Source organism: Hirschia maritima DSM 19733, assembly GCF_000378345.1.
GTDB lineage: Bacteria > Pseudomonadota > Alphaproteobacteria > Caulobacterales > Hyphomonadaceae > Hirschia > Hirschia maritima.
Genome location: NZ_KB899545.1, coordinates 115,344 through 173,014, shown reverse-complemented (window position 1 = coordinate 173,014; position 57,671 = coordinate 115,344). Strand labels below are relative to the sequence as shown.

General features: G+C 45.1%; 55 protein-coding genes and 1 tRNA gene (2 of these 56 cut by a window edge). 12 read left to right on the top strand and 44 right to left on the bottom strand.

Features of this window, described 5'->3' with window-relative positions; genetic code table 11:
• The 7 genes from F551_RS0106165 to F551_RS0106135 form a co-directional block, all read right to left on the bottom strand.
• Window positions 1-1,156: the 5' portion of a beta-ketoacyl-ACP synthase gene (locus F551_RS0106165; protein WP_018996621.1), read on the bottom strand. It extends 11 nt beyond the left edge of the window; only the first 1,156 of its 1,167 coding nucleotides appear in the window; its start codon is at window positions 1,154-1,156; its stop codon lies off the left edge, out of view.
• Window positions 1,153-1,764 carry a DUF3261 domain-containing protein gene (locus F551_RS0106160; RefSeq protein WP_018996620.1) on the bottom strand — a complete coding sequence of 204 codons (612 nt, stop codon included), beginning with the start codon at window positions 1,762-1,764 and terminating at the stop codon, window positions 1,153-1,155. Before F551_RS0106160 ends, F551_RS0106165 begins: the two co-directional genes overlap by 4 nt.
• Window positions 1,764-3,008 carry an NAD(P)/FAD-dependent oxidoreductase gene (locus tag F551_RS0106155; RefSeq protein WP_018996619.1) on the bottom strand — a complete coding sequence of 415 codons (1,245 nt, stop codon included), beginning with the start codon at window positions 3,006-3,008 and terminating at the stop codon, window positions 1,764-1,766. The genes F551_RS0106160 and F551_RS0106155 overlap by 1 nt, the downstream gene beginning before the upstream one ends.
• The gene (locus F551_RS0106150; protein ID WP_018996618.1) at window positions 2,998-5,211 is read right to left on the bottom strand and encodes an MMPL family transporter; all 2,214 of its coding nucleotides are present in this window, start codon (window positions 5,209-5,211) and stop codon (window positions 2,998-3,000) included. The genes F551_RS0106155 and F551_RS0106150 overlap by 11 nt, the downstream gene beginning before the upstream one ends.
• A 5-nt stretch (window positions 5,212-5,216) precedes the next feature.
• Complete coding sequence (locus tag F551_RS0106145) at window positions 5,217-5,768, bottom strand: LolA-like protein (protein ID WP_018996617.1); 552 nt, start codon at window positions 5,766-5,768, stop codon at window positions 5,217-5,219.
• Complete coding sequence (locus F551_RS0106140) at window positions 5,768-6,187, bottom strand: acyl-CoA thioesterase (RefSeq protein WP_018996616.1); 420 nt, start codon at window positions 6,185-6,187, stop codon at window positions 5,768-5,770. The genes F551_RS0106145 and F551_RS0106140 overlap by 1 nt, the downstream gene beginning before the upstream one ends.
• Window positions 6,188-6,265: 78 nt before the next feature.
• Window positions 6,266-7,234: an LpxL/LpxP family acyltransferase gene (locus tag F551_RS0106135; RefSeq protein WP_018996615.1), complete on the bottom strand. Its 969-nt coding sequence runs from the start codon at window positions 7,232-7,234 to the stop codon at window positions 6,266-6,268.
• Between the two features lie 303 nt (window positions 7,235-7,537).
• Between F551_RS0106135 and F551_RS0106130 the strand changes: the two genes are divergently transcribed.
• Window positions 7,538-8,038, top strand: coding sequence for a hypothetical protein (locus F551_RS0106130; RefSeq protein WP_018996614.1), 501 nt, complete (start codon window positions 7,538-7,540; stop codon window positions 8,036-8,038).
• Between the two features lie 59 nt (window positions 8,039-8,097).
• On the opposite strand, the gene F551_RS0106125 is transcribed toward F551_RS0106130, so the two are convergent.
• Window positions 8,098-8,174: transfer RNA gene (locus tag F551_RS0106125), tRNA-His, on the bottom strand.
• Window positions 8,175-8,485: 311 nt separating this feature from the next.
• Between F551_RS0106125 and F551_RS0106120 the strand changes: the two genes are divergently transcribed.
• The 5 genes from F551_RS0106120 (at window position 8,486) to F551_RS0106100 (ending at window position 16,257) form a co-directional block, all read left to right on the top strand.
• Window positions 8,486-9,052, top strand: a complete 567-nt coding sequence (locus tag F551_RS0106120; RefSeq protein WP_018996613.1) for a hypothetical protein — start codon at window positions 8,486-8,488, stop codon at window positions 9,050-9,052.
• Between the two features lie 272 nt (window positions 9,053-9,324).
• Window positions 9,325-11,961: an aminopeptidase N gene (gene pepN, locus F551_RS0106115; protein WP_018996612.1), complete on the top strand. Its 2,637-nt coding sequence runs from the start codon at window positions 9,325-9,327 to the stop codon at window positions 11,959-11,961.
• Window positions 11,962-12,219: 258 nt separating this feature from the next.
• Window positions 12,220-13,344, top strand: coding sequence for an EAL domain-containing protein (locus tag F551_RS0106110; protein WP_018996611.1), 1,125 nt, complete (start codon window positions 12,220-12,222; stop codon window positions 13,342-13,344).
• A gap of 16 nt (window positions 13,345-13,360) precedes the next feature.
• Window positions 13,361-13,882 carry a response regulator gene (locus F551_RS0106105; protein ID WP_018996610.1) on the top strand — a complete coding sequence of 174 codons (522 nt, stop codon included), beginning with the start codon at window positions 13,361-13,363 and terminating at the stop codon, window positions 13,880-13,882.
• 122 nt (window positions 13,883-14,004) lie between these two features.
• Window positions 14,005-16,257 (top strand): PAS domain-containing sensor histidine kinase, encoded by a 2,253-nt coding sequence (locus tag F551_RS0106100; RefSeq protein ID WP_233355218.1) that lies wholly within the window; start codon window positions 14,005-14,007, stop codon window positions 16,255-16,257.
• Window positions 16,258-16,261: 4 nt separating this feature from the next.
• Here F551_RS0106100 and F551_RS0106095 read toward each other — a convergent pair whose 3' ends face one another.
• From F551_RS0106095 to F551_RS0105985, 23 genes are all read right to left on the bottom strand, one after another.
• Window positions 16,262-16,867 (bottom strand): periplasmic heavy metal sensor, encoded by a 606-nt coding sequence (locus F551_RS0106095; protein ID WP_018996608.1) that lies wholly within the window; start codon window positions 16,865-16,867, stop codon window positions 16,262-16,264.
• Window positions 16,864-17,328, bottom strand: coding sequence for a hypothetical protein (locus F551_RS0106090; protein ID WP_018996607.1), 465 nt, complete (start codon window positions 17,326-17,328; stop codon window positions 16,864-16,866). The genes F551_RS0106095 and F551_RS0106090 overlap by 4 nt, the downstream gene beginning before the upstream one ends.
• A gap of 15 nt (window positions 17,329-17,343) precedes the next feature.
• Window positions 17,344-17,940, bottom strand: a complete 597-nt coding sequence (locus tag F551_RS0106085) for an RNA polymerase sigma factor (RefSeq protein WP_018996606.1) — start codon at window positions 17,938-17,940, stop codon at window positions 17,344-17,346.
• A gap of 54 nt (window positions 17,941-17,994) precedes the next feature.
• The gene (locus tag F551_RS0106080) at window positions 17,995-18,732 is read right to left on the bottom strand and encodes an EF-hand domain-containing protein (RefSeq protein WP_018996605.1); all 738 of its coding nucleotides are present in this window, start codon (window positions 18,730-18,732) and stop codon (window positions 17,995-17,997) included.
• A gap of 50 nt (window positions 18,733-18,782) precedes the next feature.
• The gene (locus tag F551_RS0106075; RefSeq protein WP_018996604.1) at window positions 18,783-21,617 is read right to left on the bottom strand and encodes a bifunctional [glutamine synthetase] adenylyltransferase/[glutamine synthetase]-adenylyl-L-tyrosine phosphorylase; all 2,835 of its coding nucleotides are present in this window, start codon (window positions 21,615-21,617) and stop codon (window positions 18,783-18,785) included.
• Between the two features lie 59 nt (window positions 21,618-21,676).
• A complete protein-coding gene (locus F551_RS0106070; RefSeq protein WP_018996603.1) occupies window positions 21,677-23,074 on the bottom strand; it encodes a sensor histidine kinase in 1,398 nt (465 codons plus the stop codon).
• A gap of 3 nt (window positions 23,075-23,077) precedes the next feature.
• Window positions 23,078-23,749, bottom strand: a complete 672-nt coding sequence (locus tag F551_RS0106065; protein ID WP_026296685.1) for a response regulator transcription factor — start codon at window positions 23,747-23,749, stop codon at window positions 23,078-23,080.
• 23 nt (window positions 23,750-23,772) lie between these two features.
• Window positions 23,773-25,332, bottom strand: a complete 1,560-nt coding sequence (locus F551_RS0106060; RefSeq protein ID WP_018996601.1) for a Do family serine endopeptidase — start codon at window positions 25,330-25,332, stop codon at window positions 23,773-23,775.
• An 81-nt stretch (window positions 25,333-25,413) separates the two neighbouring features.
• Window positions 25,414-26,625 (bottom strand): bifunctional alpha/beta hydrolase/OsmC family protein, encoded by a 1,212-nt coding sequence (locus F551_RS0106055; protein ID WP_018996600.1) that lies wholly within the window; start codon window positions 26,623-26,625, stop codon window positions 25,414-25,416.
• An 80-nt stretch (window positions 26,626-26,705) separates the two neighbouring features.
• The gene (locus tag F551_RS0106050) at window positions 26,706-27,119 is read right to left on the bottom strand and encodes a cytochrome c-type biogenesis protein (RefSeq protein WP_018996599.1); all 414 of its coding nucleotides are present in this window, start codon (window positions 27,117-27,119) and stop codon (window positions 26,706-26,708) included.
• Complete coding sequence (locus tag F551_RS0106045) at window positions 27,116-29,038, bottom strand: heme lyase CcmF/NrfE family subunit (RefSeq protein WP_018996598.1); 1,923 nt, start codon at window positions 29,036-29,038, stop codon at window positions 27,116-27,118. The genes F551_RS0106050 and F551_RS0106045 overlap by 4 nt, the downstream gene beginning before the upstream one ends.
• A gap of 2 nt (window positions 29,039-29,040) precedes the next feature.
• A complete protein-coding gene (locus tag F551_RS0106040; RefSeq protein WP_018996597.1) occupies window positions 29,041-29,505 on the bottom strand; it encodes a cytochrome c maturation protein CcmE in 465 nt (154 codons plus the stop codon).
• An 80-nt stretch (window positions 29,506-29,585) separates the two neighbouring features.
• Window positions 29,586-30,281, bottom strand: coding sequence for a tetratricopeptide repeat protein (locus F551_RS0106035; RefSeq protein WP_018996596.1), 696 nt, complete (start codon window positions 30,279-30,281; stop codon window positions 29,586-29,588).
• A 12-nt stretch (window positions 30,282-30,293) separates the two neighbouring features.
• Complete coding sequence (locus F551_RS0106030) at window positions 30,294-31,709, bottom strand: ATP-binding protein (protein WP_018996595.1); 1,416 nt, start codon at window positions 31,707-31,709, stop codon at window positions 30,294-30,296.
• A gap of 46 nt (window positions 31,710-31,755) precedes the next feature.
• On the bottom strand, window positions 31,756-32,427 hold the full coding sequence (locus tag F551_RS0106025) for a response regulator transcription factor (RefSeq protein WP_018996594.1): 672 nt from the start codon (window positions 32,425-32,427) through the stop codon (window positions 31,756-31,758).
• A gap of 3 nt (window positions 32,428-32,430) precedes the next feature.
• Window positions 32,431-32,751 carry a PepSY domain-containing protein gene (locus F551_RS0106020; RefSeq protein WP_018996593.1) on the bottom strand — a complete coding sequence of 107 codons (321 nt, stop codon included), beginning with the start codon at window positions 32,749-32,751 and terminating at the stop codon, window positions 32,431-32,433.
• Window positions 32,752-32,866: 115 nt separating this feature from the next.
• Window positions 32,867-33,826: a DnaJ C-terminal domain-containing protein gene (locus F551_RS0106015; protein WP_018996592.1), complete on the bottom strand. Its 960-nt coding sequence runs from the start codon at window positions 33,824-33,826 to the stop codon at window positions 32,867-32,869.
• 72 nt (window positions 33,827-33,898) lie between these two features.
• Window positions 33,899-37,663 (bottom strand): baseplate multidomain protein megatron, encoded by a 3,765-nt coding sequence (locus tag F551_RS0106010; protein WP_018996591.1) that lies wholly within the window; start codon window positions 37,661-37,663, stop codon window positions 33,899-33,901.
• Between the two features lie 21 nt (window positions 37,664-37,684).
• Complete coding sequence (locus F551_RS0106005) at window positions 37,685-38,131, bottom strand: NlpC/P60 family protein (RefSeq protein WP_026296683.1); 447 nt, start codon at window positions 38,129-38,131, stop codon at window positions 37,685-37,687.
• Window positions 38,131-38,985, bottom strand: a complete 855-nt coding sequence (locus F551_RS0106000) for a DUF2163 domain-containing protein (RefSeq protein WP_018996590.1) — start codon at window positions 38,983-38,985, stop codon at window positions 38,131-38,133. Before F551_RS0106000 ends, F551_RS0106005 begins: the two co-directional genes overlap by 1 nt.
• 11 nt (window positions 38,986-38,996) lie before the next feature.
• Entirely contained in the window at window positions 38,997-39,626 is a 630-nt protein-coding gene (locus F551_RS0105995) for a DUF2460 domain-containing protein (protein WP_018996589.1), read from the bottom strand.
• Window positions 39,623-39,901, bottom strand: coding sequence for a hypothetical protein (locus tag F551_RS0105990; RefSeq protein ID WP_018996588.1), 279 nt, complete (start codon window positions 39,899-39,901; stop codon window positions 39,623-39,625). Before F551_RS0105990 ends, F551_RS0105995 begins: the two co-directional genes overlap by 4 nt.
• 1 nt (window position 39,902) lies before the next feature.
• The gene (locus tag F551_RS0105985) at window positions 39,903-40,319 is read right to left on the bottom strand and encodes a phage major tail protein, TP901-1 family (RefSeq protein ID WP_018996587.1); all 417 of its coding nucleotides are present in this window, start codon (window positions 40,317-40,319) and stop codon (window positions 39,903-39,905) included.
• Window positions 40,320-40,435: 116 nt separating this feature from the next.
• On the opposite strand from F551_RS0105985, the gene F551_RS0105980 reads away from it, so the two are divergent.
• Window positions 40,436-40,924, top strand: a complete 489-nt coding sequence (locus F551_RS0105980) for an SRPBCC family protein (protein WP_018996586.1) — start codon at window positions 40,436-40,438, stop codon at window positions 40,922-40,924.
• Here the strand turns inward: F551_RS0105980 and F551_RS0105975 are convergent.
• The 3 genes from F551_RS0105975 to F551_RS0105960 all read right to left on the bottom strand — a co-directional run bounded on the left by F551_RS0105975 (window position 40,921) and on the right by F551_RS0105960 (window position 43,350).
• Window positions 40,921-41,343 carry a DUF3168 domain-containing protein gene (locus F551_RS0105975; protein WP_018996585.1) on the bottom strand — a complete coding sequence of 141 codons (423 nt, stop codon included), beginning with the start codon at window positions 41,341-41,343 and terminating at the stop codon, window positions 40,921-40,923. The genes F551_RS0105980 and F551_RS0105975 overlap by 4 nt on opposite strands.
• A complete protein-coding gene (locus F551_RS0105970; protein ID WP_018996584.1) occupies window positions 41,340-41,879 on the bottom strand; it encodes a head-tail connector protein in 540 nt (179 codons plus the stop codon). The genes F551_RS0105975 and F551_RS0105970 overlap by 4 nt, the downstream gene beginning before the upstream one ends.
• 232 nt (window positions 41,880-42,111) lie before the next feature.
• Window positions 42,112-43,350, bottom strand: coding sequence for a phage major capsid protein (locus tag F551_RS0105960; RefSeq protein WP_018996582.1), 1,239 nt, complete (start codon window positions 43,348-43,350; stop codon window positions 42,112-42,114).
• Between the two features lie 106 nt (window positions 43,351-43,456).
• On the opposite strand from F551_RS0105960, the gene F551_RS0105955 reads away from it, so the two are divergent.
• On the top strand, window positions 43,457-43,774 hold the full coding sequence (locus F551_RS0105955; protein WP_018996581.1) for a hypothetical protein: 318 nt from the start codon (window positions 43,457-43,459) through the stop codon (window positions 43,772-43,774).
• Window positions 43,775-43,788: 14 nt separating this feature from the next.
• On the opposite strand, the gene F551_RS0105950 is transcribed toward F551_RS0105955, so the two are convergent.
• Genes F551_RS0105950 through F551_RS0105920 form a run of 7 tightly spaced genes read right to left on the bottom strand, consistent with a single transcriptional unit; the run spans window position 43,789 to window position 48,670 of the window.
• Window positions 43,789-44,193, bottom strand: coding sequence for a hypothetical protein (locus tag F551_RS0105950; protein ID WP_018996580.1), 405 nt, complete (start codon window positions 44,191-44,193; stop codon window positions 43,789-43,791).
• 54 nt (window positions 44,194-44,247) lie between these two features.
• Entirely contained in the window at window positions 44,248-44,688 is a 441-nt protein-coding gene (locus tag F551_RS0105945; protein WP_018996579.1) for an HK97 family phage prohead protease, read from the bottom strand.
• A complete protein-coding gene (locus tag F551_RS0105940) occupies window positions 44,681-44,908 on the bottom strand; it encodes a hypothetical protein (protein ID WP_018996578.1) in 228 nt (75 codons plus the stop codon). Before F551_RS0105940 ends, F551_RS0105945 begins: the two co-directional genes overlap by 8 nt.
• Window positions 44,905-46,053, bottom strand: a complete 1,149-nt coding sequence (locus tag F551_RS0105935; protein WP_018996577.1) for a phage portal protein — start codon at window positions 46,051-46,053, stop codon at window positions 44,905-44,907. Before F551_RS0105935 ends, F551_RS0105940 begins: the two co-directional genes overlap by 4 nt.
• A gap of 33 nt (window positions 46,054-46,086) precedes the next feature.
• Window positions 46,087-46,962 carry a hypothetical protein gene (locus F551_RS0105930; protein ID WP_018996576.1) on the bottom strand — a complete coding sequence of 292 codons (876 nt, stop codon included), beginning with the start codon at window positions 46,960-46,962 and terminating at the stop codon, window positions 46,087-46,089.
• Between the two features lie 12 nt (window positions 46,963-46,974).
• Window positions 46,975-48,213 (bottom strand): DNA-packaging protein, encoded by a 1,239-nt coding sequence (locus F551_RS0105925; protein WP_199285683.1) that lies wholly within the window; start codon window positions 48,211-48,213, stop codon window positions 46,975-46,977.
• Complete coding sequence (locus F551_RS0105920; protein ID WP_018996574.1) at window positions 48,176-48,670, bottom strand: hypothetical protein; 495 nt, start codon at window positions 48,668-48,670, stop codon at window positions 48,176-48,178. The genes F551_RS0105925 and F551_RS0105920 overlap by 38 nt, the downstream gene beginning before the upstream one ends.
• A gap of 276 nt (window positions 48,671-48,946) precedes the next feature.
• Between F551_RS0105920 and F551_RS0105915 the strand changes: the two genes are divergently transcribed.
• From F551_RS0105915 to F551_RS0105900, 4 genes are all read left to right on the top strand, one after another.
• Complete coding sequence (locus F551_RS0105915; protein WP_018996573.1) at window positions 48,947-50,938, top strand: transglycosylase domain-containing protein; 1,992 nt, start codon at window positions 48,947-48,949, stop codon at window positions 50,936-50,938.
• 28 nt (window positions 50,939-50,966) lie between these two features.
• Window positions 50,967-51,428, top strand: coding sequence for a hypothetical protein (locus tag F551_RS0105910; protein WP_018996572.1), 462 nt, complete (start codon window positions 50,967-50,969; stop codon window positions 51,426-51,428).
• Between the two features lie 55 nt (window positions 51,429-51,483).
• On the top strand, window positions 51,484-53,316 hold the full coding sequence (locus F551_RS0105905; RefSeq protein ID WP_018996571.1) for an ABC-F family ATP-binding cassette domain-containing protein: 1,833 nt from the start codon (window positions 51,484-51,486) through the stop codon (window positions 53,314-53,316).
• Between the two features lie 136 nt (window positions 53,317-53,452).
• Window positions 53,453-54,550: a DUF2336 domain-containing protein gene (locus tag F551_RS0105900; RefSeq protein WP_018996570.1), complete on the top strand. Its 1,098-nt coding sequence runs from the start codon at window positions 53,453-53,455 to the stop codon at window positions 54,548-54,550.
• Between the two features lie 10 nt (window positions 54,551-54,560).
• Here F551_RS0105900 and F551_RS0105895 read toward each other — a convergent pair whose 3' ends face one another.
• The 3 genes from F551_RS0105895 to F551_RS0105885 all read right to left on the bottom strand — a co-directional run.
• The gene (locus F551_RS0105895; RefSeq protein ID WP_018996569.1) at window positions 54,561-55,205 is read right to left on the bottom strand and encodes a DUF1349 domain-containing protein; all 645 of its coding nucleotides are present in this window, start codon (window positions 55,203-55,205) and stop codon (window positions 54,561-54,563) included.
• 204 nt (window positions 55,206-55,409) lie between these two features.
• Entirely contained in the window at window positions 55,410-56,645 is a 1,236-nt protein-coding gene (locus F551_RS0105890; protein ID WP_018996568.1) for a mechanosensitive ion channel family protein, read from the bottom strand.
• Window positions 56,646-56,811: 166 nt separating this feature from the next.
• Window positions 56,812-57,671: the 3' portion of a peptide chain release factor 3 gene (locus tag F551_RS0105885; RefSeq protein ID WP_018996567.1), read on the bottom strand. It continues 748 nt past the right edge of the window; only the last 860 of its 1,608 coding nucleotides appear in the window; the start codon falls outside the window, past its right edge; the stop codon is at window positions 56,812-56,814.

Sequence of the window (57,671 nt, the reverse complement as noted above, 5' to 3'; positions counted from 1 at the left end):
CCTTTTCTATTATCAAGGCAATATTACTTCCACCAAATGCGTAACTGGAACTCAATATCGTTTTGATCTGTGTATTTGGTTTTTGTTGTGGTTTGGTCAGACTGATTTTTTCAAGCTCTTCATCCCATTCACCATCAAAAACGTGGGGTGGATAAAACTGCTCATCAAGCGCAAGTATATTGATCGCTGCTTGAATTGCTCCTGCTGCGCCCAATGTATGCCCTGTCATCCCTTTGGTCGACGCACATGGTTTATCGCTCCCAAAAATGCGATTTACCAATGTTGATTCCATTGCATCGTTTAAAGGTGTGGCGGTTCCATGCATATGGATGAAATCAACTTCTTCGACTTTGCAATCTGCGCGTTGCAATGCCTCTCTGACCGCAAGTTCAGCACCTGCACCAGAAGGTTCTGGAGAAGACATATGATAAGCGTCGGAGCTTTCCCCCCAACCTGTCAATTCCCATAGGCCTTCATCCTTTGTCAGAATAAATAACGCTCCACCTTCACCAATATTGATGCCGCAACGGTTTTTACTAAACGGTGTGCAGGCATCGGGAGAGACACTGTCTAGGGCGTCAAATCCATTCGTTGTCAAACGAGAAAGTGAATCGACACCCCCGCATATCACCGCATCGGCTATACCAGCATTCAAATACCTTGCAGCTGCCGCAAGCGCCTTAGATCCTGACGTACAAGCTGTTGAGACGGTGTGGCACGGTCCGTCAAACCCAATATGTGCTTGCAGGAATTCAGCGGTATCACCTAACTCTTGATCCGAAAATCTATAGGATTGATCCCAATCTCCATCCTCTATCCGTTTTTGGAGAGGATCAATCGCTTCTTCAACTCCGGTCGTACTGGTACCAATAATTCCTGCGACACGATTAGAGCCGTATTTTTGAAGAACCCCATCAATCTCGTTTTGCATTTGAGAAACAAGGTAAGCAGTCAGTTGGTTCGTTCTCGTCGTCACACCAGCAACTTCAGGAAGTTCTTTTGGTAAAACAGCGACTTTAGTCGTCGAACCACCTGCTAGCTCAACAGTTTCATCAGGCACAGGCGGAGCAACAGAACGCAGGCTCTCTAACGTTTCTTTTTTATTCATTCCAAGTCGGGAACAAACCGAATATGCGTTGATAAATATCTTACTCATTGGGCCGACATCTCATCACTGTATATTGTCAGAGAATAACCTAGATCATAATTGGTCAGCACGAAGTGATCACGTCCACGTTTGTCTTTAGTGTAATATCTAATATCAGCAATTTGCCGTTCATCATCATATATCAAGCGTAAACCGTTTTTTTGAATGACAAAAACGTTCTCTGGCAATGCTTTTTTCACCGCAGCTTCAGGCCAAAAAACAAGGAATATATCTGCCAGAATATTGAGGCCAGATAGTTTTTCAGGCGCAAAACTGGACCGCGTTTCAAGGATGTCTTCGGGTGTCCAGTCTACCTCCATAATGCGTGGACCATTTGCCAACATCATCACAACATTAACTTGATCTGATTTAGCTGAAAGGACTGCTTGTAACGCCTGTGTTCGTCCATCATGATCTGCAATCAAAGTTTGCATTGCCTGCAACTCATGCGGGTAGTCGGGAATTTTCGGCAAGGACAATTGCAAACCATTTCCTATGAATGCTTTGGCAGCTTCGTCCTCAATTCCTGTATCCTGCGCTATAGACTGTGTGGACTGACACCCCGTTGTCAGCACGGCCACACTCACCCCAATGGCAAGCAATATTCCTTTTTTCATTAAGCGTCTTCTTTAGTCAGCGCGTCCATCAACCGGAAAAATCTTTTAGGGTCTTTTACAATAGGATTACTTTCATCCCAAGCATATCCAGCGAGTATTGCCGTAAAATACCGGGTCATATCCTCTGATCTATTGTCCATAAAGATCAATCTCTGCAATAATCCGTCATACCAAGCATTCACACACGCACGAAAAGCTTCAACACCGCGTTTGAGTTCAACTGCAAAGTCATTCTCCCAATCGACGCTGTGCCCTTTCAACTGTTCATCTATTAGTTTGGCTGCAAGTGAGGCTGATTTTGTTGCTATGGTGACACCAGATGAAAATACAGGATCAAGAAATTCAGCTGCATTTCCAAGCAATACGTATTTATCACCATAAAGATTTTTCACATTCGCAGAAAAACCAACAATCTCGTTCGCTGGACGCGCTTCAACGGCATTCGCCATAACGTCCCCCATCAGTCCAGATGTTCGGACATAATGGTCCAATCGACTTTCGGGACATTCACCAGCTTGCTTGATAACTTCATCTTTTCCAACAACACCTATGGACGACAGGCCGTTTGAAAGAGGGATAAGCCACAACCAAACTTGTGGATCGTCAGGATGCACAGTGATAAGAATTTTGTTTCGATCAAAATCAGGATGATCAATATTATCTGTGACATGCTTAAAACAAGATCGACGCTTTGTCTGATCTGAAGGTGTTTCAAGATCTAGCAATCTTGGCAGAACGCGGCCAAACCCTGATCCATCAATTACAAAACGGGACCGAATGGCTCTTTCTTCTCCCGCTTCGTCTTTGACAATTAATTCTGCATGATCAGCTAATTCACTCTCGGAAGAAAATGAAACAACTGTCTCGCCAAATGAAACTTCAACACCTTTGGCAGCTGTTCCATCGATTAAAACCTTGTCAAACCGGTCACGTTGAACTTGAAATATTGTTCCCGGCCCTGGCGTTGATTTATCCGGAAAATAGATATCTTCATATTCTCCATCCATCGTGAAAGCAGCGCCATCTTTGTATTGAAATCCAGCTGCTTCAATCGCATCCATCAAGCCTGCTTCTGCAATGAATTCAGCACAGTGAGGAAGAAGACTTTCTCCAATGGAAAAACGAGGAAAGTGCTGACGTTCAAACACTTTCACATGCCATCCTTTATCCGCCAGAATAGATGCAGCAATTGCTCCCGAAGGACCAGCTCCAATTATTGCGACATCACATGTTTCAGTCTGCATTTAAGGCATCCTTCCTAGCCAGATAATAAGGAAACGTTGAAAAGATTAGTGCGCAAATAACCCCAACCGCAACAGTAATTCCGAAACTTCGTACAGGTAAAGTTTCACTCAACGCGAGCAACCCCATTGAAAGCATTGTCGTAACGGCTCCAACCAGAACAGATGCCTTGGTCCAAGCCTCCTGTTTACGTCCAGCTTCCCACATGAATGCAGAATAATCTACACTCACACCAAATAACACCATAGCTCCTGCCATAGAAAAGAACGTTATTTGTTGGCCCCAAATGGCGGGCAGGTAAATTCCACAAAGCATTGCCGCAGCTGGTGCCAATACTATGCTCAACGCGAAAGGCTTGCGATAGACTATGAACACAAATACCAGAGCAACACACACAGCAATGATGAGAGAACGACCAGACAGTGCTCTATATGAAGCAAAAGCTTGGGAATATTCACTCGCCGTATCAACGATCACGTTTTTTTCCGAATTGGATAGTCCCTCGGCAGAAGATAAACGCGCTATCAAATAATGCTTTCCTTCATCTTCAACATGAAGGTCTGAAAACCAACTGGGACGTTTTACAGATACATCCAATGCCTCATCCGGCTCCATGGCCCCAAGCTGAGCACGGTGCGCTGCCTCATAGGGTGAAAACAACTTCTCTTGCAAAATAGCGCTGTTTGCTAAGCGTAATTTTTGAGATGGATCAAACCGCGTCAAAGCAAATACGTTTTGATCAACAATTTCTTCCAGATAAACCTCTTCATTCTGTTTAGTTTCATCCAGAGTCTCCCCTTTCGAAACGAGAAACACCTGCGATGACGTCGATCCGATTATATTTGAAATACTTTTTTCTTGTTCTACCAATTCAGACTTTTGAGGTTGAAACCGACGCACATCATCGAGAGGTTGGGCTACCAGAAAACCAATGCCCCCAATGATAATAAAAACAGCAGCAGCAACCGCCGACTGCATCGATATTGGCAAAAAATTTGTGGCAAAAGATAAAGTACGCATCCAACGAATTCGCAATGCACCTTCATTGCTCGCGGGAGTTTTATCGAGTGGTAGGAATATAAACAGAACTAGCGCCCAGGCTGTAAAAACTCCAACGATCGCTAAAACTGCCAATTGTTGAAATAATGGAACGCCCAAAAAAAACAGACCAGCAAAGCCCGCCGCAGTAGTTAGCATGGATACACTCATTGGACGCAATAAGTGTCTTCTTCTATCCATTTCAGAGGGCCAATCATTGCCTACACCGGTTGCCATTGCATGTACTGCATAATCAGCGACAACTCCAACCAACATTGCTGCAAATACCAATACAAGCATGTGGATTTCAGCATAAAACATTAAAGTCGCTGCTAGCCCTGAGGTGCAGGATAATGCGATGAGACTAGCTACAGCTATAACATTTAAAACACGTCCAAAAACTGACCAAAACAGCATCGCCACTCCAATCAGCCCCATTCCTCCGATGAAGGTCATTTCCGTCTTAGCTGACTTTGCTCCATAAGCGGCATGAAAGACCGCACCAACTCTCGCCAATTCAATGCCTTGAGGTAGCCACTCTTCTTCCCATGCCGAAACTACTGCCTGAATTTTCGACTGAGTATCCATTGCATAAGCGGGCTCAAGCAATTTTCCGGTCAGCATGCTTTGATTTGCAGGCAGGCTTGCAACGCCATTAGAGAGGCAATTTGCTAACCTAATCGTCAGCAAAAACGGATCAGCCTTTAGCAAGTCACCCGTTACTGGACCTCCCACGCCATAAACGCTTGCAAGTGCTGTTTTGCGAATGAATTGAGCCGTTTCCGCCGTAAAGTTTTCCGTGGGTTCGCAGAGGAGTTCATTTCGATTAGCAAATATCCATCGACCCAATTCTTCATTGTCAGCTTGATCATTTTTAAAAAGGCCGGCCTCGATCAGTTTCTTGGAGAGAGCATTTGAAGCCTCAACATTCAATGTGTCTCCTTCCTTTGAGGATACAAGAAACACAACTCGGTTTGATGCCACCTCTCCCGATCGATCCATCGCTGCTTTTACTGCTGGAGAGAGTGTCTGATTGGGTAAAATAGATTGAATATTTGTATCTATTGGAACGCCATTTGAAAAACGACCAATTAAAAAGATCGCACAGACCACAAGCCAGATAACGCACAATAATGCGCCGCCTCTTCCTTTGGTCCGATTAAACAAATCGTCTATCCTTCAGAAAACGACACTTTAATCGTGTCGCCATTGGATTGATTCACTTTGATAGTATCGATTTTTGTACAGCCATACACTTCTATTCCCGAAACGTGTTGAGCCATTTCATTTGCTTTGGGAATTAAAGACACGCCCCAACCATCTTCATTTGCCAATTCATTGACCTCAAAGCTGGCTTCAACGTTTGTGAGGTCACCTTTCAACAGTTTTATCAATCCACTTTCAGACAATAGAGGATTGCTCGCTCCGGCGGCACCAATAGGTTGTGCAGGACCACCTTCAATCGATTGAGTCATTCCTCCTGAAGAAATGACAGTCGAAATTTCAATCGGGTCAGAAACTATCCATCGAATGACGTCTTCGGATACTTCGACTCTACCAGAAGAAACGAGAGACTGCTCTATGCCAACCAGACTTCTCTCCTGCGTAAAAGTGCGCGTGCCAGCTTCCTGAGCTACACTCAATGGTTCTGAACATGTGTCTATTGTTTCGGAAGCAGATTGCACTGCCATAAATACAATTGAACTCGCAATTAAACTAAACATCAAAGGTATGGCTCCAGTCTATCACGAAACACCTTCGGAGTTTCCCAAAGCATTGTGTTCGTTTTCAAATCAACAGCAACATGCGTCGTGTAAGCCTTACACAATCGCTTGTTGGTTTCCTTGTTGCGAATCTCAAAGTCAATTTTAAGGCGGTTTTCCCATTCGGTGATACCCGCGCTGATTTTCACCTTTTCACGTAGTGTCATCGGGTGCGCATATCGAATATTCATTTCAATAACCGGCCAAGCATATCCAGATGCTTTCATCTCATCATAACCATATCGGATTTTATCGAGAATTTCGACGCGAGCTAACTCAAAGAAACGCGGATAATTACCGTGCCAAACGATGTTCATGGGATCGATATCATGAAACTGCGCCTCACTGAAAATTTCCGATTTAACAATTGCGCGTCTCATAAACTTCAAAATGCCCTTTAAAATATACTTCTAGCTTTATTCTATGACTGACTTAGATTCGGCAATACTTAGTATGAGTTATCGCGCGTTTTCATTCTCTTCTGTGGAAAATTCATTCCAAAAATCGAAGAAGTTAAACCATTGAAGCGGAGCATCTTGCAAAACACTCTCCAGCAAATTGGCATAATCCTGCGCATAGGCTTGGATGGCTTGCATACGCCCTTTTCTTGGTAACACGACGGGATCAGCAAATTGATGAAAAGAAATCGCAAATGGTGGTTTGCTGTCTGTACGAATACACGATAAAAAATATGTGGGACACTTCAGTGCTGCAGCCAATATATATGGTCCAACTGGAAACTCAGCTTTTCCGCCGAGAAAATTTGCGGGTATTGTATTATTTTCTGATTTCGAATTAGGTGGTGGACGATCTGCAGCCATCACAACCCATTCACCCTCTTCTACCCTAGCTGAAAGCATCATAGCTACGGAAATATCGATGTCATCAACCTGCACTAATCGGACTGTTGAGTGATCTGAAAATTGATTCAGCACAGAATTAAACTGCTCAGCGTTTTTGGTGTGCATTAGTACAGTGACTGAGAAACGCTCATTAACTGTGGCCACAGCTCTAATTAGTTCTGGGTTTCCAAAATGCCCTGTTAGCACGACACCGCCACGACCAGACTTTTTTGCAGCGTCAAAGTCTCCACCATCAACACCAGACACGTGAGTATTGTCAATCTTACCAGTCCAACTCCCCAGTTTATCAAGCAAGGAACCTGTAAAAGCTAGAAAATGACGATATCCAGTCCAAAACCCCGGCTTGCTTTTTAACAAGCCTTTTTTATAGGCGCGGTTAAGGTAGGCACGCGATGCTTGCCTTTGCTCTTTTCCGGTCAAATAGAAAAAAACCACGACTGGCATTAAAAACAGCAGGGAAATACGTCGTCCAAACACTTTGAACAAACTAGCAGAGAACCAAATTCCGAATCTTGAGCCACGCTCTTCTTGTGAAGTCCAATTTTTAGAATCAGTTTTGCTCATAAAGGTATCTACTAATCAGTGATTCATGCTCAATGATCTGACATTTAGAACAAGCTGCCCCCAATGTCGAAGAAAAAGCTTCATGTTATGGTCATCAAAAGGTTACCTAAAAGGTGCGATACTTTAGCAATCAATAGACCGGCTTTTTAACGTTAATAGGCTATATTGATTTCAGAAGACCAGACCGACTACGTTTTTGCCCACACAATCAAAAGAGCCAATCAATGGCCAGATGTGTGGGCATAACGCAATCAAATCTTAAAATTTGACTGTCAAAATTTAACTGACAGAAGGAATTTAACCGTGCGATATTTTATTGATTGTGAATTCAACAGCTTTGGTGGCGACATTCTATCAATCGCCATTGTTCCTGAGAACGGCACACCATTATATCTAGCTCTACCTCAGGAAGACATCGACCTTCTTGTTGCAACAAAAAAAGTGCACCCTTGGGTCGCTGAATACGTACTCCCAGTTATGACAGCCAATGGCTTGTCCCCAGAACATATTGCTTACGCAAAATGGGGAGATAGACTACAGCAGCTTCTTTCGGGTGATGATGACATTACTTTTGTTGCCGACTGGCCTGAAGATATCGCCCATCTCATGAATGTAATGATGGTTTCTCCGGGCAAGATGATAAATCTTCCGTCATTCAAAACGGAAATGCACAGAGTGGACGCCCACTACATAAACTTGGCTGGCGCAGTGAGACATAATGCATTGTGGGATGCATTGAGTTTGAAGAATCTGTATTTGCAAGCAGCTGACAGCATCCACCAGCCTTTAGCGCTCTCTGCTTAGTTTTTCAAAACATGGAACAACAAAAAAGCCTCCCGATGGGAGGCTTTTGTATTTGAAGATGGTACCGCCTCCGGGTCTCGAACCTGGGACCTCCTGGTCCACAACCAGGCGCTCTAACCAACTGAGCTAAGACGGCACATTTTCTTCAACAGCGAATGCTGAGCAGCGGGTAATAAATCGAATGAACAAACTCTGCAAGCCCGAATTTGAGCAAATTTCAATTTACTTGACTACTTATCTCCAAAATCGAAAGAAATTGTCAAACCCACCAGCCATTAAAAATCTATAAAAACCGGAAGCATTCAAATAGGCGCACTCTCACTTCAATACGCGAGAAAAGCTCCTTCCAATTTCACAAAAATTCGCCAGAAATTTTCTCTATCGACTAAACGTCCCTCTAAATCATTTCTGGTAGGGTGTTGATAACTAAATGAGGAATGAGAAATTATGGCCAAAGCGTCGTTTCATAAAAATCAAAAAGTCTTTGTGAAGCCTGTTGGTACATGGGCGATCGTCGAAAAGGTGATTCCTCAATGGGTCAAAGGCTTAGATGAACCTCTGAAAATTCATTATGATGTTGGATTAGGACGCGAGTTTGCCGCTACTGAACTGGCAGCTGACAAAACAGATGCTCCAACAGATTCAATTGGTGATTTGGAAAGCTGGCGCGTAATCCGTGAAAAAAACCGTTGGAAAGAATCTGAACAAGCAACAGACCACCCTCACCCGGGTACATTTCCAAAAGTTGTTACGGATGAAAAAGATTGGGGTGGTTGGCGCGTACCAAGCGCAGAATATGATCGCGACCCTCTGAAAATTGAATTCCAAGCGAGAATAATCTCTGCATCCCCACAATTAATGAAGCTTGCAAAAGTTTTATCGAGATGTGTTGCTCAAGACCCTGATGATCTTCCCAATGATATCGTCCAACTTGCAAAGCAAGGAACGTCTTTATTACGCTCCATATACGATACCCCGAATTCGGGATCAGAATTGAATAAAGCGGCAGAATAACAACTAAAACAAGCACCTAATCTCCAGCATTCGAGAGAAACCTTTCGAATGCTGTCTTGTTGTTGGCTCGTAATTGGACCTGATTATTAGCAAAAATAGTTTTATCAGTGTTTATATGAGTAAAATTTGGTCGATTATTGAATTAGCTGATTTTTTACAACAGAATTCATCTGAATCGGGTTTAAATTCTTTAAAAAAACAGATAACTGCGTTACTTTGAATTCATTCTTTTTTGAACAACATCAAACAAGTGCATACGGAGTTTGCAAACCATGCGTACTGACACATCACCGCCGGTTCGTCTTTCAAACTACCGTCCCTACCCATTCGTCATTGAGCATGTACAGTTAGATTTCCTTCTCGAAGCTAATAAAACGCGCGTCATAAACAAAATGACCGGAAAGCGTTCGTATGGCGAACATGCTCTGATGAAGCTTGATGGCGAAGATCTCAAACTCGTTTCAATTGCAATTAATGGATTAGCGGTCCCAGAAGACCAATACGAAATCACTGAAGAAGGCATAAGTATCCAAATGCCTGTCGATGAATTCATTCTGGAAATTGAAACCGAGATTTCACCTGAAACGAATACCCAGCTCTCAGGCCTATATATGTCAGGTGGTCGCTTTTGCACTCAATGTGAAGCTGAGGGTTTCCGTAGAATTACATATTACCCTGACCGCCCTGATGTGCTGGCTCCGTTCGATGTCCGCATCGAAGCAAACAAAGCTGCGTATCCATTCCTTTTATCCAATGGGAACCCAGTTCGCCAAGGCAATATTGGCACTGAAAGACATTTTGCAGAATGGTCCGACCCTCACCCGAAACCTTCATACCTTTTTGCTTTGGTAGCGGGAGATTTTGATGTTTACAATGACAGTTTCACAACCATTTCTGGCAAAGAAACTCCACTTTCAATTTATGTAGATAAGGGCGATTCTCAGCGTGCTGCTTATGCTATGGACGCATTAAAACGTTCTATGTCGTGGGATGAAGACGTTTTTGGTCGCGAATATGATTTAGACGTATTCAATATTGTTGCGGTCCGCGATTTCAACTTCGGTGCGATGGAAAATAAAGGTCTAAACATATTCAACTCTGCATATGTCCTTGCAGATGGACAAACTGCAACTGATACAGATTTTGAAGCCATTGAAAGTATTGTAGCTCATGAATATTTCCACAATTGGACTGGAAATAGAATTACCTGTCGTGATTGGTTCCAACTGTGCTTGAAAGAAGGTCTAACAGTTTATCGTGACCAAGAGTTTTCTGCCGACATGCGATCTCGAGCAGTTACTCGCATCAAAGATGTTATCCGTCTTCGCGCCCGTCAGTTTGCCGAAGACGCAGGACCGTTGGCCCACTCCGTGCGACCTGATGAATATGCGCGTATAGATAATTTATATACGGCAACAGTATATGAAAAAGGCGCAGAGCTCATTCGTTTATTGCGAACTATCATTGGAGATACAGCATTCTTTGCCGGCCTTAATCGCTATTTTGATACTTATGACGGCCAAGCCGCTACCATTGAGGACTTCCTCAACTCCATGCAATTGTCCACATCTGAGGATCTACGCGAGTTTGCGAGATGGTATTCACAGTCTGGAACACCTGTTGTTTCCGCTACAGGCACACACGATACGATCGCAAGAACGTACACACTTTCTCTCAAGCAAAAAACAGAACCTACCCCAGGTCAAACGGACAAAAAACCTTTGCCCATTGCTTTAAGAACAGCTCTCTTTTCCAATAAAGGTAAACGATTAACAACCAAGTTGAACGGCAATTCTGATGATGAACATTTGATTATCCTCAGAGATACGCAGCAGGATTTCGTTTTTACAGATGTTAGCTCTGAGCCTATCCACTCTTTGAACAGAGGTTTTTCCTCTCCAATTAGACTGGAAGACGGTCTAAATGATGCCAACAGATCAGCACTTGCCGCTGCGGACAATGATCCATTTGCTCAATGGGAGGGGCTGCAAACACTAGCGCGTAACCTACTTCTCGATATGGTTGGTGAAGAAGATCAAACAGACCGTCTCAACGCATTCATTGACGCTATAGACGAAGCATTCACTGCAGCTATAGATGACCCAGCGTATGCGGCTTTGATATTGAGAATGCCAACTGTTGGCGAACTAATACTTGATCAAGCCGAAGCAAATCCATCAAGCCTTCACACTGCACGCCTGAAATTGAAGCGCGCAATAGCGCGTCACATGGAAAGCTCTCTTGTAGCTACTATTCAACATTCAGAAACTGGCGCATTCGACCCATCTGCGGAAGCTGCCGGTCGTCGCGCCTTGAAGGCAACAGCAATTGACCTTCTCTCTCGTCTTCATGACGAGCATTCCGATCGTATTTCTAGCAGCTTTCATTCAGCGACAACGATGACTGAAAAACTCGCTGCACTAAATGCACTCGCCAATATAGAGGGCGGCTCTCAATCAGGTGAATATTTTGATGCTGCACTGACTGAGTTTGAAGAAGAATGGGCTGAAGCGCCGCTCGTCATGGATAAATGGTATTCAGTTCAGGCAATGTCAGTTCGTCAGGACTTGAGAGCACGTCTTCAAAGACTTTGCGCACGCCCTGATTTTGATTTAAAAAACCCAAACCGTGTGCGCGCACTTGCTGGTGCTTTTGCTATGAATAACCCCGTCGCATTCCACGCTCCAGATGGTTGGGGTTATGAATTCCTGACTGATCTAATTCTAAAAGTTGATGACTTGAACCCTGCTCTTTCAGCAAGGCTTGTAACTTCATTTGAAAGCTGGAGACGTTTTTCAGCTGACAGACAGATCCACGCGGAAAAGCAACTTAGAAGACTTGATGACGCAAACCTGTCGAAGAATGCGCAAGACATTATTACACGAGCACTAGCTCTTAGTAGTAATTAAAGTATGGCGGCAGCCTTACTAAAGAACACACCCTTTACGACATGAACACCTGTTAATCATAGCCTCTATTAGCAAGTGTTCATTTTGGCTTTCCTGCCCCAATATGGCACATTAATACTCTGTTTTCTAATAAGTTAATGGGGAATACCTGAATAATCATACAAAAGACTGTTTAATCGAAAAATTTGATCCTTTAGCTTTAACCATCCTCAACATCGATCCTGTATAACACCCACAACAAAAAATGTGGGAAACACAATGCTATCGACCAAGAACACAACTTCCAAGAAATTGCTTATTGCTGAATCTGCATGCGATCTCTTTCTTGAGACTGATATAAATGGAACCATCCTTTTTGCAGAGGGTGACGCTAGATTACTCAATACAGTTGATGTTCGGATGCTTGTACTTTCCAATCTATTTCAACTTATCAATTTACCTGACCTATCAAAACTTCAGGAAAGCTTCATTTCGTTGGCCCCAGGTCAACGAGCCTCATTTGATGATATGAATTTTGCTTCTGATGGACGCCGAATTACTCTTCAAAGAAGCTCTACTGATATAACTGTATATCACCTATCATTTGCCGACCTTTCACAGCACACAATTTTAGAAAACACTCAAATCGATGAACACCTTGTTCGGGCGTTTAGAAGCTCAATTGCTTCGCCCGAATTAAAAGTTGCTCGTCAACCAATCGTTTGCACACAAACAGGTCAGATCCAGCATTATGAAGTTTTAGCGCGATTTCCTTTTGAAGGCTCGCCCTATCCAATGATAGTTGCTGCTGAAAAAAGAGGTATAATCTCTGAACTGGATTGCATTATGCTAGACGCGGTTTGCCAGCGACTAGCAGAATCATCTGCAACCCCACTGAAGTTGGCCGTCAATATTTCAGGTCAATCTATTCAAAGAGCCGATATAGCAGCTGAATTGATCAGAATTATACGCGCATATAAGTTTTCCAGAGATCAATTAATTCTTGAGATCACAGAATCTTCGCAAATGCACGACATTGAAACCGCTTCAAATGCTGTAGAACTCCTTAAAAAAACAGGTGTAAAAATAGTTTTGGATGACTTTGGCGCGGGAGCTGCCTCTTTTGGATATCTACGTTCACTCAATGTCGATGGAATAAAATTCGACGGTTGCTTTTTGGACGGGCAAAGAAACAACGAACGAAATACAGCTCTTATGAGAGCAATATCAAGTATGTGCCATGAATTAGGGATGTCGGTTGTAGGTGAAAGAGTTGAGAATGAAGATGATCAACAAACCCTTTTAAATGCAGGTGTTATGCTTGCACAAGGATACCATTTTGGTAAACCACAAATAGATTCTTCCTTCTTTGCATGTCGCAAAACTTCTCGACGTGTAGCATAACTAACTGGACGTCTTAATGGCGAAACGAAATCTCGACCGCATCCGCGTACTTATCGTAGATGATAATTTGCACATGATCTTTATCGTGAAGACACTTCTTCGCGGATTTGGATTAAAAGATTTCCTTGAAGCTAGAGATGCAGTGGAAGCGTTTGAAATAGCCAACTCAGAACCAATAGATTTGATAATCGTTGATTATGAAATGGACATTCTTGATGGGGCCGATTTTATCCGCCTAGTTCGAAATGGAAACGATAGTCAAAACCCCTACATCCCAATCATAATGCTCACAGCTTATTCCGAGAGATCAAAAGTAGAAGCTGCTAGAGATGCTGGTGTAACTGAGTTTTTAGCTAAACCGGTCAACGCGATAGATCTCTATAAGAAGATCGCCTCCATTATTAACTCCCCTCGCCCATTTATTCGAACCAGTAATTATTTTGGTCCGGATAGAAGACGCCATGTCAGTATGGATTTTAGAGGTGAAGACAAACGCGAACGGCCCGACATGGATCAGGACTTAGATCTCAATTTCTGATTTTTCAGCCCATTTTCCACCAAATTTAATGTAATTAAATTAATCAGTTTAATGACTCTTTAAGACTTTCGGAGTGTCTCGAATCTTGTGCATTATAGTTTCGCACAATGGAGAATTCCGTCTTGTCTAAGACCAGAAACCAGAAAACAACTCAATCTGAGGAGCCTCACAGCCCCAAAGCAACACGCATTCCAACACGTGTTTTGTTTATGCTGTTTACTGCTTTTGCTGGAACGCTGGGCATCAAAGCTTGGCAAGAACGCCTAGGACAAAACGATGATCTAATGGCGCTACAGGCTCGAGAAGCACTTGCAATTAGTGGATATGTCCGATCTGAGCTTGTTCGCTCTCAGACACGGCTGGAAATGGCTTTAAAGGCAAAAATGCAAACGTCATCCATCTTGGAGACTGCTGGCCTAACCCAAATTACAGAATCTAATCAGGCAACTGCCTCAGTAAATGGCCAATTGTTGGACGCCGAATTCGCTTCGATTTACGCGCAAGATAACTCTGGCAAATGGTGGGAAGGTAAACTTCCAGTCTCAAAACTTACACCGACACCAGAAGGTGAAAGAACCTTTTCACTTGCTAAATCTTCCAGCTCACAGCTTGGTGCAAACGTAGAACGAATCGGTATGATGCGACGCGCAACGGCTTGTGCTCCGGTTGGCGACACACAAATCGCTACTTGTGTTTCCCGAGATGTAGAACTTATTTCTGCAGAAGATTACAACCGCATTTTGATCTACCTACTACTCCTCGCAGCTCCTGCACTTGCGGTTATTGGACTGGTTGGAACAATCAAGAAAAACCTCCAAAGTCTTGGGAATGAATCAAATGCGCGTCAAGAAATTGAAACTCATTGGAGGGAGCTTGAAATTGGGGGACAAAACGGCTTTTGGACATGGTCACGTGAAACTGGTCTTTTCAACCTGAGAGACAAAACTGCGCAAATGCTTGGCCTGATATCCGCCAGCGATTTTTCTTTTCAGGAGTTTCTGGAATTAGTTCATCCAGCAGATAAGCCCAAAGTCCAAAAAGCATTGGACCAAGCCTCTCATGATCAGTCATTTCAAATAACGTTTAGAGGAAATGGCGATTTTGGATCTCGATATTTTGAAATGCAAGGCGGTCCTTTTCAAGACGGTTTGTCTGGCATTCTTACAGACACAACGGATACTGTGCGAGCTGAAGCCAGATCGAGAATGTCAGACCATCTGACAAGATCTGTTGCCAACGCTTACCCTGGCCCTTTTGCAGCATGGGACCAACGCCACAGACTTCTGATCTGGAACAAAACTTTTGCCAATTTGTTCCAACTGCCGGAACATGTTCTGAAAGCAGGCACATCGTATGATGTCGTCATGGCAGAAGCAGCCAAACAAATTCGTATCGAAAGACCTGTCCCCGGCTCAAATAATGGACGTGAAATTCTTCTTTTGACTGATATCTGGCTGAACTTTTATGATCGCCCAACCGCAGGTGGCGGACTGGTGACAGTTGGATTGGATATTTCTTCACTTAAACACCAAGAAGAAACATTACTTGGCAAAGAAAAGAAGTTACGCCGCCTCGTCTTGGAACTAGATCGCATGCAGGGCCAATCTGAAGAGCATGCCCGCAAGTATGCGGAACAAAAAAACAAAGCGGAAAAAGCAAGCCAGGCAAAATCAGTATTTCTTGCAAATATGAGCCATGAGCTTCGTACTCCCTTGAATGCAATCAACGGTTTCTCCGAAATGCTCATCAAAGAGATTTACGGCCCGCTGGGAGATGAGCGCTACATTGGATATGCTGAAGATATTTTGTCATCTGGGCAACACTTGCTCGATATGATCAATGATATTTTGGACATGGCAAAAATTGAAGCAGGGAAAATGTCCATTTCTACGCGTGAAATTGATCCTGTCGACGCTGTAGATGCAGCTGTACGCATGATACGTCGGCGCGCTGCCGATAAGGATATAGAACTAACTCTTACATCTAAAGAAAACGTACCTGACATTGAAGGCGACCATCGCGCAATAAAGCAGATGGTGCTCAACCTTGTTTCTAACGCCATTAAATTTACTGACCCAGGCGGTTATATCAAGGTAACAATTTCCAAAGAGGATACCTTCGTTCGTGTCTCAGTTGCTGACAATGGCATTGGAATACCTAAACAGGATTTACCGCGTCTGGCCCAGCCATTTGAACAATCATCTGCCGATGAAAACAGAAACAGCAAAGGTAGTGGATTGGGCCTATCTTTAACAAAGTCTTTTGCTGAAATGCATGGTGGAAGATTGGAAATTGAAAGTGATTACGGCCAAGGAACCACCGTTAGCTTCGTACTTCCTATCGACCCACCAAAAAAATCAACCCAAGCCGCATAAAACGCTAGTTCTCACTTTCTCCAGTTTCCTCATCATCTTCAAAATCTCGAAGATGTGGTGGAGGACGACGCGGTGGGGTGTGCTCTCCCTTATGCATCTTATGGCGAGGGCCGAATTTACCCTTTCCTTTTTCAAGCTTCATCTTTGGTTTTCGTAGTAGAATTGAATCCGCTAATGCGATGCGCGCGTCGGGAGACAGCGTCTCCATTACATCTAAAAGGCCAATCACAGCTTGAACTTTAAGCTCCGCATCGATCCTCATAAATTCACGTATTTCAGCTTCAACAAGTTCGCGATCAAAAGGTTCGGCTCTTATATTCTCAACAACTTTTTCAAAATTGACACGCCTCTCTCTTCTCTCTTTGTGAGTGTTCTTCCAATGCTCCATCATTGTCCGTCTCAAGACGCGCTGATCATCGGCCTCCAACATTTTAAACGCGGATTGAATATGCGATCTAGGCTCTTCTTTGGGCAAAATCTCGTTGCTTTTTTGCCCAAAGATCAACTTACCGCCTACAATTCCAACCAGGCATGCATTTACTGCTAAAGAAGCAGCTAAAACCAATGAAATTTGGCTACTTTTATGAGATTTGTCATTAGTGTCTATCATTCTGCTTCACCAGTATCAAACCATTCATTATCACTTAAATCTGAAAACTCTTCTGTAGATGCATATGTCAGCATTGTATGAACTGCATTTAGCTCCGCCTGTTCTACTGCTTGAGCATATCCAACACCTACCCCCCCCATTAAAGCAGCACCAATCAAACCAGCGGTAGACCATTTTGATGCTTTTAACTTACCCAACCTCTGCGAGAACTTCTCTTTTTTCGGCCTATTAGAAGAAGGCACCAAATCAATTAAGCTGGCTTCTAGCGAAACACTTATAGGCGCTAATTCTAATTCCGAGTCCAACATGCCATCCAATGCACGTTCCGCACTAATTGCTGAAACGATCTCAATATCATCAGAATTAAAAAAATCAGCAGCTAGTGCCCGAATATCATCAGGCCAACGCTTGGGGTCAGCACCATATACTTCTAGATAATTTAAAAACTTTTCTTTGTTCACTTTCTGCCTCCTTTCTTATCCTTCAAATCCTGTAGCTTTTGCTTGGGAATTTGGAACTAATAAATCCTCTTTATCAACGTTCAGCATTTCTTTTAATTTCCGTCTGCCGCGTGATAACAGACTTTCCAATGCATCGACGCTAATCTCCATTATTTCAGCCGCCTCAATATTTGAAATCTCTTCAAAATAACAAAGGCTGAGCGCCGCTCTTTGTCTTTCCGGCAGCTGTGTCATCGCGCGTTTCAAAATATTGGATCGTGACTTAGCTTCTAACCGCTCAACAGGTGTAGCGGCCTCATCCACTACCTCGGGAATATGATCCACATTTCCCATTTTGGGTTTTCTCAACCGATCCAAGCAAGCATTGACAGTTACACGATGGAGCCAAGTTGTGAATTTTGCCTTTCCCACCTCCCACTTTGCCGCCGCATTCCATACTTTGAGAAACACATCTTGAGTGACATCTTCAGCTTCGGCTTCGTTCGACAACATTCGCCGAGAAATATTCAACACTCGCTGGCTATGACGTCTCACTAGAATAGATGCAGCTTGCCGATCGCCGCTGCCGACTTTTTCAACCAATACCTCATCTGATAAGGATTGCATTTGCATATGGTTACAAATCACTCTGTCTAAAGTCTTTAGCGACGATCAATTTAGCTCGTATTAGCTACACTTTTGGAAACGTTTATCTTTCTTCTTTTCCCAAGAGATGTTTGAGAATTCATCAAATGAAACCATGCCATCGGCGTTTTCATCGACTTTTTCAAAACGCTTTGCTTGCATCATTTCACGCATTTTAGCGCGTTCATTTTCTTTGAACTGAGCAATTTCTTCTTGGCTCAATTTACCATCTGAATTTGCATCTGCAGTTTCAAATTTGGAACGTTTTAAAGCCAACTTCTCTTCATCAGACAATTTTCCATCACCATCTGTATCATACTGTTTTAACACATGCTCACGCATTTGCTTTTTATAGCTCTTAGACTTTTTTTGTTCCCTCTTCTTCTCTTTTGACATCTTTTTTGATGCTTCAGAGAATTCTTCAAAGCTCGCGACACCATCTCCATCTTTATCCATTTTGGAAAAGTGTTTTTCAAGCTTCATTGCTTTGCGCTCAGATTTCTTGCTTTCACGCAATTGCACCATTTCGTCGAGCGTCAAACCACCATTCTTATCTAAGTCAGCTTCATCAAAGCGCGCTTTCTTTAACGCTAGCTTTTCAGCATCAGAAAGCTCTCCGTCGCCATTAGTATCATAAGGAGCTATACGTTCCTGATAGGCTGCTTTGCGGGCCTCACACGCTTCCTTTGATTTTTCATGATGCTCTGCATTAGCAACCAATGGCAAAGTAAAAGAAGCTAGAGCGATTAGAGAAATTTGTGAAATCTTTGTACGTGTCATAATAGAGTTTCTCCGATTTTGTCTTTGATATCTATTTAACGCGCCTGCATTCAATTTTCCGTCGCTAACGCACCAATTTTTTCTACACGAATATCAGATACTCGCTTTTGAACCTCTTTAAGTTTCTCGGTTACTTCTGAAAAACTGCTCTCGCCTACACTTTGGGTAAGCCATTTTTTCAACCCAATCGATGCCTGATCTACATCAAATTTTCCTGTCACTGCAATTCGCAACGCTTGCTGCAAATCCACTTGAAACGAATACGCTTCTTCCAAAGCCTCTGCTTCCTCTAATGACAGAACTTCTTGTCCGCCCAGCTCTAAGATGGCTTCACGCGTATTGGACAATACAATTTCAGGCTTGGTATCTGCATTTTGTAAAATAGCCTGCTGAACTACAAACTCTATGTCCAGCAATCCACCTTCAGCTAATTTCAAATCCCACACACCAAATGGTTTGCGATCTCGCGCCAACCTGCATCGCATGTCCAAAATATCTTTTTCAAGATCTTCATAAGTTGAGCGGGATTGAAGAGCGCGTTGAGCTATCATTTCAATTTTTTGAGCAAGCTCTGCATCACCTGCTATAATACGAAGCCGACTAAGCGCCATGAACTCCCATGTCCAAGCATCGCCCTGATAATATTTTTCAAAAGAAGAGACTTTTACAGCAACTGGCCCCGCTTTCCCCGATGGACGCAATTGCATGTCCACTTCATACAATTCTCCTTCTTCTGTTGGAGCAGACAAAGCGGCAATAAGTCTTTGCGTAAATCGGGCTGCCAAATCATTTGGGTGCGGAGGTGTACCCGGATCATAAATGACGATAATGTCTAAATCCGAAGTAGCTGAAAGCTCTCGTCCCCCAAGTTTTCCAAATGCTCCAATAACCCATTTTCCCGGCCATTCGCCAAACTTTCGTTCCACCTCATCAAGTGCAACCTGAGCCATACAAGATATAGCCGCATCAGCTAACCGCGTGTAAGCAGGTCCAGCATCTTTAGCATTCGCTTGACCACGCAGTACCTGATACCCGATCCTAAGCGCCTCCTCTCGATGGAAACGGCGAGCAACATTTATACGATCTTCAAAACCATCTTCGCGAAATACTGCCTTCTCCAACGCCTGCTTTACCCCTTCATCACTATCTTGATCCAACGGGGCATTAAAAGAATGATCCAACATGCCATCCAATAGCGCTGGTTGGCGCGCCAAATCCGTTGCCAATTTTGGCGCATATGCCATTGCTGAAATAAGATCTCGCGAAAACTTCGGCTCTGCAAGCATTAAAGAAAACACCTGAACACCGCCTCTCAAGCCACTGATGAAGTCAGCGAAACGAGTCAATGCCGTGTTGGGTTGCCCAGTATCGGACATCCACTTTAAAAGTCTCGGTGTCAGCGTCGTCAACAATTGTTGTCCACGAACAGCTCGTGTTGCTGGAAGCCCCCCACGGTGCCAGTTTCGAATTCGCTCAATGACTTTGGAAGGTTCAGAAAATCCCATTGCCTCCAAAGTTTGAATAGTTCCAGGGTCGTCATCCACTCCTGTAAACACAAGATTTCCAGAATCTCCTGAAAGTCTTTCTTCTTGAGCAAACAAATCGGAATAAACACCATGTACGAATTGCCGGACAGCAAATAAATCTTGCTCGAACAATTCCAAGTTTTCGCCATATCCAAGTAATTTGGCTACTTCCAATCGGCGATCAGCTTTATCCTTCAGAATATGTGATTGCTCGTCGTTATGCATTTGTATACGGTGCTCAACATTTCTCAAAAAGATATAAGCCCGCTTTAGATCTTCTCCGTTTTCTTGAGATACAGCCCCCAACTTTACCAATGCATCTAACGCTTCATCAGTACGCCTGGAACGTAGTTCGGCGTGTCTCCCGCCCAATATAAGTTGTTGTGTTTGAGCAAAAAACTCAATTTCACGAATGCCGCCACGCCCCAATTTCACATCAAACTCTTTAACATCAAGCGCCTCATGTCCACCGGTGGAGTGTATTTGACGTTTAATGGCGTGAATGTCACCAATAGCCCAATAATCCAGATGGCGGCGCCAGATATAAGGCTGCATTTCTTCAAAAAATGCTTGACCTGCAATGTCGTCACCCGCACAAACACGTCCCTTGATATAGGCCATTCTCTCCCAGTTTTGTCCGACACGTTCATAATAATTCAATGCAGTCTGGGTGGATAATGCTATGGCATTCGAAGAAGGATCGGGCCTCAAACGCAGATCAACTCGAAACACATAGCCATGCTCATCACGCGTTTCCATTAGATTTGCAAAATCCTGCGTAATCTTGACCGCAGCTTCTTTTGCTGAGCGGGAATGCGCTTCAAATCGCTCAGGGTCAAATAGAACAACTAAATCAACATCAGATGAGTAGTTAAGTTCATATGCCCCCATTTTCCCCATGGCGATCGCAAACAAACCAGTTTCTTCAAGGTTTTCTTTGGGTTGAACCCATTCTTTCGTGGCAGCCCGCGAATACGCACACCAAAGCGCTAAATGGCAACACTTTTCAGCAAGTTGTGTAATTGCTTCGGTAACTCTATTTAAGTCCCAAAGACGGCTAATATCGGCCAGTGCTATTGCAAGGTGCCCCTTTGCCTTGACCTCTCTTAGAAGACGGTGAACTTGATCTCTATCCTCTATCGCCCTGTAAGCCTCGGCCAACTTATCGAGCGCTAAACTAAATGCAGCCTCTGCTCCGTCTTTTCTAATTTTTTCATAAACATCGGGATTTTGCTTTATCAAATTCGAGATATAGGGTGTATGAGTTAACACTGTCTGAGCGCGATCAACGTCCTTTAAAATTTGATCTACTGGTCCATCTGATAATTCTTTTAGTGTATGAATTGTCGCTGGTGTCATTGCTATACGGCCTCGCCTCGACTCACGTTTTGTCTCGTAGGGAGATGGTAGCGCGAAGTTTACGCAGACGCGAGTGTCAGACTAACCTTTAAACCAGGCGTTGGATGTCCCGGAATACCGTCAGACAACTCCAACTTCCCCTGATGCATCTCTGTGACGGCTGCAACAAGTGACAAACCTAACCCCGATCCAGGCTCTGTTCTTGCCTCTTCCAATCTAAAGAAACGTTCCAGCACTTTTTCTCTATTTTCAGCAGGAATACCCGGACCAGAATCCAAAACTGACAATTCAATTTCGCCATTTCTTCTGCGCCGCAAAACCAACTTCACAACACCGCCTGCCGGTGTGTATTTCACAGCATTATCCATCAAATTGAACATAAGTTGCATGATCAATGATTTGTCAGCCAACAGCATCAGATTGGACTTTATATCTGCACTAAAGGACAATTCTGCATCCTCGCAGACAGCTTCATATATCTCCGCTATCTCGGCAACCTGCTCACTTAAGTTGAACTTATCGAAAGTTCCTGATTGTCCCCCCTGAACTTTCGACAAACGCAATATTGCATTGAATGTCTCAAGCACTCGGTCAACTTCTTCAATGGAATACGCAATTGCACCTTCAAAATCTTGACGGTCTCCAGTTTGAGCCAACGACACTTCAAGATGATTACGTAGGCGTGCCAACGGCGACCTCAAATCATGTGCGATAGCATCACCAGAATGACGGGATGCGACCATCAAGCGTTCCAGTTTTGTTAGCATCGCGTTCAAACGCTCAGCCAATCTATCAAACTCATCGCCGGACCCATAAACCGTCGCTCTGCGAGATAAATCCCCCGCCATAACATCTTCTGTTGTTCGTGCTAAAGCTTCCACTCTTCTCGACACAGACCGAGATACAATCACTCCACCAACCAAAGACAAAACCAGACCTGCAATCGCAGCTGCCCAAACAACATCAGTAATTCGCCGCACCATTTCGCGACGAGCTCCGATGTCATAAGCTACGAGCAGAACTGTTCGATCTGGAAATGTTTTTATTCGTCCTTCAGCTCGGTTTCGTTGCACTGTACCGGCGTAGTTTCTGGAGTCATAGGAAAAAGGTACATACACTTCCCCTGCACTGGGAGCTTCTGCAGGAAGAAAGTCAAAATCACCCGCAACTTTCTCGCCTTCCGCATCAACTAACAGATATAGAAAACCACCACGTGCCGACGATCGTTCACTGACTGATTGGCTCAAACGGGAAAAACCGCCACTTGTATAAGCGGCGGTCAAAGCATTTACTTCTGAGTTTAGGGCGTCAGAATCATCGCGCTCAAGTCGTCCCGCTGTCGCTGAAAACAAATAGAATAACAGCGCACCAGCAAAGAAAATAAAGAGCGCCGTATGCACCAACGCCAACCGGAATGTTGTCGTCCGGGTGAACGCTGGTAGACGGCTCAAATCCACAGTTTAGGCCTGCAATCTATACCCTGCACCACGTACAGTGTGGAGCAACGCAACCTCAAAATCTTTATCAATTTTGCTGCGGAGACGCGAAATATGGACGTCAATCACATTGGTCTGCGGATCAAAGTGATAGTCCCACACTTTTTCTAAGAGCATAGTCCGCGTTACAACTTGATCTGCGTTGCGCATAAGAAACTCTAGCAGACGAAATTCACGAGGTTGAAGATCTATCTTCACTTCACCGCGATGAACTGTTCTAGCTAACAAGTCCATTTCAAGATCCCCGACTTGAAGCTTGGTCGTCGGAGCATCTGCGCCCCCTCTACGACCCATCACTTCAACACGGGCGATCAATTCGCTCGGTGCAAAGGGTTTACACAAATAATCGTCGGCTCCAGCTTTCAATCCTTCCACACGGTTTTCAACATCACCCAATGCGGTCAAAAATAGAGCTGGTGTATTACCACCACCTTCGCGGTATGATGTGACCATCTCAATGCCTGTCATTTTTGGCATCATACGATCAACAACCATTGCATCAAAATCGTCAGACTGAGCACGTTTAAGTCCAGCCTCACCATCATTTTCGACAGCCACATCGTGCCCAGCCTCGCTGAGCACTTTGCGAACAAAATCTGCCGCTTCTATATCATCTTCAATGACGAGTACACGCAAAGCGAGCTCTCCCATTCTTCAAATTATTTAAGGTCTTCAATATCTACTGGCAGGAATATTGTTGCACGCCCTTTGCGCACAGCCACCAGGATATTTTTCTTTCCATCTGCTTTAGCATTCTTGATAACGCTTGCCAAATCAGATGATGTTTTCAAAGCAGTACCTTGCGCTTCCAGCAACGCATCGCCTTTAGCAATTCCTGCTTCAGAGAACGCTGAGTTACGCTTAACATCAATTACGAAAATACCTTTTTCGTTTTCTTTTAAGCCAAAGAATTCATACTCATCTTGCGACAAAGGTTTAACTGACATGCCGTGCAATTCAGTGCCTTCTGGAGTTTTCTCTTCTTCACCCTCCTCAGGCGTATCATCACCATCACGGTTGAACGCAGCATCAACATCTGTTGGACGCACACCAATTGTTACAGAAACCGTTTTTTCCTTACCATCACGAATAAGCTTAAACTCGTTCTCTGTCTCAGCAATCAGACCACCAACTAGACGCGTAAGTTCACGACTATTGGCAACAGTAATTCCGTTTACAGCCAGAATTACATCACCGCGCTCAATTCCGCCGCTCTCTGCAGGGCTGTCTAGCTGAACATCGGCAACTAGAGCACCTTTTTCGCTTTCAAGCCCTTGGGATTCAGCCATTTCAACGGTCATGGACTGGATAGAGACACCCAACCAACCGCGTGTAACTTTTCCATCTTTAATTAGAATGTCTGTAATTTTTTTGGCCGTTTCAGCTTCAATAGCGAAACCGATTCCTACACTACCACCTGAAGGAGAATAGATAGCTGTATTCACACCTATCACACGACCATATAAATCAAATGTAGGCCCACCGGAATTACCACGGTTAATGGAAGCGTCTACTTGGATGTAATTGGAATAGTTAGATCCATTCATCTCACGTCCGATAGCAGACACAATACCTGCGGTGGCTGTTCCACCTAATCCAAACGGATTTCCAACTGCGACTACCCAATCACCCACGCGAGGTGCATCTGTCAAAGAGAACTGAACATATGGATAATTGCCTGTTTCTTTTACTTTCAAAACAGCAAGATCTGTCAATTCATCAAGACCAACAATCTCAGCTTCTAATTCATCACCATTTGATAGTGTCACAGTGACTTCTGATGCATTTTCAACAACGTGATTGTTGGTCACAATGTAACCAGTATTTGAAATGAAGAAACCAGAACCTAGAGAACGCCCTTCACGGGGGGCAGGACCTTCGTCGTCTCCATCATCTTCACCGTCTTCATTTTCTTCACCTTGGCGGTCCATGAAGTCTTCGAAACCTGGAATATTACGAAAGCGTTCGAAAAGCTCTCCATATTGTTCTGGAGCTTCGATTTCTGTTGTAACCTGAACACTTACAACAGCAGGACTAACATTTTCAATCAAGTCGGCAAAACTCAAAGGTGCACCCAGAGGCGCTTGGACAACAATGGGTTTTGCGTCCGCCATATTGGCCCCAACCGGTGAAAGCATAAGACCGCCAGCAGCAACTCCTCCTAATAGAGCCATGCCAAGAGACATCTTCAATGTGCGGCTTTTTCCGGTAGTTTTCATCAGTATTCCTCTTTGTTCACTTCAGAACGTTCTACGTTTCTTATGTCGATATATGTCTTTGAGTAAATAATTATGATCGCTTCATGTCGATTCTGTGGTGCGAACCGCGCTAACTTTATGCAAAGTGCGATGAACGGGGCATTTATCTGCAATTTCCAACATTTTAGAGCGTTGTACCTCGTCTAAATCACCGTAAATGGAAATTTCGCGACTAAATACGTCCATTGGCGAAGAATCATCCTCAGTTTTAATTTTCTCGTGTGACACAGAGACAGATAGTTTATCAACTGGCCAGCCTTTTCTATCCGCATACATCCGCATCGTAATTGAAGTACATGCGCCAAGGGCACCACTTAAATATTGATAAGGCGTGGGCCCTGCTCCATCTCCTCCAAATGATAAAGGTTCATCTGCAATGCCTCGATAATCTCCTGCCACAACCCAGTTCTCATATTTTCCGCGCTTAGTCTCTTCTACGATTACTGGCTCTTGACCATTTACAGGCTCTACTGATGCTTTGTCCATTCTCGCAGTCAAAGCATAATGCGTTGCCCATGAAGCGATGACACCTGCTACATATTGTGCGTCTTCTCGATTTGTCAGCAAATGATCTGAATCATCAAGAGATACAAAACTTTTAGGATGTTTCGCGGCAAGGAATAGATCATTTGCGTTTTCTATCCCTACAGTCTGATCAATTGGCGAATGCATCACTAATAGCGGACGTTTCATCTCACGTACTGCTTCAATCACGCGAGCATCTTCAACATCATCCAAAAATTGCTTTTTAATTGTAATTGATCGGCCGCCAAGTTGAATTTCAGCTTGCCCTTCTTCTCGGATTTTATCGATATGTGGACCAAAATTTTCAGCCACATGTTTAGCACAAGAAGGAGAGCCGATTGTCACAAAAGCTTTTACAGTCTCCAATTTGCCTGACGCAGCCAAGACAGCTGAACCGCCAAGCGAATGGCCAATTGCTAAAGTTGGAGCCATACCTCGCGATATCATCCATTCAGCAGCGGCATGTAGATCATCTATATTTGATGAAAATGTCGTGTCTGAAAAGTCACCTTCTGAGAACCCCAAACCTGTAAAATCAAAACGCAAAACACCTACACCTAATTGCACTAGCTGGCGTGAAATTCGTGCTGTTGCAAACTGATCTTTTGAACAGGCAAAGCAATGTGCGAAAATTGCGTATCCTCTTGGTGTTCCAGCGGGGAGCTCCAATTTTGCAGCGAGTTTGTGTCCCAGTGAACCAGTAATTTCTATTTGAGATCTATGCGCCATTTTGATTGCTCCACAACTTACCCATGCGTTAGCATAAAGTGGGGATACAATCCAAACTCACAAGTCCAATTTTCATCAAATTAGATGTCGTTTTCGTGATCAACATCTTTGATGGGGGACAATGCAGGCTTGTTCCTATTTTTCCGTGCTCTCATCGCCATAAACAAAGCACCCGCTACCCATAGCAACAGAGCAAATGGAAAAGCCCAAAGAAAAGCTCCACCACCACTCACTTTCGGACGAAACAGTACAAAGTCACCGTATCTTGCAGCGAAATAAGTGCGAACTTCTTCATCACTTGCTCCATCTTTGATTTGCATCCGTACTAAATGCCTCATGTCTCCAGCAATTTCAGAGGCAGACTGAGATATCGGTTCATTTTCACAAGAGACACAACGAATTTCGCGCATCAATATTTGAGCACGCGCCTCCATACCTGCGTCAGCAAGAGGTGCATCTGATAAAGCTGCAGCTAAAATTAATGCTTCAATCATTCCGCTGGCACCGTTTCAGTTGAAGGTGGACTGGCTCTTTTTCTTCTTTGCCCAGCAAATGCTAAAAATCCCCCAATGGCAATTAAAGAGACGCCGCCAAATACAAAATCAATCATTGGATTAATTGAAATCCGTATAGTCCACCCTGTCTTTTCACCTCGGATTGGATCTCCTAACGCGACATACAAATCACCTGCAAAAGACTTCCGAATTGCGACCTCTGTAGTCGGCATCCCTGATGCCGGGTAATAACGTTTTTCAGGGGTCAATTCTGTTTTTCTATTTCCATTGGTTGCCAAAATAGACGCTTTATCAGAATAATAATTTGGTCCCTCAACGCCCTCCACACCATTAAATGCAAACGACCAATTTCCCAGTTCGACAACTTCATTTTGTGCCATTGCAAATGTTCGTTCAATTCGACCATTAGTTTCAACGACCGCCCCAATAACAAACAAACCAAGCCCGACATGCGCAATTGTTAAGCCCCACACGCTCAGGGAAAGCTTAGGCAAACGTGATAAACCACCTTCACCTAAACGTTTGATTAGGTCAGTAATAGTGCCTGCAATCAACCAAACACCAACGGCAACTCCAAAAACTGCCCACAACTTTCCAGCAAGCAAAATAAACCCTGCAACACCTGCTGCGACGGCCAAGGCCCCCGCAACAATCAATCTCTTCAAAACCGGTGACAAAGATGCCGCGCGCCAAGTCATTGCTTGAGCGATTGGCGGAGCCAAGAAAAGCACCCCCATTAAAGGAGCTAAAGTCAAATCAAAATAAGGAGACCCTACAGATAGTTTATCTCCTGTCACAACTTCCATGGCCAATGGATAAAGCGTCCCAACAAGAACAGTTGCAGCTGCCACAGAAAAGAACAAATTATTGAGAATTAAAGCACCTTCTCGACTGATCGGATCAAACTCACTTCCAGCTTTTAAACCCGGTCCACGCCAAGCAAATAATGAAAATGCAAAGCCAGATACCAATAACAACCCGATGAGCAACAGCCGCCCACGTTCAGGGTCTAATGCAAACGCATGAACCGAAGTCAAAACACCAGAACGTACTAAAAATGCCCCCAGTATAGATAAACAGAACGTCAGCACGGACAAAAACACAGTCCATGAAGCCATCGAACCTCGCTTTTGAGTCACGATAATAGAGTGAACTAATGCGGCTCCAACCAACCAAGGCATTAGAGAAGCATTTTCAACGGGGTCCCAAAACCACCAACCGCCCCATCCGAGCTCGTAATAAGCCCAAATTCCTCCAAGCGATATTCCGATAGTCAAACATGACCAAGCAAACAGCGCCCAAGGACGTGCTCGTTTTGCCCACTCTGGTCCAACTTCATTTAATATCAACCCAGCGGCAGCAAGGGAAAAAACAAACGAAAATCCAACATATCCCAAATAGAGAAATGGCGGATGAAATGCTAAAGCTGGATCTTGCAGCAGAGGATTTAGTCCACTCCCATCAAAAGGAGCCGTTTCCAACCGTGTAAATGGCGATGATGCGAACAATAAATATACAAGTGGTAAAAATGCTAAACCGCCCTGCACACCTATAGCTTTTGTTTTTAATTCACTCGGACGCATCACACAAACAGCAACGGTTCCAAAAGCGATCGTTATCAGACACCACAACAACATGGAGCCTTCATGGTTTCCCCACGTTCCAGCAAACTTATAGAATACTGGCTTCAATGAATGGGAATGATTTACAACCAACTCTAAAGAGAAATCAGAGCCTAAAAATGCTCTTACCAAAACAAAAAACGCGAAGGTTGTCGCTCCCATCGCGAATAACATAGCTCGATTGGTTTCTTGCGATTTTCCCATAACACTAAAGATGGCGGATGCTAAGCACGCCGCCATCGCTAAAAATACGCTAATATGACCTAGCTCAATCATCGTTAGCTAGTTTCTCCGTATTTTGCCGCTTCCACAGCAGCTTCTCCGCCCGCTGCTTTAAGTGCATCATATGCCTCCTTAGGCATGTAACTTTCATCATGCCTAGCGACCAATCTTGTGGCTTTAAGACTTCCATCCGGTTGATACACACCTTCGGCGACAATCCCTTGGCCTTCTTCAAACAAATCTGGCGGTAAATCATCATATGTGACGTCCACGCCGTACTCGCCGTCAGTAATTTCAAATTTAATGAGAGCACCTGGTCCACGCTCAACAGAATCAGTACCAACTAGTCCACCTATGCGCACGCGTTCACCGATTGAAACAATGTTTCCAGTGACTACTTCTGTTGGTGTTCTAGAATAGCTCGCATTGTCTCCTAGAGCTGACATAACGAGCGTTACTGCACCCACGAGTAACACTCCAGCGACCGCTATCAACCAAGCTCTTTGCGAACGTGCGCGCATGATTCTTTTCCTCTTTCTGAAGATATCACTATAACCATACTCTCGGACATAACCAGACTTCGACTATGTGACGAGCCGTCTCACTCTGATGGGACTGTTTCAGGTTCTTTCGTTTGCGGAATTTGCTCTTCTTCTTGTGCAACATTTGCCATAGCCTGCTGCAACAATTCTACCTGCCCTGAAAACTCCGTAGCCGCTTGAGATCCTTCTGGCATCATTGAGAGCGCTTTATCCCACCATTTTCTTGCAGCATCCCGATCGCCTTCAAGCCAAAATTTCATACCCGGCATAAATGCAGCTTTTACATCATTCGTATTTGCAGAAAAAGCTGCCAAATAAATTTGCTGAGCTTGCTCCGTCACGCGGCCGCCTTCAATCGCTACAAGCGCGTCTCCCATAGGGCTTAGAACATCTACAAACTTAGGATCACGGCGCAAAGCAGACTGATATGCTTTGACCGCCTCCTCAGGCTTCCCCTGTTGCATCAAGATATCACCAATGAATTTATGAGCCGTTGGATCGGTTTGGTCTTCCTTGGCCTTTTGTTGCAACAAAGCAATCCATTGGTCACCGGTCACTTCCTGTGGACTCAGTGACCGCATCTCTTCAAGACGCTCATGCAAAGGCAAATCTCCCAAAGACGGCGATCCGACAAAACTGTATAAAACCAGCGCAGCAGCAAAAGCACTGAAAACGCCCGCTCTATTTTTCCAAGAGTTGCCTATCCAGAAAGCAAACCCCAAACTGGCTATAAGGCCTAATCCAATAACTAGCATACATTTACTTTTCTAAACTGCAGCAGGCAAAACCAGGTGGGCTCTCACCCCACCAAATGGACTGTCATCCAACGTAAAAGAGCCGCCATACATTTCTGATAGTTCTTTCACGATCGATAATCCCAATCCTGTTCCCGGTTCTGTTTCATCTAGCCTTTGTCCGCGTTGCATCGCAATTTCTCGCTCTGCTGGTTTCAATCCGGGGCCATCATCATCAACAAACACCACCAACTGTTCATTTTCTATTCGAACAGTTACCCGCATTCGTCTCTTACACCATTTAGCGGCATTCTCGAGAAGGTTCCCTACAAGATCATCAAGATCCTGTTTTTCACCCTTAAATACTGCTGCTTCATCTACATCAATTTCGACAGCTAAATTTTTATCACGATGAATTCGTTCCAATAAAATTGCAATGTCTTCAACGGCTGGCTCTACGTCTGTTCTTGCTCCCAAAACTTCAGCTCTTGCTGCAGCTTGAGCTCTCCTCAGATAATGATCAACATTCTTCCACATGGTCTTTGCATGTTCTTTGACCATATTAGAATATGCATCATCTTTACCTGCTTCATTCATCAATACTGCAATCGGGTTCTTCAGGGCATGCGCCAAATTGCCCACGTGAGTACGGGCACGCTCAACGACTTCCTGATTGTGATCGAGAACTCGGTTCATATCATCAACGAGCGGCTCTATTTCTGTAGAATAATGACCAATTAAGCGGCTCTCACGACCGTCTCGTATCGCATCCAGGTTTTCGCGAATGCGCCTCAAAGGGGCTAGTCCGTGATGTATCAGAAAACCAATCGCAATCAGCATCCCCAATAACATCAAACCAACAACAGCGATTAGCCGGTTACGTAAACTCGATTCTGCTTCTTTAGCCGCCTGACTGTTGATCGCCGCAAATAGCGCAACAGGAGTGGCACGATCAGGCAATAGAACTGCCCTCAAAGCTACACGTATTGGTTGATCATCTGGATCTAGATCATTGTGATAAAAAACTTGCCCCAAACTCTCATATGATTCGATTATCTGAGCTTGAGATAACGGTAAACCTCCGTCCCAAATACTCCGAGACAGAACTGGTTCTTGTATCGACAAATCATCAGCCAGATCAAGATATCCATAATACCAGCCAGATAACACGCGTTGAAACCTTGGATCGTTAGGAAGCAAATTCTGATCTAATACGATTGTTCCATCTGGATCAGAATTTAACGCATTGGTAAGCGTTTGAATTGTGGCTTCCAACTCGTTATTGAGGAGCTTTTCAGTCTCTTTTCTATAACTTCCACCTAAGAACAATGTTGCCGATACGACGACAATAATACTCATTACAAAAGAGAGCGTCACAAGACGCCCCGCAATTGAAGCCCAAACCTTTCGATAAATGACATTTAGCCAATTGTTGGATTGTTCAGACACGATGGAATTTCATTAGCTTTTCAAAAGCAGGATCCCTCTGAAAGGACTACTCTTTTACGGTGGGGTCAACGAGACGATATCCAAGGCCACGTTCGGTCAAAATTCGATCTGCCCCAATTTTCTTACGTAATCGCCCAACAAAAACTTCAATTGTATTAGAATCTCTATCAAAGTCTTGGTCGTATATATGCTCTACTAATTCCGTGCGCGGAACCACCCGTCCCTGATAGTGCATCATATAACTCAACACACGATATTCGTGCGCAGTGAGTTTGATTGGTTGACCACCAACTGTCGCCCTTGCTGAGCTAGTGTCCACTCGCAAATCACCAAGCTCCAAAGCAGAACTAGCATGTCCAGCAGATCGCCGTAACAACGCACGCAATCTAGCCAACAATTCTTCTGTAATAAAAGGCTTCGTCAGATAATCATCGGCACCAGCGTCAAATCCAGCGACTTTCTCGCTCCAACGATCACGTGCCGTTAAGATCAAGACTGGCATCACTTTGCCGTCAGATCTCCAACGTTCAAGAACACGAACACCGTCCATTTTGGGCAATCCAAGGTCCAAAATCACAGCATCATAAGGTTCGGTGTCACCCAAGAAGTGGCCATCTTCTCCGTCGACAGCCAAATCAACTGCATAGCCGGCTTCTGTAAGAGATGTTTTTAATTGACGCCCAAGATCTGGATCATCCTCAACGACGAGAAGTCGCATTCTTTATCCTCCGCGAGTATGTAGGATTTTCCCGGACAATGCATCGACTTTAACTAAAAGACGTTTTCCATCACCGGCCATCCATGTCACCTTATAGTGATACCCGCCATCAACTTGAGAGTACATAGCTGCATCTACCAATTGACCACTAAATTTCTCTCTTAACTGCCTACTTATTTTCGCAAAAGGAACGGTTCGTCCTGATTGAGCTGCATTTCGAGCTTCATTCTGAGGAACTAACGAATCACCGCCCCAAGCCTGTGCTTGGGCAGGAACAATCACCAATGCTAAAATGGTGGCAGAAAGAGAAAATATACGCATCATAGGAATAACGAATATCCTGCTTGCTCTGAACACCATCTGAACGAAATGCATCTTTAAGGATTACCTTTTCAGTTTCACAACGAGGAGTCATGCAAGTAGAACACTAGATTATGAATTAATCCCTGACAGTTTTATCTCTTCCGCGCCAGTTTTTCAGGAATGATTGCAATTCAGAGTCAGGTTTATCTGGCAAGGTTACCATTAGACGGACAAGTAAATCACCAGGATTTCCTTTAACTTGCACACCCTTACCCTTCAATCTTAACACGTTTCCACTATTTGATCCTGCAGCAATATTTAAAGATACCTCCCCAGATGGCGTAGGCACTTTAATTCTTCCACCTTCAACAGCTTCAACTAGAGAGATTCTTAGATCGGTCCGAATATTCCTCCCTGAACGTTCATAGTCCGGATGACTCTTTACAATAATCTCAACAAGAGCATCCCCAGGGTTCATCCCTCCTGGCCCTGGCTCTCCTTGTGATTTTAATCGTAATGTCTGTTCAGTCTCTACGCCTGCTGGAATGTTTACATTAAGAGATCGGCCATCAGCCATACCAACTCGTTTACTCGTTCCGTTCACTGCTTCCAGAAAATCTATCTCTAGCTTGTAGCGAACATCAGCCCCTTTAACCGGACCTTGTTGCCCTTGTCCAAAGCCGCTACCAAATCCACCACCACGCGCACGACCGCCTTGCCCAAACATGCCGCCAAACAAATCTTCAAAAACATCCGGTCCTGCTCGCTGGCCGCCGCCAAATCCACCAAATCCTTCAGGCCCCGAACCCGGTCTTCCTGAATACCCTTGGTGTCCTCCGCCGAAACCACCTCTAAATTGAGGTGCCTTTTCATTGCCATCCGCATCAATGGCCCCTCGATCATAAAGAGCACGTTTATCGGGATCGGATAAAAGGCCAAAAGCTGCACTCACACGCTTAAAACGAGTCTCTGCTGCTTTATCATTCGGGCGCACGTCAGGGTGTAGCTCTTTGGCTAGTTTGCGGTATGCAGATTTTATCTCTTTGTCAGTCGCATTTTTGCTTACGCCTAATGCGGCATACGGATCCCAGCTCAACTATTCTTTTCCCTATACTTACACAGACTCAAGGAATTAAACGTGATTTTGAAAAAATGAAAGCTATTCTGTTTAATTCACATAATAAGCTTTTGCAGGATGTCCATACATTCCATTAATTCCAAGCTGCCGAACTTCAATCATCACCGTTTCGCCCATAGCAAAATCTGAATTCAGCAATTCGTTGGAATACACAAATTTATCATCTGAGCTGATCCACTCTCTGACTGAAGTATTTGCCTTCTTAATTTCAATTTTAAAGTCGTCACCAATTTCTCTGGGTAGCTCACTAAGTTCCCAGTTGTCAGCACTTTTTCTTCCACGTCTTACCCAATTAATGCTTACGCCACCCTCTACTTCATCGACCTTTAAGTGAACTGGAGACCATTGCTGCAATGCTTTTTGTTGCCACACCAAACTCCGTCCAATTGAAGTGTCTTCTATGACCTGTTCCCCTTGAATTTTCCACTTCAGATCCAATCCAACCTCACTGTCGTTCAAATTGAGTCTAGTGTGACTACCATCAAGAAAAACAATCCGTGCACCGCTTTCAATTTCAGAGAGAAGAATAGAATCACTCCCCTGTTGACCACGTAAGAATTTAGATAGTCGATATGTATTTTCTGCAATAAGAAGCGCGTTTTGAAACTGAAGCATTTCCCAACCTGCATCCGTTTCAATCAAAGCCGCGTTTGCGCCATTCAAAACCGAAATTCTGGAAGCACTTTCCAATTTTCCAGAAATCAGTTGAACATCGACCGAATGCTCCATCCACCTGCTTGAATGCCCAAGCGGCAAAGAAGAAGCTAACCTCCCCATGATACATGGCTGAGAAAGAATTGCGCGTTTGGAGAATGAACCTTCTTCAACTCCTGCCAATACTTCAATTTCCCCCTGCCAAGGAACCATACTTGCAAAGACTAGCGGGCGCGCATCATCTTCTTCACTTGGTAATGATGGAGCATCAACAATCTCAACTATTGCCGAGGACTTCAAGATAGGCACTCTATCCACAGAAGGTACGCTTCCAGCCTTTAATGAAAAAGTATTTTGGGGAGGTACAGAAAGTTCGATGGAAATATGTTTTGACGACCGAACTTTCTCGACAAACCAATTTTCATTCTCTTCAGAAAACCGGATATAATCTCCCGCCTCAATCTCCAAAAACTGCAGACTTCCGCTAATTTTCGCAGCCTCTTTCCCTTCGACAACTTGATCATGAATTCTCTTGGCCAATTCCACTGCAGAACTTTCATCCATAACCAAAGGCAAAGAAACATCCCGATAGTTTTGTTGTATCGCGTTTCCTGACATCGCTATCGCGGGCAAATATTCAGCCAGTGCATCAATATATCTCAAACGCACTCCATCACTATTTTGCTCCATAGAGGGACGCGTGCGAATAAATCCCTCATCCTGAACTGCAAAATCACCGATATTGAAATGAAGAAAATCAAAACCGCTATTTCGGATTTTCAATCCAGTTTCTAATTCTGTGCAATGGAAGCCATAGCTCGATTTCAATGGTTCAAGGCTGTCCCGAATACTCATGGAACGATCAATGACATAACCGCTTACCAAACCAAAAACTTCATCTACATCAACATAAAGGTTTGTGGAATTTGTCAGATCGGTCACAACGTCCCGCAAAAGGGCCAAGCCAACACGACCATTTAACCAATGGCCAAAATTCCAATTATCGCCATCGCCCCAAATATCAGAACGTCTTGGCCATGCAGGAAAAGGACGTGCATCCCATGCCCAAATGGAAATACCATGTTCGTCCAGCAATTCATCTGCTTTCCAATAGGCACAAAACGCTTCAATCACATTGCGTTGAATGACGTCATCTCGAGATCCTGAAGAATAATGCGGCAACGCACTTTCAGAACTTTTGGGATCATAAAACACGTTTGGTTGGTTTGGTCCCATATCGACCGCCGAACATCCAAACTCTACAAAACGGATCGGCTTGCTGCCTGCTATCCACGATGTTGATTGAGATTGTTTCACGCCATTTCTGCGCGGCGTATGCGTGGACGCATGCCAATTGCGAATATCTTTCTGACGATATACCCAATGCTCATCGTATCCACCGTCCTGAATAGAAGTTCGGGATTGCGTGGATCGATCTAAATCGTTTGCATAATACCAATCATACGCTTCCCCACCTTCAATGTTAGACTGCAAATATTCAACATCAAAAATAGACTTCCAACCAGCCAATTGATCCAGATGACCATCAATTGCTCGCCAATCAGCCATTGGCGGATACCAATCCACGCCGATGAAATCGATATTCGCATTGGCCCACAATTCATCCAATGGAAAGTCAATATCGTTTTGACCATCCTCTGGCACGTAAGCGCCATACTCGGTCCAATCAGCGGCATAGGATATTTTACAATCAGCTCCAACAATGCCTCTAACTTGATCAGCCAATTCAGAGAACTTATCCGCAGCTGGATATACGCCCCGAGCTGATCGAATACGACTCAGACCAACCATCTCCGCTCCAATAAGGAAGGCATGAACACCGCCGGCAAGAACCGCTAATTCAGCATAGTGTCGAATGAATTGCTTGTATCTCCAGTCATCAACGCCATTACCGAAGAAGTCTTCAACTTCACCTCCTGCCAATGCTGTGGCGTCAGAGCCATTGGTGCATGTAATTCGCCCGCGCCAAGGGAAAACAGACTGTTCATTTTTGCCATAAGGATCAGGCAGCCCGTTATCTTTTGGGATGTCCATAAAAAGGAATGGGTAAATTGTAACCTCTATCCCACGTGCCTTTAGTTCACAAATAGCCTCAACTACCGTTTCATCGCTAGGCGTACCGCCGTAATTGGCACGGCCATTTTCATCCTGACTAATTTGATATGCAACCGACCTTGTTTCTCCTGCTACTCGCCATTCGAGCGGCACGTTTTCTTTTTCGGATATCTCCACACCCGGTCTTATTAAGCATTCTCCACAACGCAAATCATTTCCAAACCATCCAACGATCAAATTGACATGTTTCAAATTTGGAAGTTCAGCAATCAATTGATCAACGGAAGCAACAAAGTTTGAACTTCCGGTAGCGTTATGCATGTTTTCAGCTGTTTCTTCACCTTCCCCAATCACACGCCTTACTATTGTGGTCGCATATGCAAATTCACCTGAGCCTGGGATCAAATTGACAGATTCAATTGCATCTTCCATGCAAGGTAAATCATTATTGTCTCGCTTAACTGGACGCATAATTTCAAAAGAAAGCTGAGGCATTCGTATGCCATAAGCATCAAGTGGCAGATCCTCAAACACAACATATGCCAATCCACGATATGCTGGTGCTTGGCCTTCGATTGCTTCAATCAAGGCATCAGGAAGTTGCTCTTTGCTTCCTCTATGAAGACGCCAATTGATTTGAGACAGATCAATTTCCTCACCATTTGCCCAAATGCGGGAAACGCTGGAGACTTCGCCCTCACATAAACCCACGGCAAAACTCAATGAATAAGAGTAATTCGTTTGACTTGGACCACCTTTCCCACCTTCTTCATGCTTTTGCTCTTTAAATCGAGCCGCCCAAATCACATTCCCACCAACTCGTACGCGCCCAAAAGCACGCGGAATGAAAGCTCCTTCCCGGCTTTCAGTGACATACACTTCGCTGATCCGCGGCCCTTCCAACCTTGGAGCCAACAAGTATGAATCCACAGCAGCACCAGCTACCGAGCCAACAAATTGACCAATTGCAGCTCCAGAGATTTGCTGACCAAAAACAGAAATACCATTTGGCAGGACAGCTGAACCAATATTTTGGCCCAGTGTAGAAAAAACAAGCTGAGCCATCAGAGCACACCTTTCTGAATTCTATTGATTTTCAGGGAAACGAAATGCGGACGCGATTCTTCGCATCCACCAATTGCCTACATAAGTCTCAACAACGCTACGCCCCCAATAGGCATGGATTATACGCGTGGGTCTTCCGCCATCTGTTTCACTAACTATTGCTATGTGTTTGGCTGGTGCTCCAAGAGCCATACGAAAAAGAAGCAGATCACCTGGTCGGGTATTGCCTATCGGGATTTCAGTTAGATGCCGACGCGCTGCATCTTGAAGTGTTTCATGACGACTATGTTCAGCCCAATTTGGAGTGTATGGCGGCACCAATTCAGGCTCTCCCCCAATCAATTCACGCCAAACACCGCGAACCAATCCTAAGCAATCACATCCAGCTTGAAGACAACTAGCTTGATGTTGATATGGAGTACCGATCCATTTCCTTGCTTCTTCAATAATCTCTTGTTCTGAAGGCATTATCTTTTGCCTCCATCATTCTGCCCGCCCGAGGACGGACCGGAAATAACAGCATCCATTCCAGGTAAATACGGAAACCCTTGAAAATTTAGAACATTGGAAAACTTGGATTTACAAGTTTCAAAAGTTTTGTTGCATCCGGCAACCAGTTGAACCTCGTCCAAAGGGGATAGTTCAATTTCTCGTTCCAGTTTTACGTAATTGCCTTCATGAACTGTAATGCGGAGGACTCTTCCATCCGCCGATTTCATCATTCCATTGGAAAACCAACCTGAATGAAACCCTGTCAAACCATCAATGCGAAAGCGATCAAGGGCGATTACTTCAGAAATGACTGTTGAGATACCAAATGCTTCGTCTTTCAAATCAACTCCACATCGCTTTTCTCCCAGAGCAGCATCACATTGGCGCGCATACACACGCCCAATGCGTCGTTCCAATCGCGATTTTAAACTCACCAACTCCGCATTAAAAACGCGATCAGAATACTTAACCTCACCTAGATAACCGCTCCACACATGGATCCTATGCTCAGGAGCATTCCAATCCACGCGCCAAACTTTCACCTCCGCTCCATCCCACTTGCCGAGAGTCAAATCTTCTTGATTTAGAAAAGTCGCGGAAAGAGCTCCATCCCCTGATACGTGTCCAGGAGCTAGCCCTGCATTTGTGACAAACTCTAGGTTCGCCAGCGCCCGGTCAGGTTCAAATTCCACGTCATCAATCTGAAGCATTTCGTCATGGTCGGTAGCCCCAAATTTTTGACCATCTTGTCGTGTGAATTCCCAACACAAACAGGTCGTCACAACGCCCGATTTCAACCGAGCGGCAAATTCTTCTTCTATAATTTTCATGGGAATTCCGGCTAATCAATAAGCTCAATAATGGGCGCAGAAACAACTCGGCCTGCATTTAAATGATCCAATGAGACTGCTAAAACATCAGTATCAAATCGAGCATGCAGATCAAACTCAAACCCCGCATGGATATTCACTCCAGACAACGGTGCTTCATCAAACACCACCAAAGAAAGGTCTGCGTCAAACGCCCAGCCTTGAGTGATTTCTTGCCCGTCAATTGCAATGCGAATTGTCTCTGTTACTGGTTTTGAGATTTTACGAGATATCGCCTGAACCCCACTATGGTAGGCTTTGCACAAGGAAAACTTTGTCTCATCGCCATTCCCGACACCAATTTTTTGATCAATTGGCGATATTTCATCCTCGAACGAGCATGACTTCCAATCTGTTACATCTCTAAAACGAAATGAATGCAACCGACCGCGTCGCGCTTCGAAAAAAGCAGTAAGAGCCTCCAAATCCTCGTGCGAATGCACTGCTCCGCCTACCTCCCACCGACGCCGACTACCGGACCATTGCCCGCTTCGAAATTCTTTGCCTGACGCCAATTGGGTCACATGCGTCTTCCACTCTGGTCCACCCGCGGCACCTAACGCAAATTTCATTGGAAGCTCTATATCATGGAAACCGCTCATAGATATCTGCTCCTTTGTTGCACTAATTGAGTAAGCAATTGAGAAAACTGGCCTGTCGAGACATTGTTTCCGTTTTCTCCTAAACTGGAGGATTGAGATGAAAGGCCAGCCAAAACCTGTTTCAAGACCAACTTGGCCATGTCATGCGCCAATCTTTCAGCCATATCTTTGAATTCCAACTCTCCCTGCGCCATGGCCTTTCGCATTTCACTACTCAACCTTGCTCCCATAGCTTGTGCCAATGCATCTAGTTCCTGATTATTGTCTTGCTGCATATCAGTTGGCCTCCACCTGAAGCGCACCTGCAGATTTCAACGTGATTGAGAATTCAGCTTCGTCAAAATGATGTCCGCCATAATTCAAATCACTGATTAAAAATGGTCCCCTCAGAGTTAGAAACTCCGGGATAACCAATTCAAAGTCAGGAATTTCACGCTCAAAAAAAGCTGTGCTCAACTTAGCATCTGACAATGCGTCAACGAACACACCCTCTCCCGAAACCTCAACAGACTTCACACCAGCTCCTTGCATAAACTCCCGCCACCCTGAGGGGGAATTCACATGCGTCATGTCGACACCTAACGCTGATAAACGGAACTGTCTTCTGCGTATTCCCGCAAGCGTCTCAAAGCTCTGGTCAGTGTTATCCTTGCGCACACGCACAAGCATATCTTGCCCCTGTAGAGTTGCCATAGTCTGGTCTCCATTTTTACAATTTTTGTGATTATTTTTGGTGCGACGACCTGTTAATCTTTCGCAGCGCAGCAATTCAGGTTAAGCTGCCCCAAACAAAAAACGAGGAACCCCACATGAGCGCGAATGAATTTGTTTACACAATCTACCTAGACGCTACGCCACAAAAGGTTTGGGATACAATTACTGAACACGATGGCCCGCGTGATTGGTGGTCCGATACTCACATGCTCTCTACGTTTAAATCTGGTTCAACAATTGTATTTCGTCGTTCAGGAAATGATGATGTTCAAGGTGAAATCCTAGAATCCGAAGCGCCACATAAACTCATTCACACATTCCGCGTTGGTGGCCATGGCCCGATGCACCATGAAGGCGTCTCTCTAGTAACGTTTGAAATTAACACAAATGGCCCTTCGACAATGCTGACTGTAAAACATCAGGGTTTCCCTGAGAATTCAGCAGTCCTTAAAGGTGTCTCCAAAGGTTGGCCCGCAATTCTTAGCTCAATGAAATCATTCATAGAGACTGGTAAAGCGCTACGTTATGCTGATTGGGGTGATCGTATTGAACAATCCAAAACGGGCGCAACTGAAAACGCCTAAGTAACATTTGATATCGGTGTTGTGCGTGCCTTGATGCGCACAATGCCTTTAAAAGTCTGTAGATCTTTCAACATCAAAGTGTCTGAAAACACGCTATGGCACCAAGACAACCGATGTTGAGGCAGAACCAATAGCGGGCGATCAACCAGCTTCCTCACAAGCCCAACAGCTTCGCGTGCACCTTCTCGTCCACGCCATCGCGTCATTACTTGCAAATCAATCAGGTGATCTAACAATTTCACATTTTGAGCCTCAACATTCGTTACCTCATGCCGCGTGACTACTAGATAAGGGTAAAGTGGATTTACGCCACCTAAATCATCGAAAATGCGTGGCTGCGCCCCAAAGACTTGCTGCATATCCGCATCGGCTCGCAAATGTCCAAGAATAGCATCTAATAATTCGCTCTCAGCACTCATAACGAAACCCTCCGCCAAGGTGCCAGCAATGCCGCTACATCGGTGGATAAATCCTCGCTTGAGTTTGTCCGCGAATAGCTCTCTGCCGCCAGTAATTTCACAGCCAATTTCAAATCAGCGGGCACATAACCTTCATCCGGTCCAAAGCCAGCGATAAGTGAAATCTCAAACCCATCCTGCGCAATCGGCAAAATAGTCCCACGAAACTTCAACCTATCTGGGTTGCCCTTTTGCAATACAAATCGCGACGTAAAGTCTTCCCCATCAATCATCACCGATTGAATGGAAGAAACTGGCCCAATCGGAAGCTCCAATGTCCGCGCCTCCAATTCATTTGCCGGCCAGCATGACAGTTCTAGCTTTACAGTGCGCTCCACGAGGCGAAGTCCAGTTTCAACTTCCACACGCGCCCGCGCAGAAGAAATAAGGGAGGATACTTTCGTATCCTCCCCCTCATAATCAATCCGCAAGAAAGCCTTACCCGCAGCCAAAGCCACAGGCTCGCCCACTGGCGGTACCAGTGTCGTTATTTTCATTTAATTGTCCTTGAGTTTGGCCCTGTCAAATCGCTCATCATAGGTGTTGTTGACAAGTAACTCGAACACAGTTGTATAGAATCAGGTCCAACAAATTTAAGATGAAAGGACCTAAAATGTCAGAAAAGAAAAAAAGGGCGAAAAACTATTCGCCTCCCCCAATCTGGTTTAACTGGCTGTCTTCAACCTTAGGAATGAGCTGGGGAGTTTGGAAATGGTTCAAAGAGCTGCTTTAAAACGTCATCACTTTGATCGCGTCAAAATTCTGCACACCACCGCCCACGCGCTTCGTTGTATAAAACAGCACATAAGGCTTGGCAGAATATGGATCACGCAGCACGCGCGCGCCTTGACGATCGACAATCAGATACCCTTTGCGGAAGTCCCCAAAAGCAATCGCTGCATTGCCCGCTGCGATGTCGGGCATATCTTCAATCTCAGTTACCGGATACCCCAGCACTGTAGATGCTTCTCCGCCGATACCTGGACGCCATGCATATTGCCCACTACTATCCTTCAGCTTGCGCAATGCCGATAGCGTACGACGGTTCATCACAAAGCGCCCATTCGCACGAAATTGCGCCTTAGGTGCGTAGATTAGGTCAATCAAAGCATCGGCGGGTGCCGTACCAGCAAACGCCCCTGTACCACCGGATGCAACTGATCCAATTTCGCCCCACACAGCCGCCCCATTATCGGTGATTGTATAATCCAAAAGCCCCTTTGGTTTGTTCGCGCCATCGCCATTGATAAAGGCCGCACTTTCCTGCGCTGAAAAAGCAGCTTCCACTTCATCAGCCAACCATTCATCAATATCAGCATAAGCATCGTCTAGAAGGGTTTGTGTAGCCGCTGGCATAGCGTACAGTTCAGCCGCTGGAAACTCCAGCAAATCCAACGTTGGTGCCGTTGTTTCCGTGCGCGCACCTTCTTCGCTCGCCCAAGCGCCTTGCGTACCCAGCCCAACCGGCTTTTTAAACACCATTGCTGATGTCTGACGCACCGCCGCTATCTGTCGCATAGGACTAGATGCTGTTAAGCGTGCTTCAATCAACCTATCCAACTCGGCAGGTGCTACATACCCGCCCTGCGCATCCGTGGCCTGCGTTAGCGCTTTTGTGTCCAATCGCGCCAAGCCAGAATCATCTCCCGAACGTAGATAACCATCCCACGCAGATTTGTGCTCAGTGTTTGCCACATGCTCCAAACCGTTTTTGCCAACTGCTGGACGTGCTGCATCCAAACTGAAACGGTCGAGACGGTTTTGTTGCTTATCAAGGGCTGCTTCGATCCGCCCAAGTTTTTCATCAAGGAGTGGATCGGCTGCGCCACGTTTTTCAATCTCTGCCAAACGCGCATCATTTACCTCCTTAAAGTCTTCAAACGCTGTCATAATTTGAGCGGAAACAGCGCGCAAATCATCATTTGCACCCGCACTCGCGGCTGCACCCATTTTTGTTTCCAATGTCATTAAATTTCCTTGTCGTCACTAAAGACATTACCTAAAGTTGCCGCTCACAAACAGAAGCAACTAAAGAACCTAAGAGCCTAGTCTCTTTATCTAAAAAGAAGAAACCATGTTCTATTATGTAATTCTTCACGGGTACGATATTCATATTCCTGAATTAGGTGAGAATGACACGCCCGTAAAAGAAAATTGGATCTGCGGTTTCATCAGATCTGAAAAAGTTGTTGCCTCTTCAGCCAACAGAGCCATCTTGCAAGCAAAAGCCAAAACACTCGCGGCATGGGATAAGCAAAAGGTCGAAGAGTCAAATATAGGGAATGCGCTGCAAATTGAAGTTGAGCAAATACAAAGACTAAATTTATTCGAGTATATAAAGTCATTTGGTACTGGCTTCATCTTTTATCCAAAATTTGAAAAGGAAGAATGAAACGAACCCAATGTTTAATTTTCTCTTCCTGACAGCATGCGTTCACCTAGTGCTAACCCGCCGCCAATCACCGCAAATCCGAGCGCAAGCACTGCCAAAGCCCAAAATATCTTACCAATTAGTGATAAAACGATCCATGCGCCTACGAGCGCCAATGCCCCCATATAAACCTGCTTTTTGGTAACTGAGAATTTCATGCTTCCTAGCTGAATACCGATCCGCTTTTTGCCTTTGGGAAACACCCGTAAAATTCGTCTACGCAGCAAAAAAAGTACGATCGCTGCTAAGCCTAAAAAGAACACAAGTTTCAGGTTAAGCCCCATCAATTGCAGCACAATCAAACCGATCAATGCTGTTGGCAAAACTATACGCCAATTCGCGATCAGGAATGACCAATCATACTGCTTCTTAGCTGGCATATTTGTAATTCCAAGCTTGGGTTAACCAATCCCTCTTCACTCTCACGATTTGGGTTATGCAGCAAGCTTTGCATGCGCACCAATTACATGAAACCGCGCCTTAGGGGCCATTGGCGTTGTTACCAATGAAACTTCGCGCAATTCGACAGTATTCAAGCGCCGCCCCGACACACCATCTGGTCGCCAACCACCTGCGATAAAGCCAATGGACAATCCATCAAGCAAGTTATTCTCAACCAGTTTTGTAGCCATTCTACCTGCAGGCAGGTTTGGGTTGATTAAACCACGGACAAACAGGCCTTTCCCGTCCTCGTGAATACGTGTCCACTGTCCCGCTATTTTGCCGCCCTTATGTTGCAGCAACATGGGTATGTTTGCACCTCCTTGTCGCTGCAATGACTTAGCAAAAGCACCGGCCCGCACGATATCTCCTGCCAAATCTGGTTGGCCGAATATACTGGCATATCCTTCAATCAAAACAGGTGCTTTATTCATCCAGACTCACCTTTTGCTCGATGCGATCAAGTTGACGGCGCGCGGCTACCATTTCAGCTTCTAAACGCGCCAAACGCTCGGCAACTGGCCTTTGTTGCTCAAGCCGTGTTTCCACTGTTTTTAAGCGTTCAGCCGCAGCACCAGCCCACATAAAAGCACCGACCAATTGCAACCCGATGGTCAGCAAAACGCCAATTGTTAGTTTACGATCGAAACTCATGAATTGCTCCCTTGCTTTAATGGAGCCAGCCCAGCAATTTCCCGTTTTTCATCATCGGTGAGATAGCTTGCATTTTCCAGCCTTGCCCACAGCGCATCACGCTCCGATGATAACGCCGAAATACTGTCAAGATCAGGTCGCAACTCGACACGCTCAGGCGCGCGGATAGACAGCCAGTTTGACAAACTACGCCCTGCCTTCTCAACAAGCGGAAGCACCGTCAAACGCCAGAAAGCGATATTGGCTTCTTTATAATTTGAATACGTATTATCGCCCGGTATCCCCAGCATCATGGGCGGTACACCAAAGGCCAACGCAATCTCGCGCGCAGCATCATGGCGGGCGGCGATAAAGTCCATGTCGTTAGGCGTCAGCCCCATAGGTTTCCAATCTAAACCACCCTCAAGCAACATTGGACGCCCCGCATTGCTCGCGCCCGTGTGAGCTACCTCAAGCTCTTGTTTTAGCCGCAAAAATTGCTCAGGTGTTAAACGTTCACCGCCCTTACCATATATCAAAGCACCCGAAGGACGTGCTGAGTTGTCGATAAGCGCCTTCGCCCAACTTGCTCCAGCATTATGAACATCGATGGATTTACCTGCCGCTTCAAGCGGAGACAGGCCTTCATAGTCGTCCAAAGGATGGAATAGCTTGAAGTGTAATATCGGTGACCATCCATCCGCTTCTCGCATAAATCGGTGCGAGGCACGATCTACTTTGTAATTCCACCCTAATGGCCACCCATGCTGCCCTGCTATTGGGCTCATACGATCAGGGCGCAAAGCATAGATTTGGCGAGGCATTTGGTATTCTTCACCATCATCCAACACCACGCCATGCAGGTAAGCATTCCCATTGGTCTGTAAATGACCATAGAAAGCCTCCAGAAGCTCAATGCCCGATTGTTCAGGGTTAGGGTGCTCCAGCAATGTTAAAGCATCCTCAGCGCCTTCATTTACGCGCCACCGCACACCTGCCGCCGCTTCGGCAATCAAACGCACGCATCGATAGCCAACCGCGTTATGTAACATGCCCTCGCGGGTTAGCGATGCTTTATCCCGCGTCCAGCGCGCATTGCCCAGTTGCGACAAGGCAACAAAAGGCACACCTGAAGCCTTCGCCTCACGCGTTTTCCATGGAAACATACGTCTCCCTCCAATTTTAGGTTTTTAAGATTTCTAGGAAACTGACACTAGCGAGATATCTGAAACTATTGAGAAGGCTCTAATTGTCAGAAGTGCATCTGACCATGAAGAATGCTCAACAGGCAACTCGACTACATCTTCATTTCCTAAAGCTGATTTTGCCAACTTAACAGAATTCTCTATTGTTTTATTTTCTCTTATAGCTTTCACAATAATGTCCGCACTTTTTTTAATATGTTGAGTAAAAGGTTGCCCCTTATTCTCGCTTCTTTGTGCAAGGATTTTCGATAAAGGTGGGCTTACAATCTCAACAGGCTCGGAATGCCCCATCGAGATGTTTCCAGCTTCAGCATAGGTACATTTTGTATGCCCGGATAATTTTTCTGCACTTATTATATTACTACTATCAATTATTTCTTTATTTCTTTTCTTCTCCATCAATTCATCTAGGGTATTAAATGCAGGAGAAGCATAAACAACTGCAGCTCTACCTTTTGAAACAACCGCCAATTTTTCCAATAATTCTTGTTGATGCGGAGTTAATGTGAAGCGGTAATAACTTCTTTTCCAGTGCTCCCACTGACCGGACCGATGCCCAGACAAATATTCAGGTCGTTTAAACTGTATGAACAAATTAAATTTCATATTGGGCAGAATCTTATTTAGCCCTCGACCTAAGTGCTTTTCCAAATCCCCCCTTAGAACACCGTTACTTAAACATCTAGATGACATGCGAGGGAAGTGTGGATGCCATAAGTTGTCATTCAAGTGTACAGAGGAGTCGAAACCCAATATCTTTTCATCACATTGGTCTGGAGCAAACAGTTCATCTGTATATTGCCCTATTTCGATATTAAAATGCTGTTCGTATGATTTTTCTTTTATATCAATTTTATAACAAGGACTCATTAATCCCCCCAACTAAACCCGTCTCACACGTGGTGGTAGCATACTCTTCTCCAACATCAATATCGTCATTGCCCAAACGAGTGCGTCAACGCGGTCTGGTGAGCCGCTGGAAACGTCAGATCCGAATAAGCACATTTGATCTTCCAGCGCTGGAAATGTTCCCGCATGCGATATCTTGTCTTGCGCATAGAGTGCTGCCACGGGAGCAGCACGCGCAGCTTTGTTCAACCTAGCATGCACTAGCCTTATAGGTGCTGTGCATCCCGCTGTTTCCAGCACATCGCGCACCATTTCACCGCCTTGATTGGCCTCGGCTATGATTTCTGCGCCGCCATATTCATTTGCCAGACTAGAAGCTCGCCCTGCCCAATCTAGCGGACGCAATCCCTGGACAGAAGCATCTGCCAAAACCACGCCTTTACCCTGAACGGTAAGTCCAGCAGCGATAATCCCACATGTATCTGCATTTACGCCTTTGCTTGCAGGTGGATCAATCGCCACGACAATACGTTGAAATTCACTATCTTTATTAATAGTACGGTTAGTTTCTATTTGTGAACGCAGCCATAAAGCCCCTTTTGGATCATCGATAAGCTCGCCATCAATTTCCTGCCGCCCAAGGCGCGTACCGCAATATGTATTTTGCACAGCCTCCAGAAAGCTTGGCGATAAATTGTCCTTATTCGCAAATGTATTCGCGCGTGTTATCACCACATTATCAGCTTTCACCAATTTGCGGATTAATTCTGTAGAACGCGGCGTCGTTGTTGCGCAAATTTGCGGATTATCGCCCAAACGCAAACCAAACATCAGCATATCCCAGCACTCTTGCGCCCTATGCCAAGCACCGATCTCATCGCCCCATGCCGCATCAAATTGAGGACCACGCAAACTGTCAGGATCTTCAGCTGAAAATACAAACCCTTCTGCGCCATTGGCCCACTCCAATCGACGCCTAGACGGTGAGTATTTAGGCTGTTCATCATTGGGGCCAATATTGCGCAAACCTGATGGCCCTTCAATCATCACTTCACGCACATCACTAATCGTCGGCCCGATCAAAGCAATACGTCGCTTCCCATGCTCAAAAACCTGCTCTCTGACCCATTCAGCACCTGCCCGTGTTTTGCCTGCGCCGCGACCGCCCATGTAAAGCCACACACGCCAATCCGTGTCGGAAGGTCGCTGCCCTTCATGCGCACGATACCACCAATCATGATCGAGTGCCTGCGTCGCCCTCTCGTCCTTCAATAGGGACGCCAGCGCTGTCAAAAGCGGCTTTCGTTTCTTCGGGTCCGACAATGTTTTCAAGACGCTTGATAAGCTCGGCCCGTAATTCTTCCACATTTTCAGGCTCGGTAGCTCGATCTTGCTGCTTGTCATGCATTGCTTTCCCCACTGTTTTTTCTTGTCCCCACGCCATCACATCATGATAAGTTTTCAGAAAGTGATTGATAGCCTTTAACCGCTTCACACAATCATCCAGCTCACCACGTTCCAGCTCGGTTTGCGCGGCAAACAAAACGCGTTTGATTTTAGGCTTTAGAAGTTGTTCAAGCGTCTCTGCACGTCGCCAACCAAATTGCTTTTTCCAAGCTGATATCCGTTGATATGACACACCATATTTATCAGCCATCTCCACGCTTGGTAGGCCAGAAAGATAATCATACTCGCGCAAAAGCCAGTCAGGATGATCCAACTTTTCCATAATCTGCTCTATTGTCTGAAGGTTTTCTGTCAGTTTAGCCAATATAGCGAGGCTTTATGTTGGGTCGGATTATTGTTATACTTTAGTGCATAACCAACTGAAACAACTCAAAAATTTTGTATACCTTCAGAGGATTGGCACGAACCTATCCCAAAATTCAGCATATAGCTGCACACAAACGCCATGAATCACGTTTAGCTAGGCAAATATCTTGACCAGATATAAACCTTACCGCGCTAGAGAAAAAACAATTGCGGGTGAAACAAGAGACTTTTTATGGCGGGCTATCGCGCAGACAAACTGGCGGCTGAAGACAAAAAGCGGTCTGATCTACTCAAGTGGATCGGGATCGGCGCTTTGGGTGTAATCATCACAATCGCGCTCTCAATGCTGCTATTGTGGAATGCACTATTTGCCCAAATGCCAACTCTGCCATCCAAAGATCAGCTATGGTCGATGAACCGCGAACCCGCCATCGAATTTGTGGATGAGAATGGCAAAACAATAGCCATCCGAGGGCCAAGATATGGGAATGTCATTGCGCCAGTAGATCTGCCGCCTCATGTCATTCAGGCATTTCTATCAGTTGAGGATCAGCGCTTTTACAAACACACAGGTGTTGATAATTGGGCAATTTTACGTGCAGCGCTTGCAAATTGGCGCGCCGGTGAAACAGTGCAAGGTGGCTCCACACTCACCCAGCAGCTTGTTAAAAACCTCTTCCTCACACCAGAGCGCACATTACGCCGCAAAGCCCAAGAAGCTCGCCTCGCCTCTGAGCTAGAGCAAATGCTCTCCAAGGAAGAAATATTAGAGCTTTATATCAACCGCATTTTCCTTGGCGCACGCAGCTTTGGATTAGACGCCGCTTCACAAACCTACTTTGGCAAATCCCCCAAGGAACTAACTGTTGCAGAAGCCGCTTTAATTGCCGGATTACCTCAAGCACCTTCTCGCTATTCGCCGCGTAAAAATATGGAACTTGCGATTGAAAGACGTAACACTGTCATCAACCGCATGGAGCGCAATACATTCATCACGCCTTCAATGGCTGAACGCGCAAAAACTGAACCCATCACTTTGATTGAAGAAGAATATGATCCGCGCATTGGATATTTCCTCGATGCCGCAACAGAACAAGCGCAAAAACTCACCGCTGGCAAAAATGCACCTGATATGGTCATCACGTTATCTGTTGATCTGGATTTGCAAACTCAGGCATCAGACATTTTAAACGCCAAGCTTGATGAAGTCGGCGAAGACAAACAAATCGATCAAGGAGCCATCGTCATCATCAGCAAGGATGGGGGCGTGCGCGCGCTTGTAGGTGGCCGTGATTATGCCGACAGCCAATTTAACCGTGCGACACAAGCCATGCGCCAGCCCGGCTCGGCGTTTAAAGCATTCGTCTTTGCCGCCGCAATGGAAGCAGATCTTCACCCCTATTCAATCCGCTATGATGAACCCGTTTCAATTGATGGATGGAAACCTAAGAATTATGGCGGCGGCTATAAGGGCGCGATGACTTTGTCTGAAGCCTTTGCAACATCAACAAACACGATTGCAGCTTCACTAGCTCAAGAAGTCGGCATGGAAAGCGTTACCAGCCTTGCCGCACGCTTTGGTGTCTCAACGCAAATGTCGAGCTACCCATCCGTCGCACTTGGCTCAGAAGAAATCCCCCTCCTCGATATGACACGCGCCTATGGCGTGTTCGCAACCGATGGAAAGATATTCAAGCCTTGGCTAATTAAGCAAATTCGCACATCGCGCGGCGAAGTCCTATTTGAGCAAGAACCAATAAAGCCGATGAAGATATTTGGCGACAAACGCAATCGCGAGATGATCAGCATGATGAGCCGCGTGGTGGTGGCAGGCACAGGAAAGGCGGCACGGTTAGAAGTTCCTCCCGCACCTTTGCCAGAAGGTTCGCCCAAACCAATCGCCGCGCCAAAAGTCTATCGCGATGTCGCAGGTAAAACAGGCACCAGCCAAGATTGGCGCGATGCCCTCTTTGTTGGCTTCACTGCCGACTATATTGGCGGCGTCTGGGTCGGCAATGATGACGACACCCCGATGAAAAAAGTCACGGGCGGAGAAACACCCGCAGAACTCTGGCATGACGTCATGATGCTAGCTCATGAAGGCCTCCCCGCCACGCCTCTACCGGGTGCAGAAAAAGCCATCACAATCAGCGCCGTCGAAGAAGAAAAACTCGCCTACTACCGCTCCCTCGCCAGCGCATTTGCATCGGTGGAGAATAGGTAGAGTTAAATTCTGACTGGGGGAGTAACGCTTGAAAGTTCCAACAAATCCAAAATTGATTATTGCCGCAATACTGGTTTTGTATGGCGTTCTGTCCACTTTCAGGTTTTCTCCCGTCACGAATTTTTGTTTGGCTAAAGCCAGATATTACTCAAATGAGGAAATTAACGAACGCATATTGAAAACCATGCATAGCTTCGAAAAAAACGAGTTTCCTGATTATGAGTTTTTCAAAGAGCAAGCTGTAAATATTGTGTATTCAAGAGATCATTTTGATGGCTCGATTAGAGCAACTGTAACTGTTGCGGAAGTATGTTCGTATCTCAGATGGGGGCTCGGTAACGGCAAATTCCCCGCAACAGACTACCACTTTTCATCCGACAGATGTGGAAATGTAAAACAGTCAACTTCGGTGATGGGAAGTTTAAAGAAATTTGATGAAGAAATATTGGTCAAATACATGCAGGACCGTGGTCTTTCCTGCAACCACTAAACATCCTTCTTAAAACTAAGTGACACCCAGCTAACTCCTCGCTATACCGCGTGTCATGTCTCAAGCTCCTATTGCCACTCTTCGTGATGTTCAGCTAACGCTGGGCGGCGCGCCTCTATTTACTGGTGTTGATCTTTCCCTATATGCAGGCGAGCGCATTGCGCTGGTTGGCCGCAATGGCGCAGGTAAATCCACGCTGATGCGTATCTTTGCAGGCGCTCTGGATGCGGACTCAGGCGAGGTATGGAAACAACCTGGCACAAGCCTGCAATTCCTGAATCAGGAGCCTGATTTTTCCAAATACAAAACAGCTTTGGACTATGCCGCTGCCGATCTGGAAGAAACTGAGCTTTATCTTGCCGAAACAGAGCTAGACATTGCAGGTCTGGCGCATGATGTGGATCCATCCACACTTTCGGGCGGACAAGGCAAACGTCTCGCCCTCGCCCGCGCCTTTGCGTCCGATCCAGATATTTTATTGCTTGATGAGCCAACCAACCATTTGGATGTCGATGCCATTGAAGAATTAGAAGGCCGGATCAGTAGTTTTCGAGGCGCAATATTACTGGTCAGCCACGATCGCCGCTTCATGGAAAACACGACCACCGCCACAGCTTGGCTTCGACAAGGCGCTGTCCGTAAATTGGATCGCGGGTATAAGGCTTTTGATGATTGGGCTGAAAAAGTTGAAGCTGAAGATGAAAAAGCACTCGACCGTTTGCAAACAAAGTTAAAAGCAGAGCAACGTTGGCTGATGCGCGGTGTCACAGGACGTCGCAAACGTAATCAGGGCCGCCTGTCCAAAGTTAAGGACATGCGCAAAGAACAAGCAGAACGCAAGCATAACCTAAACCAGTCCAATCAAACAGCTTCAATCATCTCAAATGATGCTGCTCCTTCCTCCAAACTCGTGTTTGAAGGGATCAATATCCAAAAAGCTTTTGACACCCCTAAGGGTAAAAAGATCATCGCCAAAGATTTCTCGATTAAGATTATGCGCGGTGCCCGTATTGGTCTTGTTGGCGGCAATGGTGTTGGAAAGTCTACTCTCCTCAAAATCATGCTTGGAGAGATAAACGCAGATGAAGGTTCAGGCCGAATTCGCATCGCCAAAAACCTGCAAATCACTTATCTCGACCAAAACCGAAACACACTCAAAGATGAAGACACGCTTTGGGAAACACTCGCCCCTGATGGCGGCGACCAAATTATGGTGCGCGATTATCCACGCCATGTCGCGTCCTATGCAAAAGACTTCATGTTCGGCCCCGAACAATTGCGCCAGCCCGTGTCAGCTCTTTCAGGTGGAGAACGCAATCGCCTGACACTTGCCATAGCTCTTGCTAAAAGCTCCAATCTTATGGTGCTAGACGAACCAACCAATGATCTGGATATGGAAACGCTGGATCTGTTGGAAGACATGCTTATGGACTATGATGGCACGCTCATTATTGTATCCCACGACCGTGCATTTCTTGATGGCGTTGTCACATCTGTTCTCACACCGGAAGGCAATGGTGAATGGCTAGAAACGCCTGGTGGATATTCTGACTATCTGATCCAGCAGAAAAACCGCGCTTCCGCTAAGAAAAAAGCCTCAGAAACTAAATCAGCAACAGCGAAGTCTGCCGATACTTCAAAATCTAAACAACAAACAAAACTGACTTTTAAAGACCAGCACAGATATAATGAGCTAGAAAAACTCATCCCCTCTCATGAGAACACAATTGGTGAGCTTGAGACAGCTTTGGCAGATCCAGAATTGTTTTCAAAAAAGCCTGAAGAGTTTAACTCTAAAGCAAAGCAACTTGATGAAATGCGCGAAGAATTAGAGGCCTTTGAAATGGAATGGCTTGAACTCGAAGAAAAACGAGAAAACCTGGGTTAAGTAGATCAATTGCAACCTGCAGAACAAATTCAATTAAAAAATCGCCTTCCGCTGTAAACCATGAGGTTTTTCCCACCATTTATTAACTCCTTTTAGGTATGAATATATCCGACTATTCATCTAAAGGGGCTTCTGAATGTCTGTTGATCACTCGAAATTTGCCAAACTTATGGATCTGGCAAAAGAAACATCTAGTGAAAAACGTCGCGATCTATTACGCGAAGTGACTGATGTCTTTTTTGAAGATGATAAAAGTGAGCGCAGCGAAACTGAATGCGCCATGTTTGATGAAATCATCGGTGCAGTTGCCACGGATATGACCGAGCAAGTTCGTATGGAATTATCCCGTAAAGTTGCGGTTTCCAAATCTCCTTTACGCAAAACAGCGCGCCGCCTTGCAACAGATTCTATTCGCGTTGCTGCTCCGGTTCTTCGCAAGTCAAAAGCCCTGACTGAAGACGACCTTGTGCACATTGCCAACAATGGTTGTCAGGATAAGCTGATGGCTGTGTCTAAGCGTGAACACCTAACATCACCGGTCTCAAAAGTTCTAGTAAAGAAAGGTGAGGACAAAGTTGTTGTCTCCCTTCTCGAGAACGAAACAGCACAAATTGACCGCGAGACTTATGAAGAAGTTACTGAACGCGCCATGACAAGCAAAGTGCTTCAGGCTCCTTTGGTGAAAAACAAGAATGTCCCGCTCGACTTGCTAAACGATGTCTATCAGGTCGTGGAAACAAAGCTTCGCGCCCAGATAATGCAGAAATTTGAGTCTGTATCAGAAGCTGAATTAAACGCAGCTCTCGAAGCTTCTAAAAAACGCTTGAACGTAGCTTACGGAAAAGCCCCAGAAGACATAGACAAACAGAGAAAATGGGTTGAGGCCGAGATTGAAGCCGATCGCCTAACTCCCCCTCACCTTGTGCAACAATTGCGCAATGGCGAGCGTTCACGTTTTTACGCAAGCTTTTCTTATTTCACTCAGGTGCCATTGGATACAATCCTGCGCATAACCGATCAAAAGGATGTTGACGCTATGGCAATTCTTTGCCGTGCAGCACACTTCCCTAAGGCGCTATTTTCAACACTTGCTATGCAAATTGTGGGCGGTGAAAACGGTGTAGCAAAAGCCAAAGAATACTCCGATATGTATGACGAAGTACCATTGGCAGCTGCTCAACGCGCAGTGCGGTTCTGGAAAGTTAGAAATCAAGCTGAAGCTACAGCCGCTTAAATACTTTCAATCATTCTACATCCTGATTTATATATTTAATATCAGAAAAAACTGCAGTTACCGACTCACTCAAAGGTGCCTGCGCGGCAAAGCCTATGGATAGTGGTCCTTCAACGTCAAAATAGAAGGAACGTGCATAATTCCAACTCTCTCCGTCCTCAGAGTATAACAATGTCAAACTATTTGTTTTGCGTTGAACCCTGAGAAATATCCCACTTATCTCTTTATCTGTAGAAAAGTGGTAAGCATCATCGCCTGTTGTCGTGACTACAGTTGATGCCACACCTAAATCACCTGAACGAAACTTTTCAAACAAGAATTTCATCCAATGCTGGCCGTCCTGATAAATCAAGATAGCCGCCCCGTCATAAGCCTTTGAAAATTTGCCTTCAATTTTTGTGGTTAGTGAGAAATCCCCTTCTACATCGAAAAGAATACGGGGAACATTATCTGAATGCAGCTTTCCAATGCTATCTGTAAAAAGGTCTGTTCCTTTTCCGGCTTTGACCACGATCTGTTGATCATCAACCAAAATCTCACCATTCTCATCAAGCAATCGAAACTCATTTGGAATTGGTTCAAATTCAGCTACTGCAGGATGTGACAACGTTATCAAAAATAAGCATAATAGTAGTTTTGCAATACTGCTTTTCATGATCTCCACCAAACTTTTTTAAAACTAAACCCAGCTATCTTAGTCAAACATGTCATTCTCCATGTGATAAAGTCAATCACCGAGAACAATGCCGGAATTATCACATTACGACGTAAATTCGTTCAACATTCACTAGAAAAGTGACGCCCATTCTAAGCTATGAATACCATTCAGACAGCAAGTTTAATGGGCATTAAGTGACTTTCATCCGTCACCACCATCTTCGGCACCAGCATTGACGCCAGCACTGGAAGCGCCTTTCAATGCACGCATCTTGTGAACACTTTCAGATAAGGTCGGTGGATGAATAACCTCCGGCGGCTCTTGTTGTTGCATATAGAGCGTACGACTTGGGAAGGCAAAACCGGTACCTGCCTTCTCAACGATATCGATCAGCTTCAATGCAAATTCTTCTTTGTGTTGCAACCACTCGGTCCACACAGTTGTTTTCGTGAAGCAATAGATCAAGAAATCGATCGAAGAATCATTGAATGAATCAATGTGCACAAACAATGTAGCTTCTGGCGGCTTTGCATAAGCTTCATTGGTATAGAGATACGCCTCAATCTCATCACGGATATATCGAAGCTGTTCTGTCGTTGTGCTGTACTCAACACCGATAACCCACTTAATACGGCGATGTGTCATCCGCGAATAGTTTACAACAGCATTGTCGGAAAACTTGGAATTGGGCACGTAAACTGGAGCCTTATCAAATCGCCGCACCAATGTTGAACGGAAGTTTATCTTCTCAACCGTTCCTTCAACGACGCCATCAACAGCGATCCACTCACCACGCTCCATGCGCCGCTCAACAAGGATCAAAATCCCGGATATCAAATTCTTGAATAGGTCTTGTGCACCAAGCGCAACAGCAACACCAAAAATACCTAAACCTGCTAGAATTGGTCCAACCTGTATGCCCCAAATCTCAAGAATTGCAGCTGCACCCACAAACACACATACGAGCTGGAGTGACTTTGTGATCCAATCAACTATTGCTGGCGAAAGCGTGGATCTTAAACCTGTAAATAAGAATGAAAATCCACCCACGGCGCGATTGAGTGTCCAGAATATTGAAAAGGCAACAAGAGAACGCAGCACCTTATCGACTATGCCTTGAAGGTCATCATTTAGAACAATGACTTGAGAAGCAGCATATACCCCAACAATGATCGGAACCATTTTCAACGGCGCTGCAATTGTTGTGACTAATGCATCATCGAGATTAGTCTTCGTACCTGCGGCAGCGCGAGAGATACCGCGCACAACAGTTCGCGCAAAAATACCGCGAATAATCAGAGCAAATAGCAAAATACTCGTGGCAATAATAATATCACCATAAGTCATCCCGAATGCCCCCTCATCCCAGATGCCCTGAAGATAAGAGATACCCGCTTGAGCTTGCTCAGGTAGCTTTTGAACTAAATTCTCGAACATTTCGTCCCGCCCTGTTCTACACGTACTTTACATCCAGCATGAAGCTGGAGCGAAGTTCACGTGGAATTCGCATTAAAGGTCAAGACTTCATGCCAGCATTTACCCCAAAATGGCACTTAAATCATGGTTATGTTTTAATTCTATGCCGTTCAAAGCATCTTAAGCTCTAGTTCAACCGTTCTTTGGTCGCAGAGAATTTAATGTCAGGGTTTTTCTCAGCCACATAGCCGACGTCCCAAGCATTCTTTCCTAGGAACACAGGTGCGCCATCAATGTCAGTTCCAACATTGGCTCTATTTTTTTCTAGGAATGCATCCAACAAAGCTGCGTCATCAGATGTCACCCAGCGCGCAACGTTGTATAGTGCCTGTTCAAACACAACATCCAATTTGTTTTCAGCCGCGACACGCTCCGCCATCACATCAATCTGTAGCGCACCTACCGCACCAACAATCATGTCCGCCCCAATTGCAGGCGTGAACAATTGAGTTACACCCTCTTCAGCCAAACCCTCGAGCGCTTTACGAAGGTGTTTAGATTTCATCGGATCAATACAACGCGCCCGTCGCAAAATCTCGGGCGCAAAGTTTGGGATACCGCCAAACATGATGTTTCCAGTTTCCGACATGCTATCACCAACACGAAGAGCACCGTGGTTAGGCACACCAATAACATCTCCAGCAAATGCCTCATCAGCTATCTCGCGATCTTGCGCCATAAACATTACGGGAGACGCCACATTGAGCTGTTTTCCAGATGTCGTCTTGAGCTTCATACCGCGCTTAAATTTGCCCGATACCATTTTCAAGAAGGCAATGCGGTCTCTGTGATTGGGGTCCATATTTGCCTGAACCTTAAAAATGAATCCTGAAACTTCTTTGTTTTCAATATCAATGACAGTTTCATTGCCCTTAACCTTGGCTTTCTGCGCTCTTGGCGGAGGTGCATAGGCTGTCAAAGTATCAAGCAATTCTCTTACGCCAAAATGACGAAGCGCGGTGCCAAATACTACAGGCGTTAGATGCC

Coding starts and splice junctions, on each gene's coding strand:
- F551_RS0106095 (WP_018996608.1), bottom strand. CDS start 16,867: ATGATAGACACTAATGACAAATCTCATAAAAGTAGCCAAATTTCATTG.
- F551_RS0106055 (WP_018996600.1), bottom strand. CDS start 26,625: ATGGCGCATAGATCTCAAATAGAAATTACTGGTTCACTGGGACACAAA.
- F551_RS0105990 (WP_018996588.1), bottom strand. CDS start 39,901: ATGCAGCAAGACAATAATCAGGAACTAGATGCATTGGCACAAGCTATG.
- F551_RS0105930 (WP_018996576.1), bottom strand. CDS start 46,962: ATGAGTCCTTGTTATAAAATTGATATAAAAGAAAAATCATACGAACAG.
- F551_RS0106105 (WP_018996610.1), top strand. CDS start 13,361: ATGGCGAAACGAAATCTCGACCGCATCCGCGTACTTATCGTAGATGAT.
- pepN (WP_018996612.1), top strand. CDS start 9,325: ATGCGTACTGACACATCACCGCCGGTTCGTCTTTCAAACTACCGTCCC.
- F551_RS0106160 (WP_018996620.1), bottom strand. CDS start 1,764: ATGAAAAAAGGAATATTGCTTGCCATTGGGGTGAGTGTGGCCGTGCTG.
- F551_RS0106045 (WP_018996598.1), bottom strand. CDS start 29,038: ATGATTGAGCTAGGTCATATTAGCGTATTTTTAGCGATGGCGGCGTGC.
- F551_RS0105890 (WP_018996568.1), bottom strand. CDS start 56,645: ATGTTCGAGAATTTAGTTCAAAAGCTACCTGAGCAAGCTCAAGCGGGT.
- F551_RS0106025 (WP_018996594.1), bottom strand. CDS start 32,427: ATGCGACTTCTCGTCGTTGAGGATGATCCAGATCTTGGGCGTCAATTA.
- F551_RS0106075 (WP_018996604.1), bottom strand. CDS start 21,617: ATGACACCAGCGACAATTCATACACTAAAAGAATTATCAGATGGACCA.
- F551_RS0105980 (WP_018996586.1), top strand. CDS start 40,436: ATGAGCGCGAATGAATTTGTTTACACAATCTACCTAGACGCTACGCCA.
- F551_RS0106080 (WP_018996605.1), bottom strand. CDS start 18,732: ATGACACGTACAAAGATTTCACAAATTTCTCTAATCGCTCTAGCTTCT.
- F551_RS0105940 (WP_018996578.1), bottom strand. CDS start 44,908: ATGAGTTTCGATCGTAAACTAACAATTGGCGTTTTGCTGACCATCGGG.
- F551_RS0106035 (WP_018996596.1), bottom strand. CDS start 30,281: ATGCTAGTTATTGGATTAGGCCTTATAGCCAGTTTGGGGTTTGCTTTC.
- F551_RS0106085 (WP_018996606.1), bottom strand. CDS start 17,940: ATGCAAATGCAATCCTTATCAGATGAGGTATTGGTTGAAAAAGTCGGC.
- F551_RS0105960 (WP_018996582.1), bottom strand. CDS start 43,350: ATGACATTGGAAACAAAAATGGGTGCAGCCGCGAGTGCGGGTGCAAAT.
- F551_RS0106010 (WP_018996591.1), bottom strand. CDS start 37,663: ATGGCTCAGCTTGTTTTTTCTACACTGGGCCAAAATATTGGTTCAGCT.
- F551_RS0105920 (WP_018996574.1), bottom strand. CDS start 48,670: ATGGAAAAGTTGGATCATCCTGACTGGCTTTTGCGCGAGTATGATTAT.
- F551_RS0106120 (WP_018996613.1), top strand. CDS start 8,486: ATGGCCAAAGCGTCGTTTCATAAAAATCAAAAAGTCTTTGTGAAGCCT.
- F551_RS0106060 (WP_018996601.1), bottom strand. CDS start 25,332: ATGAAAACTACCGGAAAAAGCCGCACATTGAAGATGTCTCTTGGCATG.
- F551_RS0106145 (WP_018996617.1), bottom strand. CDS start 5,768: ATGTTTAGTTTAATTGCGAGTTCAATTGTATTTATGGCAGTGCAATCT.
- F551_RS0106005 (WP_026296683.1), bottom strand. CDS start 38,131: ATGCCTTCAGAACAAGAGATTATTGAAGAAGCAAGGAAATGGATCGGT.
- F551_RS0105955 (WP_018996581.1), top strand. CDS start 43,457: ATGTTCTATTATGTAATTCTTCACGGGTACGATATTCATATTCCTGAA.
- F551_RS0105985 (WP_018996587.1), bottom strand. CDS start 40,319: ATGGCAACTCTACAGGGGCAAGATATGCTTGTGCGTGTGCGCAAGGAT.
- F551_RS0106135 (WP_018996615.1), bottom strand. CDS start 7,234: ATGAGCAAAACTGATTCTAAAAATTGGACTTCACAAGAAGAGCGTGGC.
- F551_RS0105935 (WP_018996577.1), bottom strand. CDS start 46,053: ATGTTTCCATGGAAAACGCGTGAGGCGAAGGCTTCAGGTGTGCCTTTT.
- F551_RS0106000 (WP_018996590.1), bottom strand. CDS start 38,985: ATGAAAATTATAGAAGAAGAATTTGCCGCTCGGTTGAAATCGGGCGTT.
- F551_RS0105970 (WP_018996584.1), bottom strand. CDS start 41,879: ATGAAAATAACGACACTGGTACCGCCAGTGGGCGAGCCTGTGGCTTTG.
- F551_RS0106110 (WP_018996611.1), top strand. CDS start 12,220: ATGCTATCGACCAAGAACACAACTTCCAAGAAATTGCTTATTGCTGAA.
- F551_RS0105945 (WP_018996579.1), bottom strand. CDS start 44,688: ATGAATAAAGCACCTGTTTTGATTGAAGGATATGCCAGTATATTCGGC.
- F551_RS0106050 (WP_018996599.1), bottom strand. CDS start 27,119: ATGATTGAAGCATTAATTTTAGCTGCAGCTTTATCAGATGCACCTCTT.
- F551_RS0106155 (WP_018996619.1), bottom strand. CDS start 3,008: ATGCAGACTGAAACATGTGATGTCGCAATAATTGGAGCTGGTCCTTCG.
- F551_RS0106020 (WP_018996593.1), bottom strand. CDS start 32,751: ATGATGCGTATATTTTCTCTTTCTGCCACCATTTTAGCATTGGTGATT.
- F551_RS0105905 (WP_018996571.1), top strand. CDS start 51,484: ATGTCTCAAGCTCCTATTGCCACTCTTCGTGATGTTCAGCTAACGCTG.
- F551_RS0105900 (WP_018996570.1), top strand. CDS start 53,453: ATGTCTGTTGATCACTCGAAATTTGCCAAACTTATGGATCTGGCAAAA.
- F551_RS0105995 (WP_018996589.1), bottom strand. CDS start 39,626: ATGAGCGGTTTCCATGATATAGAGCTTCCAATGAAATTTGCGTTAGGT.
- F551_RS0105895 (WP_018996569.1), bottom strand. CDS start 55,205: ATGAAAAGCAGTATTGCAAAACTACTATTATGCTTATTTTTGATAACG.
- F551_RS0105950 (WP_018996580.1), bottom strand. CDS start 44,193: ATGCCAGCTAAGAAGCAGTATGATTGGTCATTCCTGATCGCGAATTGG.
- F551_RS0105975 (WP_018996585.1), bottom strand. CDS start 41,343: ATGAGTGCTGAGAGCGAATTATTAGATGCTATTCTTGGACATTTGCGA.
- F551_RS0105915 (WP_018996573.1), top strand. CDS start 48,947: ATGGCGGGCTATCGCGCAGACAAACTGGCGGCTGAAGACAAAAAGCGG.
- F551_RS0106040 (WP_018996597.1), bottom strand. CDS start 29,505: ATGCGCGCACGTTCGCAAAGAGCTTGGTTGATAGCGGTCGCTGGAGTG.
- F551_RS0106140 (WP_018996616.1), bottom strand. CDS start 6,187: ATGAGACGCGCAATTGTTAAATCGGAAATTTTCAGTGAGGCGCAGTTT.